43 protein-coding genes are annotated in these 51485 nt (G+C 43.1%); 21 read left to right on the top strand and 22 right to left on the bottom strand.

Features of this window, described 5'->3' with window-relative positions; translation table 11 throughout:
• Window positions 1-118: 118 nt before the first annotated feature.
• From M2470_RS17260 to M2470_RS17245, 4 genes are read right to left on the bottom strand one after another with little or no spacing between them, the layout of a single operon-like run.
• On the bottom strand, window positions 119-1678 hold the full coding sequence (locus M2470_RS17260) for a carboxypeptidase-like regulatory domain-containing protein (RefSeq protein WP_280746255.1): 1560 nt from the start codon (window positions 1676-1678) through the stop codon (window positions 119-121).
• A 14-nt stretch (window positions 1679-1692) separates the two neighbouring features.
• Entirely contained in the window at window positions 1693-2550 is an 858-nt protein-coding gene (locus M2470_RS17255) for a FecR domain-containing protein (protein ID WP_280746254.1), read from the bottom strand.
• Complete coding sequence (locus M2470_RS17250; RefSeq protein ID WP_280746253.1) at window positions 2547-3098, bottom strand: RNA polymerase sigma-70 factor; 552 nt, start codon at window positions 3096-3098, stop codon at window positions 2547-2549. The genes M2470_RS17255 and M2470_RS17250 overlap by 4 nt, the downstream gene beginning before the upstream one ends.
• A 60-nt stretch (window positions 3099-3158) precedes the next feature.
• Window positions 3159-4433 (bottom strand): carboxypeptidase-like regulatory domain-containing protein, encoded by a 1275-nt coding sequence (locus M2470_RS17245; protein WP_280746252.1) that lies wholly within the window; start codon window positions 4431-4433, stop codon window positions 3159-3161.
• Window positions 4434-4894: 461 nt separating this feature from the next.
• Between M2470_RS17245 and M2470_RS17240 the strand changes: the two genes are divergently transcribed.
• The 5 genes from M2470_RS17240 to M2470_RS17215 all read left to right on the top strand — a co-directional run bounded on the left by M2470_RS17240 (window position 4895) and on the right by M2470_RS17215 (window position 14494).
• Window positions 4895-6007: an OmpA family protein gene (locus M2470_RS17240; RefSeq protein WP_280746251.1), complete on the top strand. Its 1113-nt coding sequence runs from the start codon at window positions 4895-4897 to the stop codon at window positions 6005-6007.
• A gap of 97 nt (window positions 6008-6104) precedes the next feature.
• Complete coding sequence (locus M2470_RS17235) at window positions 6105-7238, top strand: TlpA disulfide reductase family protein (protein ID WP_280746250.1); 1134 nt, start codon at window positions 6105-6107, stop codon at window positions 7236-7238.
• A gap of 262 nt (window positions 7239-7500) precedes the next feature.
• Window positions 7501-9411 (top strand): amidophosphoribosyltransferase, encoded by a 1911-nt coding sequence (locus M2470_RS17230; RefSeq protein WP_280746249.1) that lies wholly within the window; start codon window positions 7501-7503, stop codon window positions 9409-9411.
• 4 nt (window positions 9412-9415) lie between these two features.
• Complete coding sequence (gene carB, locus M2470_RS17220) at window positions 9416-13780, top strand: carbamoyl-phosphate synthase (glutamine-hydrolyzing) large subunit (RefSeq protein ID WP_348524222.1); 4365 nt, start codon at window positions 9416-9418, stop codon at window positions 13778-13780.
• A 132-nt stretch (window positions 13781-13912) separates the two neighbouring features.
• Complete coding sequence (locus tag M2470_RS17215) at window positions 13913-14494, top strand: Crp/Fnr family transcriptional regulator (protein WP_280746248.1); 582 nt, start codon at window positions 13913-13915, stop codon at window positions 14492-14494.
• Window positions 14495-14720: 226 nt separating this feature from the next.
• Here the strand turns inward: M2470_RS17215 and trpA are convergent, their stop codons facing one another.
• The 8 genes from trpA to fabD form a co-directional block, all read right to left on the bottom strand.
• Window positions 14721-15497: a tryptophan synthase subunit alpha gene (trpA, locus tag M2470_RS17210; protein ID WP_280746247.1), complete on the bottom strand. Its 777-nt coding sequence runs from the start codon at window positions 15495-15497 to the stop codon at window positions 14721-14723.
• Between the two features lie 9 nt (window positions 15498-15506).
• Window positions 15507-16127, bottom strand: coding sequence for a phosphoribosylanthranilate isomerase (locus M2470_RS17205; RefSeq protein WP_280746246.1), 621 nt, complete (start codon window positions 16125-16127; stop codon window positions 15507-15509).
• Complete coding sequence (trpC, locus tag M2470_RS17200) at window positions 16124-16921, bottom strand: indole-3-glycerol phosphate synthase TrpC (protein ID WP_280746245.1); 798 nt, start codon at window positions 16919-16921, stop codon at window positions 16124-16126. The genes M2470_RS17205 and trpC overlap by 4 nt, the downstream gene beginning before the upstream one ends.
• Entirely contained in the window at window positions 16918-17919 is a 1002-nt protein-coding gene (gene trpD, locus M2470_RS17195) for an anthranilate phosphoribosyltransferase (RefSeq protein ID WP_280746244.1), read from the bottom strand. The genes trpC and trpD overlap by 4 nt, the downstream gene beginning before the upstream one ends.
• Window positions 17916-18485 (bottom strand): aminodeoxychorismate/anthranilate synthase component II, encoded by a 570-nt coding sequence (locus M2470_RS17190; RefSeq protein ID WP_280746243.1) that lies wholly within the window; start codon window positions 18483-18485, stop codon window positions 17916-17918. The genes trpD and M2470_RS17190 overlap by 4 nt, the downstream gene beginning before the upstream one ends.
• An 11-nt stretch (window positions 18486-18496) precedes the next feature.
• Window positions 18497-19897 carry an anthranilate synthase component I family protein gene (locus M2470_RS17185; protein ID WP_280746242.1) on the bottom strand — a complete coding sequence of 467 codons (1401 nt, stop codon included), beginning with the start codon at window positions 19895-19897 and terminating at the stop codon, window positions 18497-18499.
• 4 nt (window positions 19898-19901) lie between these two features.
• The gene (gene trpB / locus M2470_RS17180) at window positions 19902-21083 is read right to left on the bottom strand and encodes a tryptophan synthase subunit beta (RefSeq protein WP_280746241.1); all 1182 of its coding nucleotides are present in this window, start codon (window positions 21081-21083) and stop codon (window positions 19902-19904) included.
• Window positions 21084-21346: 263 nt separating this feature from the next.
• Window positions 21347-22228, bottom strand: coding sequence for an ACP S-malonyltransferase (gene fabD, locus M2470_RS17175; protein ID WP_280746240.1), 882 nt, complete (start codon window positions 22226-22228; stop codon window positions 21347-21349).
• Between the two features lie 139 nt (window positions 22229-22367).
• Here fabD and tatA point away from each other — a divergent pair, with 139 nt between their 5' ends.
• From tatA to M2470_RS17160, 3 genes are read left to right on the top strand one after another with little or no spacing between them, the layout of a single operon-like run.
• Window positions 22368-22571 (top strand): twin-arginine translocase TatA/TatE family subunit, encoded by a 204-nt coding sequence (gene tatA, locus M2470_RS17170; protein WP_280746239.1) that lies wholly within the window; start codon window positions 22368-22370, stop codon window positions 22569-22571.
• Window positions 22572-22573: 2 nt separating this feature from the next.
• Window positions 22574-23419: a twin-arginine translocase subunit TatC gene (tatC, locus tag M2470_RS17165; protein ID WP_280746238.1), complete on the top strand. Its 846-nt coding sequence runs from the start codon at window positions 22574-22576 to the stop codon at window positions 23417-23419.
• A gap of 12 nt (window positions 23420-23431) precedes the next feature.
• Complete coding sequence (locus tag M2470_RS17160; protein ID WP_280746237.1) at window positions 23432-24409, top strand: isoaspartyl peptidase/L-asparaginase; 978 nt, start codon at window positions 23432-23434, stop codon at window positions 24407-24409.
• Between the two features lie 18 nt (window positions 24410-24427).
• On the opposite strand, the gene M2470_RS17155 is transcribed toward M2470_RS17160, so the two are convergent.
• Window positions 24428-24727, bottom strand: coding sequence for a hypothetical protein (locus M2470_RS17155; RefSeq protein ID WP_280746236.1), 300 nt, complete (start codon window positions 24725-24727; stop codon window positions 24428-24430).
• A gap of 133 nt (window positions 24728-24860) precedes the next feature.
• Between M2470_RS17155 and metA the strand changes: the two genes are divergently transcribed.
• The 3 genes from metA to M2470_RS17140 are packed head-to-tail and all read left to right on the top strand — an operon-like array spanning window position 24861 to window position 28442.
• Window positions 24861-25793 (top strand): homoserine O-succinyltransferase, encoded by a 933-nt coding sequence (gene metA / locus M2470_RS17150; protein WP_280746235.1) that lies wholly within the window; start codon window positions 24861-24863, stop codon window positions 25791-25793.
• Window positions 25783-27642, top strand: a complete 1860-nt coding sequence (locus M2470_RS17145; protein ID WP_280746234.1) for a U32 family peptidase — start codon at window positions 25783-25785, stop codon at window positions 27640-27642. Before metA ends, M2470_RS17145 begins: the two co-directional genes overlap by 11 nt.
• Window positions 27639-28442, top strand: a complete 804-nt coding sequence (locus M2470_RS17140; protein WP_280746233.1) for a peptidylprolyl isomerase — start codon at window positions 27639-27641, stop codon at window positions 28440-28442. Before M2470_RS17145 ends, M2470_RS17140 begins: the two co-directional genes overlap by 4 nt.
• A gap of 85 nt (window positions 28443-28527) precedes the next feature.
• Here the strand turns inward: M2470_RS17140 and M2470_RS17135 are convergent, their stop codons facing one another.
• The 4 genes from M2470_RS17135 to M2470_RS17120 are packed head-to-tail and all read right to left on the bottom strand — an operon-like array spanning window position 28528 to window position 31016.
• Window positions 28528-29073 (bottom strand): DJ-1 family glyoxalase III, encoded by a 546-nt coding sequence (locus M2470_RS17135; RefSeq protein ID WP_280746232.1) that lies wholly within the window; start codon window positions 29071-29073, stop codon window positions 28528-28530.
• Window position 29074: 1 nt separating this feature from the next.
• A complete protein-coding gene (locus M2470_RS17130) occupies window positions 29075-29878 on the bottom strand; it encodes an energy transducer TonB (RefSeq protein ID WP_280746231.1) in 804 nt (267 codons plus the stop codon).
• 13 nt (window positions 29879-29891) lie between these two features.
• Entirely contained in the window at window positions 29892-30299 is a 408-nt protein-coding gene (locus tag M2470_RS17125; RefSeq protein WP_280746230.1) for a biopolymer transporter ExbD, read from the bottom strand.
• 6 nt (window positions 30300-30305) lie between these two features.
• Window positions 30306-31016, bottom strand: a complete 711-nt coding sequence (locus M2470_RS17120; RefSeq protein ID WP_280746229.1) for a MotA/TolQ/ExbB proton channel family protein — start codon at window positions 31014-31016, stop codon at window positions 30306-30308.
• Window positions 31017-31146: 130 nt separating this feature from the next.
• Here M2470_RS17120 and M2470_RS17115 point away from each other — a divergent pair, with 130 nt between their 5' ends.
• From M2470_RS17115 to M2470_RS17095, 5 genes are all read left to right on the top strand, one after another.
• Window positions 31147-31809: a CBS domain-containing protein gene (locus tag M2470_RS17115; protein ID WP_280746228.1), complete on the top strand. Its 663-nt coding sequence runs from the start codon at window positions 31147-31149 to the stop codon at window positions 31807-31809.
• A gap of 10 nt (window positions 31810-31819) precedes the next feature.
• On the top strand, window positions 31820-32695 hold the full coding sequence (locus tag M2470_RS17110) for an NAD kinase (RefSeq protein WP_280746256.1): 876 nt from the start codon (window positions 31820-31822) through the stop codon (window positions 32693-32695).
• Window positions 32696-32765: 70 nt separating this feature from the next.
• A complete protein-coding gene (locus tag M2470_RS17105) occupies window positions 32766-33641 on the top strand; it encodes a DUF3078 domain-containing protein (RefSeq protein ID WP_280746227.1) in 876 nt (291 codons plus the stop codon).
• A gap of 21 nt (window positions 33642-33662) precedes the next feature.
• Window positions 33663-35390, top strand: coding sequence for an ABC transporter ATP-binding protein (locus M2470_RS17100; RefSeq protein WP_280746226.1), 1728 nt, complete (start codon window positions 33663-33665; stop codon window positions 35388-35390).
• Window positions 35390-37165 carry an ABC transporter ATP-binding protein gene (locus tag M2470_RS17095; protein WP_280746225.1) on the top strand — a complete coding sequence of 592 codons (1776 nt, stop codon included), beginning with the start codon at window positions 35390-35392 and terminating at the stop codon, window positions 37163-37165. The genes M2470_RS17100 and M2470_RS17095 overlap by 1 nt, the downstream gene beginning before the upstream one ends.
• Here M2470_RS17095 and M2470_RS17090 read toward each other — a convergent pair.
• On the bottom strand, window positions 37154-37411 hold the full coding sequence (locus M2470_RS17090; protein ID WP_280746224.1) for a TIGR03905 family TSCPD domain-containing protein: 258 nt from the start codon (window positions 37409-37411) through the stop codon (window positions 37154-37156). The two genes, M2470_RS17095 and M2470_RS17090, sit on opposite strands and share 12 nt — an antisense overlap.
• A gap of 70 nt (window positions 37412-37481) precedes the next feature.
• Here M2470_RS17090 and M2470_RS17085 point away from each other — a divergent pair, with 70 nt between their 5' ends.
• The 5 genes from M2470_RS17085 to M2470_RS17065 are packed head-to-tail and all read left to right on the top strand — an operon-like array spanning window position 37482 to window position 44329.
• On the top strand, window positions 37482-38795 hold the full coding sequence (locus tag M2470_RS17085) for a folylpolyglutamate synthase/dihydrofolate synthase family protein (protein ID WP_280746223.1): 1314 nt from the start codon (window positions 37482-37484) through the stop codon (window positions 38793-38795).
• 11 nt (window positions 38796-38806) lie between these two features.
• Window positions 38807-40216, top strand: coding sequence for an MFS transporter (locus tag M2470_RS17080; protein ID WP_280746222.1), 1410 nt, complete (start codon window positions 38807-38809; stop codon window positions 40214-40216).
• A gap of 3 nt (window positions 40217-40219) precedes the next feature.
• Window positions 40220-41029 (top strand): 4-(cytidine 5'-diphospho)-2-C-methyl-D-erythritol kinase, encoded by an 810-nt coding sequence (gene ispE / locus M2470_RS17075; protein WP_280746221.1) that lies wholly within the window; start codon window positions 40220-40222, stop codon window positions 41027-41029.
• 50 nt (window positions 41030-41079) lie between these two features.
• Window positions 41080-43569 (top strand): prolyl oligopeptidase family serine peptidase, encoded by a 2490-nt coding sequence (locus tag M2470_RS17070; protein ID WP_280746220.1) that lies wholly within the window; start codon window positions 41080-41082, stop codon window positions 43567-43569.
• A gap of 10 nt (window positions 43570-43579) precedes the next feature.
• On the top strand, window positions 43580-44329 hold the full coding sequence (locus M2470_RS17065; RefSeq protein WP_280746219.1) for a LytTR family DNA-binding domain-containing protein: 750 nt from the start codon (window positions 43580-43582) through the stop codon (window positions 44327-44329).
• 96 nt (window positions 44330-44425) lie between these two features.
• Here the strand turns inward: M2470_RS17065 and M2470_RS17060 are convergent, their stop codons facing one another.
• The 4 genes from M2470_RS17060 to M2470_RS17045 all read right to left on the bottom strand — a co-directional run bounded on the left by M2470_RS17060 (window position 44426) and on the right by M2470_RS17045 (window position 51285).
• Entirely contained in the window at window positions 44426-46171 is a 1746-nt protein-coding gene (locus tag M2470_RS17060) for a RagB/SusD family nutrient uptake outer membrane protein (protein WP_280746218.1), read from the bottom strand.
• Window positions 46172-46188: 17 nt separating this feature from the next.
• The gene (locus tag M2470_RS17055; RefSeq protein ID WP_280746217.1) at window positions 46189-49374 is read right to left on the bottom strand and encodes a SusC/RagA family TonB-linked outer membrane protein; all 3186 of its coding nucleotides are present in this window, start codon (window positions 49372-49374) and stop codon (window positions 46189-46191) included.
• 263 nt (window positions 49375-49637) lie between these two features.
• Window positions 49638-50666, bottom strand: a complete 1029-nt coding sequence (locus M2470_RS17050) for a FecR family protein (RefSeq protein ID WP_280746216.1) — start codon at window positions 50664-50666, stop codon at window positions 49638-49640.
• Window positions 50667-50721: 55 nt separating this feature from the next.
• Window positions 50722-51285, bottom strand: a complete 564-nt coding sequence (locus M2470_RS17045; RefSeq protein WP_280746215.1) for an RNA polymerase sigma-70 factor — start codon at window positions 51283-51285, stop codon at window positions 50722-50724.
• Window positions 51286-51485 lie beyond the last annotated feature (200 nt).

The raw sequence follows: 51485 nt of genomic DNA, 5'->3' as shown, positions 1-51485 counted from the left end.
AAATACAAACAAAAAATTGCCTATATCATTTTACGGATACAGACAATTTTATTAAGTGAAAAACTTAAAGCCGCTTTTTAAGGGGTGACTAAATAAAGAGATACTTGTTTAGTAGATACTAAAAGCCGGTTTCTTCTATTTTGGCGGTTATTTTATTGATGGATTCACTTAATTTTTCTTCGGGGAGGATGACGTTGAAATCTTCCCAGAAAGTGGCATCGTAACTGAAGTTGGTATCGGCAAAGATAGTTCTTGTCTGCAGGGCTTCATTGCGGGTGAAACGGCTTACGTCGGTAGTATCTATTTTGCAGGTGACCATCTCAAACCAGGTGTGTAGATTGACAGAGCCCCATAGCTTCTTCTTTTTCTTAATTCTGAAGTGTAGGTCTCCGCGTACGTGATTGACATAATACTTGTTATTCCATTGCTTGTAAGACACGGTGTAGCTTATTTGCTGAGGTTTTATGTCGAGAGCTCGGCTCTTTCTTTCTACAAACATTCCGGCGGCCTTTTCTACGTATTTGGGATGTATCTCGAACTGAACGGATAGTAAGGCATTATTCTCACTGTCAATGAAAATCTCTCCCCGATACAGGGGTGTTTTTACTTCTTTTTTCTGTTCAAAGGTTATGACATTTACCAGGCGGTTATCTATTACTGTTATATCCGTATGAGCATAGTTGTAAAGGTAGGTATACTCCTCCAACAGGAACTCGGGTAAGTTCTTTACCAGGTCGAGCATCAGAGATGCGTTGATGCCCGACTTCATTTTAGCTATCAAGGTATCTTTTTCTTCTTCATTGCTGATCTGCCGCATTTTTAATAGTTTCACCTGATCTTTGGAATATTCATGATCGTAAGGTGCTTTATATATCTTGAATACAGCTTCTGTCAGGTTGACGATACCTTTCTTGTGTTCAACACCTTCTCTGTAAAAGGAGGTCAGATATACCGGTTCCCGGTTGTAGTTTGTTTTTCGGCTATCCAGCATTTCCCTTATTAGCCGTTGGGGGTTCACCAGGCGGACTACCACTTCCTGTAGCGAGATGACTTTAGGCTCCAAGGAGAGGGTATTCGGGCGTCCCATAAGGGTTGATACGTCCATAAATTGAGGAAGGTATCCAATGTGCGAGAACTGGATAGTTGCTTGTCCAAGTGAGTCGGGTAGCCGAAGGCGGAAGTCGCCATTCATGTTGGTGATGGTTCCGATACCTTCAGCGGGTAACCCTACGGAAGCAAAAGGAATCGGCTCATTGCTGAAACGGTCGAACAGTGACCCCTCGATCGTAAAGTGAGTCGACACTGTGTCTTTCGGGGCAACGGCCTCTTGTTGGGGTTTGTAACTCCCTGCAGGCAGTTCAATCAAGATATGGTTGCCTATAACTCGCAGTGAGAGGTTTCGGTTACCTGTGATTTCGTAAATCGCTTGCCTAATGGTATATTCACCCTTTTTTACGTTTACGGTTTGTTCGTTTTTAATCACTCTGCTATCATAAATAAAAAGACAACCGGAGCGTTCGGTCACTTTCTCCAGCAGTTCATAGATTGTACCTTTCGACTTGGGCAGGTTGATCTTCCGGCTCAGTATATCTTCATTATCTGCCTGTACCGGGAGGGCTATGATTAGCAGCACTCCTATGATTGCGCAGATAGACAGATATAAAGCCCGGGTTTTCATCTTATGGCATGATATCAGGGTTCAGAGATCAGTAATACGTTATTTTCTTTTTTATATTTCAGCTTAAAAGCAGTACAGATCAGCTCCGCCATCGTTTCCGGCGAGTTGTTGTCAAAACTCACTGTCAGCCTGCGATCTTCCAGGGACGGGGTTGTTTGCAACATGCTGCCAAGCGATTCATTGTTGATCACCCGGAGGATATCTGCCAGTCTCTCGTCTTTGAAGCGCATGCGCCGGGTGTAGTCTGCAAATGTCAGATCATCCATTGTTTCTTCCAGTAACCATTGGCTGGATGACAGGCGAACGGTTTCGCCGGCCTTTACATGAATGCTTTTATTGTTCTTTTTATAGGTTACCTTCACTTCTCCCCGCTGAACGGATAGCTCAAATGGCAGATGGTCGGTACTTTGCACATTAAAGGCTGTCCCGATTACTTCTATCTGTATGTCCTGGGTTTCAATCAGAAACGGGCGTTCCCGGTTTCCGGCTACATCAAATCGGGCGTTACCCTCTAAGGCTACTTCTCTTTTGTCTTGGTTAAAGTGCTCCGGGTATTGTATTTGCGTGTCGTCTCCCAAGTAGATGATAGAGCCGTCTTCCAGGGTTGTTACCAATGTCAGAGCCCCTTTTTCGTTCTTCAGTGTCAGAAGGTTGGGATTCGTCCCAGCCTGTTGGTTTCTCAGGAAGAGGAAAGTAGCTGTGCAGATGCAGAGTAGTGCGATTGCTGCGGCCCATCTGGTAGCGGCTTGCCTGAATAGGCGAGTCTGTTTGGCTCTCGCTTTGTCAGGAATCAATCCGTCTTGTTCCAAACGGGCATACAACTGATGCCAAGCCTGGTTCGTGTCTACTGTATTATGTTCTTTTTTAGTCATGCTATATGTGTATAATTCTCTATTTCTTTTCGTAACATCTGAAGAGCCTTTGTTATTTCTGCTTCTATGGTTTTCACTGATAAAGACAGTTCCGAGGCTATCTCGGTATACTTTTTCCCTTCAAACCGATGCATTCTGAAGATGCGTAAGCGGCGTTCGGGAAGCTTATTGAGCGTACGGTTGATCAGCTCTTCCAGTTCCCTGTATTCCAGCGCCTCCTGCGGATTCTCTTCTCCATTTACCTCACCTTTGGACAGAACGGTTTCGCGATGCCGGTTTTTCACATCCTGATGCTCGCAGTATTGGAGCGATCGGTTCCGTACTGCCCCGTACATATAGTTTTTCAGCGAGTGGAAGATGTGAATATCCTCTCTGTCTTTCCAGAATACATAGAATAAGTCCTGAACAATCTCTTCTGCTACGTACATCTTTCCGGTTATGCCGGCAGCATATAAGCAAAGAGGGGAATAGTACATCCGGAATACCTTTTCGAATGTACCGATATCACCCTCCTTTATCTTCTTTAATACGCTTAAATCGCCAGTCATCACCGTTTGCCGAATAATAGAATTACTTATTCAAATATACGAAAAGTAAATGATATATTCTTATTTCTGCTTTCTCAACTTATTGACGGCAGATTCCAGAGACTCTGTCGGTTCTATAATGTTATAGGCTCCCCAGAAATCATCATCCATAAAGTCGCTCACCCTGTCCGACAGCGATTGTGACGCTTTAAAGGCTTGACGATAAGGAATGTTTGTTACATTATCTGTTTGCATGTCGGTTACTACCATTTCCGAGTCGATGGTATAATTGGTGGCAAATAGTCTTCTTTTCCAGTCGCAATTAAAGCGTACCTCGTTGCGTATGTAGCTGAGGTAGGTTAAGTCGCCCCGCTGCGTGTAGCTTACCAGGAACGAAACCTCTAATGGCTTGAATCGCAGTCCGAATGGTTTCTTTTTCAGGATAGCTTGCGTAGCCTTATTCCTATCATCCATATTCAGTTGATATTCAGCTCGTGTGAAGGCCAGGCGTTCCTTGTCGATATATAGCTTTCCTTGATACAAAGCATAAGGCAGTATGGCTTGCGGGGTAAAGCTGATTACGTATTGCGGGCGATCGTTAATCATGATAGCCTCTTCCATTTTGAAGGAATAGAGCGGCAGTGTCTCTTCGTCAAACAGAATATCGGGATTCTTTACGATGTCTACATATATTGATAAGTTAGGTCCTCCTAATAGCTTCACTACCAGTGTGTCACTCTTCTTTTGGCTGAGTAGGGAACGGCCTTTGAATATCTGTACCCGGTCGCGCGTAGCATCTTCGGTGTAAGGCGTTTTATATATATCGATAATGGCTTCCGATATATTAATGTAGCGTCTTCCTTTCTGAGCTGTTTCGCGATAGAAACCGGTCAGCATATTATTGCTACTGCTGTAGTTTACAGCTATTTTACTGATTGCTTCTTCTACAATGTAGCGAGGGTCTCTGGCCCGTACAACAATTTCTTCCAGGAGATTACTGACGGGAACCAGATTCACTACAACATCCGATATATCATTGCCGTTCAACGGTATGATACTACTCAGATAACCCACGTGAGAGACCTCCACTTCCTTGGCTAGTAATGTGTTCTTGATCTTGATGCTGAAACCTCCCTCTGTATTGGTAACAGTTCCTATATTGCTGCCGGGAATGGAAATGTTGGCATATTCCAGTTTTTTTCTGCTTTTCTGATCTCTTACAATTCCGCTGACGGTAATATAATCGCCGTTGCCATTCCCATTGCCGTTCACTTCTTGTGCCTGTAGCGGGTTCAATGAAAGCAGCATAGCCAGAATCATGAAGAAAAAGATTGCTTGTTTACTTCTCGTTTTCATATGTTTATCCTCCTTATTAAGTAATTGAAATTTCTGTTTGTATATATATGATCGGTGAAGAATGATATACCCTATGAATAAAAGGTGAAAAATTTCCATTCACTATATAAAGCATGCAAAATACGTTTCTATTTAGAGGTACGTGTAATTAAATTTATACGTACCTCTAAACAGATTTATACGTACCTCTAAATTAATTTATACGTACCTCTAACAGAAATAGATCTGAGCGCTACGGAAAAATACTCAGAGTAGTGTTATGAATAATACAGGTTAAGTAGGTTTACTATAAATCTTTTTTTTTAAAAAAACGCTTTGAATGTAAATTTTGACTATATTTGTCGCAACTTTATTAAATAATTGTGAATATCATATATACGTATATAGCTATCAACTACGGACAAAATAATAATTAAGCTATATTTTTGAACTAAATTTTTTTAAATTTTATTTAACCGATCATGAACAAATTTTTAAATCTAAGTCTTTTTGTTGCATTTTTAGTATCGTTTGCAACAGTCGCTAAATCTCAAGAACTTCCGGCTGTAGCGGAGCCTGGTAAATGTTATGTTAAGTGTATTTCTCCTGATGAATACAAAGAAACAACGGAAATTGTGGTTATAAAACCGGAGTATAAAGTCTTAAAAGTGGTTCCTGCCACTTATAAAACTATAGAAGAAAGAGTGCTTATAAAAGAAGCAAGCAAAAAATTCGTATATCATCCGGCTGTTTATGAAACTGTTACCGAAACTTATACAAGTAAAGCAGGTGCTGAAGAATTAACAGTTGTTCCGGCAAGTTTCAGGAAAAGCAATAAAACGGTTCAAGTAGAACCACAATCGGGTCGTTGGGAATATGTTCAGTTAGAAGATTGTCCTTCGGCTAATAAAGAAGATTGTATGGTAGCTTGTTATGTAGAATATCCTGAAAAAAACGTAACTGTTCCTATCGAAGTGCTTAATGCTAATGCTATAACAAATAAAAATTTAAAGCCAAGTAGCACAGCAACTTATAAAAAACAAGTGGTAAAAACACCTGCCCGGGTAGAAGAAATTGACATTCCTGCAGAATATACAACAATTAAAAAAGTAGTAGTAGATACTCCTGCACGCGTGATTGAAGAAACTGTACCAGCTGTTACCAAAACAATTACGAAGAAAGAATTGGTGAAAAAAGGTGGTATTACTACATGGGAAGAAATTGATTGTTCTATTGTAGGCACAGCTAATATTTTGCCTATTTATTATGAATTTAATAGTGCAAGAATTACTCAAGATTCGGAAAGAATTATCGACGAGTATCTATTAAAGCTTATGAAAGAAAAGCCAGGTATCAGAATAGAAATTATGTCGCATACCGACTCTCGCGGAAATGATGACTACAACAAGTCTTTGTCACAACAAAGAGCTCAATCAGTAGTAAACTATTTGGTAAACAAAGGCATTTCTAGAAACAGATTGGAGGCTAAAGGGTATGGAGAAACAAGATTGGTGAACAAATGTTCAAACGGTGTTGATTGTTCAGAAGAAGAGCACCAAAGAAACAGAAGAACTGAGTTTAGAATTATTCAATAAGCATAAATCAGGAATTTTTAATAAAAGCAATCATTTTCACAATATAAAATGATTGCTTTTATTTGTATTATTATTAATCCATTTTTTCAGGTGAATAATGTATAAAAAAATTCTTTTGCTATTTCTTTCTATTGCGATATCAAATGGTGTCAGAAGTCAAGACAAACCGCCCTACACAATAAATAAGCTAATAGCTGACAATCAAATCGTTGAACTTGGCAATCAAAAACTGCTTATAATTGATTTTTGGGCTACTTGGTGCGCTCCGTGCATTCCGGCAACTAGGCAATTAGAAATACTTCAGGAGAGAAAGGCAGAAGATGTTTTTATTATTTCTGTTACAGATGAAGATGAGGTATTGATAAGCGATTTTTTAAAAAGAAAACCGATACGCTTGGCTGTGATAAAAGATGGGATCGAAAACGGATTGATAAAAAAATTCAATGTTCAACGCCGTCCATACTCTGTGCTATTAACGTTGGATGGGAAAGTATTATATATTGGTCATCCTTCGGGAATTACGATGGATTTGATTGATAAAGAGCTAAAAAAGATAAAAAAGGTTCGGAAAAATATCCGATGGAATGATTTATTTGTTTATGAATCTGTAAAAAAAGAAAATACACTTTCAAGCAAGTATTTATTTTCCGTTAAAAAAGAAGAAAAGTCGAACCAACATTACATGCATTATGATAAAGGTGTTTTTAATTATTCGGGACCATTATCTTTTCTGATACAAGATTTTATGAGTGTTTCGCGCCAACAATTGATTTTTAATGGCACAAACGATTTTAACATCACATTTGAATGTAATGAAAATTATGTCTTAAACTCAAAAGAAACGGTCATGCAACAGTTGCTATCAGAATTGAATCTGAAACTTAGACATGAAGACAAAAAAAAGAAAGTTGTATTGCTAAGCATAAAAAACAAAAATAAGTTATGGAGCAACGATCAGTTTGATTGGGGAGGAACAAATCCATACATCATTGGTTCAGAACGTATAGAAGCAGATGGTTTGACAGTGAGACAAATAGCCAATATATTGACCGATGTGAAAGGGGAATTTTACTATTCAGAAACCAACAACGATACAGTCCACGATTGGAGTTTTCATTACTTATACGATGATCTATTAAAAGATGATTTGGAATATAATTTTGGAATCACACTAAAAGAAACTACTTCACTTATACCTGTTTATATAATCGAAAACATCTCTCCTTATTAACCCCTAATGTGATCAAATGTTCGCCTCAGTGTAGGTTCTTGGCAACATTTCTGCAGATTTTCTTTTGAAGTATTTGCATATTTAGCGAATTAATTATAGATTTGCGCTTCATAGTTAAGGTTTTGGTTAATAAAATGGAGAGGGGTGACTTGTGAAAGCCGCCCTTTTTTTAATATATTCTCACATCTTTTGACTGGCTTTTTGTGTTGTATAGCATAAATATGTGTATCTTTGTGCGATTTACCAACATACATAGAGTCAGATGGAAGAGCTAAAGCATGAGTGCGGAGTCGCCATGGTTCGATTACTAAAACCTTTGGAGTATTATCATCAGAAGTATGGTAATTGGATGTATGGTTTGAACAAACTCTATCTGTTAATGGAAAAGCAGCATAATCGCGGGCAGGAAGGTGCCGGATTAGCATGCGTTAAATTAGAAGCAAGTGCCGGAGAAGAATATATGTTCAGAGAACGAGCTATCGGAACCGGTGCCATTACCGAGATTTTTTCTTCCGTTCACGATCACTACAAAGATATTCCCAAAGACAAACTAAAAGACCCCTGTTTCGCTAAAGAACATTTACCATTCGCAGGAGAGCTTTATATGGGTCATTTGCGTTATAGTACTACCGGCAAGTCCGGTATTTCTTTTATCCACCCGTTTCTTCGGCGCAATAACTGGCGGGCCAAGAACCTGGCGCTTTGTGGCAATTTTAATCTGACGAATGTGCAGGATGTGTTTCACGAAATAACATCTATCGGGCAGCATCCCCGCTTGTATTCCGATACATATATAATGTTGGAGCAAATGGGCCACCGCCTGGATCGCGAGGTAGAACGCCTTTACCAACAGAGTGAGAAGGAAGGGCTGAAAGGCATGGATATTACGCATGCCATAGAAGATCAGGTGGATATGGCAAATGTGTTGAAAAGATGTGTCCCGGCCTGGGATGGAGGCTTTGTGATTTGCGGGCTGACCGGTAGCGGAGAGTCTTTCAGCGTGCGCGACCCCTGGGGCATTCGTCCGGCTTTTTATTATGCCGATGACGAGATAGTTGTCCTGGCTTCGGAACGGCCTGTTATACAAACAGCCATGAATGTAAGAGCTGATCAGGTTACGGAATTAAACAGGGGAGAGGCTCTTATTATCGGGAAGAACGGACAGCTAAGGACGTCGCAGATTGTGGAGCCGGAAAGGCTGAGTGCCTGCTCGTTTGAACGGATCTACTTCTCGCGTGGGAGTGATGTGGATATCTATCGTGAGCGGAAGCAGTTGGGAAAGAACCTGGTTCACCCGATTCTTCAGTCGGTAGACTACGATACGAACAATACGGTTTTCTCATTCATACCTAATACGGCGGAAGTGGCTTATTTCGGTCTGCAGGAAGGGTTGAATGACTACCTGAATACGAAAAAGAAAGAATGGATTGCCGGACGCAACTCATGGATGGACGAGCGCGAGCTGGAAAAGATTTTGTCTATGCGTGTACGTGCGGAGAAGGTAGCCATCAAAGATATTAAGCTGCGTACGTTTATTGCCGAAGGGAATACCCGGGACGATCTGGCGGCTCACGTGTACGATGTTACATACGGCAGCATCAAGCGGGGGGTAGACAACCTGGTGGTGATAGACGACAGTATCGTGAGGGGTACCACCTTGAAGCAGAGTATTATTGGTATATTAGACCGATTGGGGCCTCGTAAGATAATAATTGTTTCTTCGTCGCCGCAGGTACGATACCCTGATTATTACGGAATTGACATGTCACGCATGAATGAATTTATAGCCTTCAGGGCTGCTATTGCCTTGCTGGAAGACAGAGAGCAGGTGGGGCTCATTCATGAGGTGTACAAAAAGGCCAAAACGCAAGACTCGGAGCCCGGCGAAGTGATGGTTAACTATGTGAAGGAGATATATGCTCCGTTTACGGATGAAGAGATATCGGCCAAGATGGTAGACCTGTTGACTCCGGAAGGGACGAATGCAAAAGTAGAGATTGTGTACCAAACCCTGGAAGGCCTGCACGATGCCTGCCCGAACCATCCCGGCGACTGGTATTTCTCAGGAGATTATCCTACGCCCGGTGGTGTACGTATGGTAAATAAGGCATTTATTCATTTTATGGAAGATGAATACTTACATAAGAATGGCGTTTTTATAATGAAAAATTGAATATATGACAGACAGAACAGCGACTTTGATTTTAGACGACGGCAGCGTTTTTCACGGTATCTCCTTTGGATACGAGAAGGCTGTTGCCGGTGAAGTAGTGTTCAATACGGCTATGACGGGTTATCCGGAAAGTTTGACAGACCCTTCCTATGCTGGCCAGCTCATGGTGCTAACCTATCCGTTGATAGGTAATTATGGCGTACCTTCCCAAACCTATGAAGAAAATGGATTGTCTACCTTTATGGAGAGCGACCGTATTTATGCGGATGCCATTATCGTAAGCGATTATAGCAAGGAATACAGCCACTGGAATGCCGTAGAAAGCTTAAGTCAATGGCTGAAAAAAGAGCAAATTCCCGGCATATACGGCATAGATACCCGTGCGCTGACCAAATTGCTTCGCGAAAAAGGAAGCATGAAAGGAAAGATCGTATTAGATAAACCGGACGAGATAGATTTTTGTGACCCGAATGCCATCAATCAGGTAGCAATAGTATCTACAAAAGAGGTCATTACCTATGGGGCCGGAGAAGGTAAAAAGAAAGTTGTTCTGGTAGACTGTGGCGTTAAACATAACATCATTCGCTGTCTGTTGAAACGGGGTGTTACGGTGATACGTGTCCCCTGGGATTATGATTTTAACCAACTAGAATATGATGGTCTGTTTATCAGTAACGGACCGGGAGACCCCGATACTTGTGATGCTGCCGTGCAGAATATCCGCAAAGCGCTTTCCGGAGACAAACCAATTTGCGGGATCTGTATGGGGAACCAGCTATTGGGCAAGGCCGGAGGTGCTTCTATCTATAAGCTGAAGTACGGACACCGGAGTCACAACCAACCTGTAAGGATGGTAGGAACCAACAAATGTTTCATTACTTCGCAGAATCATGGATACGCTGTAGACGATAATACCCTGGGCGCAGACTGGGAGCCGCTTTTCGTTAACATGAACGATGGCACGAACGAGGGAATCAGACACAAAACCAAACCCTTCTTCTCCTCCCAATTCCACCCCGAAGCAAGCAGCGGACCAACCGACACGGAGTTTATCTTCGACATGTTTGTCGAAGCAATGCCCCCCCAGCCCCCTAAAGGGGGGGCTAATGAGGTCGCTCTTTGCCCCCCCTTTAGGGGGTTGGGGGGTGAGTTTCGGGGTGGAAAAGTACTTGTTCTCGGTTCCGGAGCTCTTAAGATCGGGGAAGCCGGGGAGTTTGACTATTCCGGTTCGCAAGCCCTTAAGGCGATTAAAGAAGAGGGGATAGAAACGGTGTTGATAAACCCCAATATCGCCACGGTTCAGACGTCGGAAGGAGTTGCGGACACTGTTTATTTTCTACCCGTTACTCCTTTTTTTGTAGAGAAAGTAATCGAAAAAGAGCGTCCGGAAGGTATACTGCTGGCTTTCGGAGGGCAAACGGCGCTTAACTGCGGGGTAGCCTTGTATCAAAGCGGGGTGTTGGAAAAATACAATGTCCGCGTTCTGGGTACGCCGGTTCAGGCTATCATGGATACGGAAGACCGCGAGTTGTTTGTCCGCAAGCTGGATGAGATAAACGTTAAGACTATTAAGAGTGAAGCGGTTAATACCATAGAAGATGCCCGCCGGGCGGCTGCCGAACTGGGCTATCCGGTGATTATCCGGGCGGCTTATGCCTTGGGAGGACTGGGCTCCGGCTTCTGCGATAATGAAGAAGAGCTGAATGCGCTGGCGGAAAAAGCCTTCTCGTTCTCTCCGCAAGTGCTGGTAGAAAAGAGCCTGAAAGGCTGGAAAGAAGTGGAATACGAGGTGGTGCGCGACCGCTTCGACAACTGTATCACCGTCTGTAATATGGAGAACTTCGACCCGCTGGGCATCCATACCGGCGAGAGTATCGTAATTGCTCCGTCTCAGACGCTTACCAATTCAGAATATCACAAACTGAGGGAATTAGCCATCCGCATTATCCGCCACATCGGCATCGTAGGAGAGTGTAATGTGCAATATGCCCTCGACCCGGAAAGTGAAGATTACAGGGTGATTGAGGTGAATGCCCGCCTGAGCCGCTCGTCTGCTCTGGCCTCGAAAGCAACCGGTTATCCGCTGGCCTTTGTGGCAGCTAAGTTGGGACTGGGTTATGGCTTATTCGACCTGAAAAACTCGGTAACTAAAACAACCAGCGCTTTCTTTGAACCGGCCTTAGACTATGTAGTCTGCAAGATCCCGCGTTGGGATTTAGGGAAGTTCCAGGGAGTAGACCGTGAGCTAGGCTCCAGCATGAAGTCCGTAGGCGAGGTGATGGCTATCGGACGTACCTTTGAAGAGGCCATCCAGAAAGGGCTTCGCATGATAGGGCAGGGAATGCATGGCTTTGTAGAGAATAAAGAACTGGTATTGCCGGATATCGACAAGGCTTTGAAAGAGCCTACCGACAGCCGGGTGTTTGTAATTAGCAAAGCCTTTCGCTCTGGTGGATATACGATAGATCAGATACATGAGCTGACAAAGATAGACAAGTGGTTTTTACAGAAACTACATAATATCATCCGCACGGCCGACGAGTTGGAATGCTATGGCAAGATTGCGGATATCCCGGACTCGCTCTTCCGTACTGCTAAAAGCCAGGGATTTTCAGACTTCCAGATTGCTCGGGCTATTTTTAAAGAAGGGATGACCGATGCGGAAAAGGCCAGCCTGCTGGTACGCCAGGAACGGAAATTCAGAAAGATACTTCCGGTAGTGAAGCAGATTGATACTCTGGCTGCCGAATATCCCGCACAAACGAATTACCTGTACCTTACATATAATGGGATAGAGAGCGATGTACATTACCTGGGTGACAGGCGTTCAATCATTGTACTGGGCTCGGGAGCCTATCGTATCGGAAGCTCGGTAGAGTTCGACTGGTGTGGCGTACAGGCACTCAATACAATCCGGAAGGAAGGCTGGCGCTCGGTGATGATAAACTACAACCCGGAGACTGTATCGACAGACTATGATATGTGCGATCGGCTGTACTTTGACGAACTTACCTTTGAACGGGTAATGGACATCCATGAACTTGAAAACCCGCATGGAATGATAGTTTCAACGGGTGGACAAATCCCGAACAACCTGGCCATACGCCTGGACGAACAACATGTAAACATCTTGGGAACATCTGCCCAAAGCATTGATAATGCGGAAGACAGACATAAATTCTCCGCCATGCTCGACCGTATCGGTGTAGACCAGCCGCGCTGGAAAGAGCTGAGTCGGATGGAAGACATCAATACCTTTGTAGAAGAGGTGGGCTTTCCTGTCCTGGTGCGCCCCAGCTACGTGCTGAGTGGAGCAGCCATGAACGTCTGTTCGAACCAGGAAGAGCTGGAGCGCTTCCTGAAACTGGCTGCCAATGTGAGCAAGAAACACCCGGTGGTAGTGAGCCAGTTCATAGAACACGCCAAGGAAGTAGAGGTGGATGCCGTAGCCGAGAAGGGCGAAATCGTCATGTATGCCATCAGCGAACATATCGAGTTCGCAGGGGTACACAGTGGGGATGCAACGATCCAATTCCCGGCGCAGAAGCTGTATGTAGAAACCGTTCGGCGTATCAAACGAATCAGCAAGCAGATCGCCAAAGAGCTGAATATCTCAGGCCCATTCAATATCCAATACCTGGCAAAGGGCAATGAAATCAAGGTGATAGAATGTAATCTGAGAGCTTCGCGAAGCTTCCCGTTTGTTAGCAAGGTGTTAAAAATTAACTTTATAGAACTGGCAACCCGTGTGATGTTGGGCTTACCTGTTCAGAAACTGACGAAGAATGCCTTCGACCTGGACTATGTGGGGATAAAGGCCTCGCAGTTCTCGTTCAGCCGCTTGCAAAAGGCAGACCCAGTATTGGGCGTAGACATGGCTTCCACAGGCGAAGTAGGCTGCATTGCCGATGATACCTCGGAAGCCGTATTGAAGAGTATGCTTTCCGTAGGATATCAAATTCCGAAGAAGAATATCCTGCTCTCGACAGGTACTTCCAAGCAGAAGGTGGATATGCTGGACGCCGCCCGCCTTTTATCCAAGAAGGGGTATAACCTGTATGCTACAGGCGGTACACATCGCTTCCTGAAAGAGAACGGAATTGAAAGTACACATGTATATTGGCCGAGTGAAGAAGGACAGCCTCAGGCTTTAAACATGCTTCGCGAGAAAAAGATCGATATGGTAGTCAATATACCGCGCGACCTTTCAGCCGGAGAGTTGGATAACGGATATAAAATCCGCCGGGCATCGATAGACCTTAATATCCCATTATTGACAAATGCACGTTTGGCAGACGCTTTTATAACGGCTTTTTGTACATTAAGTACAAGTGATTTACAGATTAAGAGCTGGAAGGAGTACAAATGATAAAATTTACACACTTTTTATAGTAATGCGTATTTAAATTATAAAAATTCCCTACATATTATAATGTGTAGGGAATTTATTTTAATATTTCATTGCTTATTGTTATTTTTGTTCAGTGAATTATACTTAAACATGAACACAAATAAGAGTAGTATTGTCCAACAGCTGAGTGAAAAAATCTCAACTTTGAATGACAATTCTGTAGATAAGCTTGCCTCTATATTAGTGCGTGTGGAATTGAAGAAGAATGAGTGCTTCCTTAAAGAAGGAGACGTTGCTGATAGTGTGTATTTTGTTCATAGTGGATTGATACGTCAATTCTATTATAAAAATGGTAAAGACTTTACTGAACACCTTGCATGTGAAGGAAATGTTTTTATGAATATTGAGAGTTATCTTCTTCAAACACCAACCTATTTATTTATAGAGGCTTTAGAGCCTACAGTATTGTATGGAATTCCTTATAAAGAAATAGTAGCACTTATGGATGAATATCCGGATATAAGTGTTTTATATAGGAAAATTATAGAGCAGGTATTGCTTAAAGTCCAACGGAAAATTGATTCCTTTCGTTTTGAAAATGCCAATGAACGGTATCGTCGTTTGTTGAGAGAACGTCCTGAAATTGTAAGGAGAGTTCCGCTTATCCATATAGCTTCTTATCTATTAATGACACCCGAAACCTTGAGCCGGGTTCGCTCCAGTATACTTTAGCTTGACCTATGTCAATAAAACGACAGAGTTTTGACTTAATTGATTTACATCAAGTGATATTATATAAATTTTGTTCACCTTTGTATCAGAGTAAAGGTGTAAGACTTTTTTATGATTAGTTAAGCAAAACCAAACCTCAACTATGAGATTTATACACAGATGGATTAGGTACGTTTTTAATTCTCAGAAAAAAGGACTGTGGCAACGCGCAGTCCTTTTTATTTTTTCATTTTTCTTCCCAGATTTCTACTAGTTTATCAACTGCATTTTCTATTGTCGGTTCGCTTGTCAATAATTGGATAAACTTACTTCCGATGATTACTCCGGATGAGTGAGCTGTTGCTGCTTTGTAAGTGGCTTTATTGCCGATGCCAAAGCCTACTAGTCTGGGATTGCGTAAATCCATATTATTTATTCTAAGAAAATAGGCTTCTTTTTGTTCATTAAACCTTTGCTGTGTGCCGGTTACAGCAGCACTTGATACCATATAAATAAAGCCATCCGTGTGTTCATCAATGAGGCGGATACGTTTTTCGGATGTTTCCGGGGTAATCAGCATAATTATTTTCAGGCCATATTCTTCTGCTATTTTTTTATAATCAGCCATGTAGTCGGCGAAAGGTAAGTCGGGAATGATCATTCCATCAATACCTGTCTCTGCGCATTTTTTGCAAAAGTTCTTGAAGCCAAACTGTATAATAGGATTTAAGTAGCCCATGAAGACGAGAGGCATCTTAATTTCTTTGCGGATGTCTTTTAACTGCTCAAATAACAGTCGAAGTGTCATGCCGTTTTGAAGAGCGCGTGTGGATGAATCCTGTATAACTGGCCCGTCGGCCATTGGGTCGGAAAAAGGGATACCAATCTCTACCATATCGATCCCTTTTTCCTGTAGCGCTTTCAGGATATGAGGCGTATCGTTTATATTGGGAAATCCGGCAGTAAAGTAGACGGACTTTATGCCTACTTTTTTCATATTGAATAATTCTGTAATGCGATTCATAATTGATTGTTATTTAATTGTTTTAACCTTCTTGATAAATTCTGATAGTTTGTTTATGTCTTTTATACCGGGTTTCATTTCAAAACCGCTATTCAGGTCGATACCTGCAAATTGTGAATGGCAGACTTGACGAATGGCATCTATATTTTCCGCCTGGATACCTCCGCTCAGGATAAAAGGTGTTTTTCCGTGATAGGCCGATAAAAGAGACCAGTCGAAGTGTTTGCCGGAACCTCCATACGTATCACATTTCGTATCAAACAGGAAGTAATCTACGCATCCTTCGTAATCTGTGGTGCGTCCCAAATCATCTATTGTACTTACCGGAAAAGCTTTGATAAGTTTATATCCTTGTTTGTGGAGCGTATAGCACAGGTCGGGCGATTCATTACCATGTAACTGTATGTAATTTAGCCTATATTTTGAGCTTATTTCTGTTATATCCTCTATGCTTGCATTTACAAATACGCCTATTTTTGTTTTCGGAATTTCATCAGGCTTTGTCTTATTTTTTATGCCGAAAAACCGGGGCGATTTATCGTAAAAAATAAATCCTATCCAGTTTATATCTAAGGCTGTTAGCTGTCGGATATTTTCCGGATCACGCATGCCGCATACTTTTATGATCATTGCAACTGATGTATAAAGTTAGACAATGTTTCTCCGGGCTGTTTAGTTTTCATGAAGGTTTCACCGATCAGGAAACCTCGGAATCCGCAAGCTCTCAACTGCTTGATAACTTCAGTGTCTGAAATGCCGCTTTCGGAGACTAATAGGGCATCCCCTCCTGCCGCCTGCATTTTTTCTGCCAAGCGGAAAGAGTTCTCTATATCCGTGTGGAATGTTTCCAAGTTGCGATTATTTATACCTAAGAGGTTGATATATGGATTTATAAAGTTGAGTTCTGATTCGTTATGTATCTCCAATAGTACTTCCAGAGATAGGCTATGAGCCGTCTTTGCAAATTGCAGACACTCCTCTGTCGTAAGAGCTGAAGCTATCAGTAAAATCGCATCGGCTCCCATGATGCGTGACTGGTAGATTTGATATTCATCAATGATGAAATCCTTTCTCAGTAAAGGAAGTTTTACCTGTTTGCGGGATTGCTGAAGGTCGTTTAATGAGCCTCCGAAATATGCTTCGTCGGTAAGTATGGAACAGGCTGAGGCTCCGTTTTCTTCATATTGGGCAACTACTTTTTCTACGTCGGCATCCGGAAATAGCCATCCCTTGGAAGGTGATTTACGTTTAAATTCGGCAATTATTCCAGAAGAAGATGTTGTTAAGGCTGTTTTCATGGAACGAGTTTCACGTTCCAGCGATTCGCCACCCATCCTTATGAGCGTATGCAGGTCTACCGCTTGTTTTTGCCGTTCTACTTCTATACGCTTGTTGGCTATAATTTCTTGTAATATATTATTCATAATGATTGGTTTAGTTGAATGAACTTCTTAAATGTTTCTAAGCTTTTGCCGCTTTCTAACGATTCTCGTGCTTCGGCTATACATTCTTCTATTGTCTTTTTCGGACAGATTACCTGTATGGCAAAGGCGGCATTGGCTATCACGCAGTTCTTTTGAGCTTGTGTAGCTTTGTTATTCAGCACTTTGTCGAAGATAGCGGCTGCTTCCTCCGGTGTGTTTCCTCCGTCCAAGTCTGCTTCTGTGCAGCGGGGAAATCCGATCATTTCAGGTGTATATGTTTTTTCTTTTTCTGGCATGGCGACTTTAAACTCCGAGCTGAGGGATATTTCGTCAAAACCGTCCAAGCTGTGTACTACAGCAAAACGTGTTCCGCTTTCCTGATAGGTGTAGCTATACAAACGGAGTAGGGGCAGATTATATACCCCCAGTAGTTGATAAGTGGGGATGACGGGATTCACCAGAGGGCCTAACATATTGAAAAAACTACGGACTCTCAGCATTTTGCGGACAGGAGCAACCGCTTTCAGCGCCGGGTTGAAAAGGGGAGCATGCAGATAGGCAATCTGGCAGTTCTCCATAGACTTACGTAGCTTGCTTACATCTGTTGTGAATTTTATGCCATGTTGCTCCATGACATTGCTGGCTCCACTAACAGATGTGGCACCATAATTCCCGTGTTTTACTACATTATATCCGGCTCCGGCAACAACAAAACAAGCTGCTGTGCTGATATTAAAAGTGTTTTTGCCATCTCCGCCGGTACCAACGATGTCTATAGGTGTAAACTCTGATAAGTCCACAGGGACGCGCATTTCAAGCAAGGCTTCCCGGAATCCCGTAAGCTCTTCTACCGAAATATTACGCATGAGGTAAACCGTTATTAATCCGGCTATTTGCGAGTCGTTGTATTTGCCTTCAACGATATTGCATAGGATCTGCCTGGCCTCTTCCCTGCCTAAGTATTGATGTTCAAATAACCTGTATAATATCTGTTTCATGATTGCTTTACCCAGTTGGTTAGTATATCTTTTCCTTTAGGAGTTAATATGGATTCGGGATGAAATTGAATGCCTTTTACGTCATATTCTTTGTGTCGTAAGGCCATGATTTGCCCCTCTTTGCTGTCCTCTGCCGTTATCTCAAGACAATCTGGAAAGCCTCCCTTCGATACAACCCATGAGTGATAGCGTCCGGCACGAAAACCGGGGGTTAACCCCTCGAACAGAGAGTCTTTCATTTTTATGCGGATATCGGAACATTCCCCATGATGCACCTCTTCCAGATTGACTAAAGTAGCTCCAAAGGCTTCTCCTATAGCCTGTTCTCCGAGACACACTCCCAGTATAGACTTGCTTGCAGCATATCGCTTGATGAGTGGCAAAAGGATTCCTGCTTCTTCAGGAATGCCGGGGCCTGGAGAAAGAAGTATCTTGTCAAACCGTTCAACATCCTCCAGTGCTATTTGGTCATTACGATGTACTTCAACATCGGCACCGGATTCTTTCAGTATGTGTAACAGGTTGTAGGTGAACGAGTCGTAATTGTCTAACAATAGTATTTTCATCTTATACGAGTTTAATTGATTAGTGTTTCGGCCAGATCAATGGCTTTTTTAAGAGCACCTAACTTATTGTTAACCTCCTGTAATTCACGTTCGTCATTGCTTTTTGCTACAATTCCGGCGCCCGCTTGATAGTATAATACATTGCCGCGACTGACGAATGAGCGGATTGTAATTGCCTGATTCAGATCGCCGTTCAATCCTATAAAGCCGATACATCCGCCATAGGCTCCGCGATTCAGTTTTTCAATTTCAGTAATAAGTTGCATCGCTCTAACCTTAGGCGCTCCGCTTAATGTGCCGGCCGGAAAGGTATCTATGTATGTTTTTACCGGATTGCTGTCTGAATCTATATCTCCGCTTACTCGTGAGACCAGGTGGATGACATGACTGTAATACTGGACTTCCTTGTAGAAATCAACTTGTACATTACGGGTATTCCTACTCAGGTCATTACGAGCTAGGTCTACCAACATCACATGTTCTGCATTTTCTTTCGGGTCGGAGAGGAGAGCTTCTGTGCGTAGCTTGTCTATAGACGCATTCCCACTACGAAAAGCCGTTCCGGCAATAGGATCGATACTCGCATGTCCTTGCTTGACTTTACAGTGTGTTTCAGGCGAAGAACCAAAGATGCGAAAGCCTCCGAAATCAAAGTAAAACAAGTAAGGAGAGGGGTTTATGCTACGCAATGCGCGATACACCTTAAAGTCATCCCCTTTAAAAGCTTGTTCAAATCTACGGCTCAGTACAATCTGGAAGACATCGCCTCGCAGACAATGCTTTACGCCTTGCCGAACCATGGCTTTATATTCTTCATCAGAGATGGGGGATATTTCCATACCCACTGTCCGGAAATTGTAAGAAGCGTAATTGCGGTTTTCAATCAATGTTTCAATCTCTTGCAAGCGGCTACACTCTCCATTTTTGAGGAGTTCTATCAATGTAAGTTCATTCTTGAAATGATCAAAAATAATCATGTAGCGATACAGTATGTATAACATATCCGGAGCGTCGTTCTCCTCATGGTGAGCCTCCATCACCGGGATGTTTTCAAAGTAGCGTACAGCATCAAAAGCTGTGTATCCAAACAGACCGTAAGCCTCACTATACTCTCCTTCTACTTTGATGAGTGAGAGGAAAGCGTTCAGGGCATTCTCTACTCCCCGAATAGGAGAGAGAGGAGCCGTTTCTACTCTTCCATCCGGAAAGATAGAGGTACTTTCCCCTTTATTAATCCCTATACTGGCAATCGGACATAAGGCAATGTAGGAGAGACTGTTCTCGTTTCCGTGAAAATCCGAACTTTCCAGCAAAGCAGATTCAGGATAAATATCTCTAACTTTCAGATAGATACTTATCGGCGTATGCAAGTCGCCCAACACCTTCTTACTTATAGTCTTAAATTTGTACATTCTATTAATCATTAATCATTAAATACGTTTCCATATCCTTGTCTCCTCGTCCCGATAGGGTTAAGACTACGATGTCATCCGGTTTGAAGCTTAGTTTGTCTAAGGCTCCAAGGGCGTGGGCACTTTCCAAGGCGGGGATGATACCCTCCTGGTGTGTGAGCTCAAAAGCGGCCTTTAGCGCTTCGTCATCGTTTATTGCCAATACAGTAGCTCGTCCGCTGCTTGCCAGGTTGGCATGGATGGGGCCGATCCCCGGATAGTCCAGTCCGGCAGATATGGAATATGGCTCTTCTATTTGCCCGTCTTCGTCTTGTATGACTAATGTAAAAGCTCCGTGTAATACCCCTTTCTTCCCTAGTTGAATCGTGGCAGCACTCATACCGGAATCGATCCCTTTTCCTCCGGCTTCAGCCAATACGATCTTAACTCGTTCGTCGTCCAGATAGTGATAGATTGTTCCGGCGGCATTGCTCCCTCCACCTACACAGGCTATCAGATAATCCGGGTAATCCCTTCCTTCTTTTTTTAATAACTGTTTCTTTATCTCTTCACTGATAACGGATTGCAGACGTGCTACCATATCCGGATACGGATGAGGTCCTACAACCGAACCGATAATATAAAATGTGTCGGCCGGATGACAGCACCAGTCTCGTATGGCCTCGTTTGTAGCGTCTTTTAAGGTCATATTTCCGGAAGTAACGGGTATGACGGTTGCCCCCAGCATCTGCATTTTCTGCACATTGGGCCTTTGTCTTTCGATATCGGTTTTACCCATATACACAATACACTCCATACCCATCAGGGCACATACGGTAGCTGTTGCCACTCCGTGCTGTCCGGCTCCTGTTTCGGCTATAATTCTTGTTTTCCCCATTCGCCGTGCCAGTAGGATCTGTCCGATTGTGTTGTTTATCTTGTGTGCGCCGGTATGGTTCAGGTCTTCCCGTTTCAGGTAAATTTTGCAACCATATTTTTGACTCATTCTTCTTGTCAGGTAAAGAGGAGAGGGGCGACCCACATAGTCGCGGAGCAGCTGGATATACTCTTGTCTGAAACTTTCGCTCTCTAATACCGTAAGATACTGCTCTTTCAAATCTTCCACACATTGGTGTAACACTTCAGGGATATATGCTCCCCCAAACTTGCCGTAATACCCATTTTTGTCTACTTGATACGTTTTCATATTCTGTAAAATTGAATTGTGTTAAAACAAAAAAGGCCTGTCGCAAGTGCGACAGGCCTTTCTGAAAATATCCTTTCTTTATGTACTAGTATATACACAGGTCTGCATTCCTTACGACTTTATGGAGTAGTAGGAAGCGCCACCAATATGTATTTACTAAACTAAAATTCATTTCTTTTTCTGTTATTTCGACAGCAAATATATGGATTGTCTAACAATCTGCAAATATTTTATCTACTTTTTTGAAAAATGTTTATATGATTTTATTGTTTGCCTTCGGTTGTTACCTGGTTGTTTACCTTCTTTACCAAGCCTTGCAACACGGTTCCGGGACCTAATTCAATGAAGTGGTCGGCTCCGTCAGCAATCATATATTCTACGATCTGCGTCCAGCGTACCGGTGATGTCAGCTGCGAAATCAGGTTAGTTTTAATAACTTCTGCCTCTGTTTGTGGCTTGGCATCCACATTTTGATAAACCGGGCAAACCGGCTTGTTGAATATAGTGTTTTGTATTGCCGCAGCAAGCTCTTCCCGTGCAGGCTCCATCAGTGGAGAGTGGAAAGCGCCGCCCACTTTCAGTTTCAGTGCGCGTTTTGCTCCGGCAGCCAGTAGTAGTTCGCAGGCTTTGTCTACTCCAGGGATGGTACCTGAAATAACAACCTGTCCCGGACTATTGTAATTGGCCGGAATTACGATTTCGTCGGTAATTGTGGCGCAAACTTCTTCTACTTTAGCGTCTGGAAGTGCCAGTACGGCAGCCATTGTAGAAGGAGTAGCTTCGCATGCTTTCTGCATGGCCATGGCACGCTTGGATACCAATACCAACCCATCTTCAAAAGATAAAGCTCCGGCAGCTACTAAGGCAGAGAATTCACCCAGTGAGTGCCCGGCTGTCATATCCGGTTTAAATTGGTCTCCCAATGTTTTTGCCAGGATTACCGAGTGTAAGAATATAGCAGGCTGTGTAACCTTTGTCTGTTTCAAATCATCATCTGTTCCTTCAAACATCAGGTCTGTGATACGGAATCCGAGAATTTCGTTTGCTTTTTCAAATAACTCTTTAGCAAGGGGATTATTATCATATAGATCTTTCCCCATTCCAACAAACTGGGCACCTTGCCCCGGAAATACATATGCTTTCATATTTCTAATCTTTTTCTAATTTCAGATTTTTAAGACGGCGCAAAGGTAATAAAAAATGAATAATCAGGTATCTTTGCTTTACATATTGTATATTTGTCGCATTAAACAAGCTATATTACTAACATTTAATTATAATATCATGACTGAATTATTATTTCTTGGAAATTTAGGAACAGGCGAAATTGTGATTATCGCTATCATCGTTTTATTGCTTTTTGGTGGTAAGAAAATTCCCGAATTAATGAAAGGTATTGGTAAGGGAGTGAAGAATTTCAAAGACGGAGTAAAAGGCCTTGAAGACGATATTAAACTAGACGATACAGATACTTCTGATAAGAAATAAAGATGGAACAAAATGAAATGTCGTTCTGGGATCACCTGGAAGATCTTCGTTGGACCATTTTCCGATCTTTAGCTGCACTTTTTATCTTTATGATAGGCCTTTTCGCGTTCATGCGCGGAGAGTATGGAATATTCGATGGTGTTATTATGGCGCCTACAAAAGGCGATTTTATTACATATCAGTTATTCTGTAAGGCAGCTTCGTTTTTTGGTGTCGTAAGTGATTTTTGCGACACCAGTTTCAGGATACATATCTTTAATATAAAGTTAGCCTCGCAGTTCTTCACACACATGACCACCTCTTTCTGGCTGGCCCTGGTACTTACTTTCCCTTATCTGATGTATGAAGTATGGAAATTTATCCGTCCGGCTTTATATGATAATGAAAAGAGGAGTGTAGCTTGGGTATTCCTTTTCGGAACAGGTATGTTTTTTGTAGGATGTGCCGTAGGTTATTTTATGGTATTCCCTGTAACACTGCGTTTTTTGGCTACTTATCAGATTAGTGAAGCGATTACGGAACAGGTATCTTTGGAGTCCTACATGGACAACTTCCTGATGTTGATATTCATTATGGGTATCATGTTTGAGATGCCTTTGCTGTCGTGGCTGTTGTCTCAGCTGGGACTTGTCAATCGTTCATTATTTCATAAGTATCGCCGGCATGCGGTTGTTGGATTGCTTGTTCTGGCAGCCTTTATTACACCCAGTGGCGACCCCTTCACTTTAATGATTGTATTTATCCCGCTCTATTTCTTGTTTGAGTTGAGTGCATTCTTTGTGAAGCCTGCTCCGCCGGAAGATGAAGACGACGAAGACGAATATCTACCCGAAGTAGCTAACAATTAAGATCATATTCCAATGAAAAGAATCTTTAGTATTCTCTTGTTATTGGTTTCGTTTCATAGCTTCGCCCAACGTGAATATGCTATTGCCATACACGGAGGAGCCGGAGCTATGAAAGGTCTTACAGACGATTCGCCCATAGCCCGGCAATACTACGCCGCCCTTGATTCGGCCTTGCTGATTGGTAATGAGTTGTTATCAAAAGGAACGGAAGGAGCTAAGGTGGTTATGGCTGTTGTTAATTACCTAGAAAATAACCCTTTGTTTAATGCCGGGAAAGGTGCTACTGTCTCGGCTGAGGGTACATTCGAGCTTGATGCTTCTATTATGCAAGGGAAAGACCTGAGCGCCGGAGCAGTTGCCGGAGTAAAAACAGTGAAGAACCCCATCAATGCAGCCTATGCCGTGATGACACAATCTCCTCACGTGATGTTAAGTGGCTCCGGTGCCGACCAGTTTGCAAAGGAGCAAGGGCTGGAGACTGTAGAAGATAACCTCTATTTTGCTACACCGAAAACCTTACAGTGGATCGAAGAATTCAAGAAGGAAGCAGATAAGAAAGGCACCGTAGGTTGTGTCGTTTTAGATAAGGAAGGCAACCTTACAGCTGGTACCAGTACAGGGGGAACGCTGCGAAAACGTTGGGGACGCGTTGGCGATTCCCCAGTGATAGGAGCCGGTACTTATGCCGATAATAACAGCTGCGCCGTATCCTGTACAGGCCATGGAGAATACTTCATCCGGCATGCCGTAGCCTTCAATCTTTGCGCCCGCTACAAATACCTGCACGAATCCGTAGAAGAATCCGCCAACTACATTATCCACCAAGAACTGAGTCCGAATGCCGGAGAGGGAGGCCTGATTGCCATTGATAAAGAAGGTAATATAGCCATGCCCTTCAATACCGACGGCATGTTTCGCGGATATATCTACAAAGAGAAAAACAATCCGGATATAGTAAAGAAAACTGGTATTAAAGAAACCTTAAGGTGATTGGCAAACTTCAGTCAATCAGAATAATAGTTTGAAATTGTTGTTTTTATCCCGACTTTTTTTGTAATTAGCTATTTCCTCTTTCAAAGTCTTGAGGTGTTGATGAGCCATGAAGTTTCTGAAAGGAACATTCGATTCCTCTTCACAGCCTTGAATCGTTCCCAATGCTGGGCAAATTTGAGTTGATAATGCCTGAATTTTTATTGCTTGTTTTTGGTTGCCGATAATTATCGGCAAGCCTGCTGACAATTGTCGGCAGAATTGTTGATAGTTATCGGCAATATTGCCGACATATATCGGCAACCAAAAATAAGTCAATTATTTTACCAAGAAGTACGTCTGTTTTTATGGTTTTTCCCTGCTTATTGAAGACTGGTGTGATATATGCTGAGTGATGTTTATAGATTGCATATTTTTCTTTAAATTTGTGATGAAATATAACGTTTGACAAATGCCATTAAATTTACAAAAGAACTTACCGGCGATTGATCTGCTGAAGAAAGAGCATATTTTTGTGATGGATTCACTGAGAGCCTCTGCACAGGATATCAGGCCATTGCGTGTGGTGGTGCTCAATCTGATGCCGCTGAAGATTACGACGGAAACAGACCTTATCCGTTTGTTGAGTAATACGCCCTTGCAGATAGAAGTGGAGTTTATGAAAATCAAGGGACATACGCCCAAGAATACGCCTATTGAGCATATGCAGGAGTTTTATAAAGACTTTGACGAGATAGCGGATCAATATTATGACGGTTTGATCGTGACCGGTGCTCCGGTAGAGCAAATGGCTTTTGAGGAAGTGAACTACTGGGAGGAGATAACCGGTATTTTCGATTGGGCGCGTAGGCATGTGACGTCTACGTTATACATCTGCTGGGCAGCACAAGCGGCTCTGTATCATTTTTATGGCGTTCCCAAATATGCCTTGGCGGCAAAGAAGTTCGGGGTGTTCAGACATACTTTGCGCGAACCTTTCCTGCCGATATTCAGAGGCTTTGACGAGGAATTCTATGTGCCCCACAGTCGGCATACGGAGATCCGCAGGGAAGATATATTGAAGGTCCCGGAGCTGATGCTTCTTTCGGAAAGTGAAGAATCGGGCGTGTATATGGCTATGTCGCGCGGAGGTAGGGAGTTCTATATTACCGGGCATTCGGAGTATTCGCCTTATACCCTGAACGATGAGTATATCCGTGATGTGGACAAAGGATTGCCTATCAACGTCCCTACCAATTATTACCGGAATAATGATCCGGCTTTAGGACCTGTTGTTCGTTGGAGAGGACATGCTAATTTGCTGTTTACCAATTGGCTCAACTATTACGTATACCAGGAAACACCATTCCGGATAGAAGATATTAAGAATCTGAATGAACTCTAAGGCCCCTTTAATCCCCCCTAGGGGAAAAATAGAACTGCTTTCTCCGGCAAAGGATCTTATTTGCGGGATGGAGGCGATTCGTCATGGGGCGGATGCTGTATATATCGGGGCTCCGAAGTTCAGCGCCCGGGCGGCAGCGGGTAACTCGTTGGATGATATTCGCCAACTCTGTGAGTTTGCCCATACCTACGATGCCCGCATCTATGTGGCTCTGAATACAATACTAAAGGAAGAAGAGCTGAAAGAAACGGAAATACTGATTCGTGAACTGTATCAGACAGGAGTCGATGCTCTTATCGTACAGGATATGGGGATTACCCGTCTGGATATACCACCTATCCCTTTGCATGCTAGTACACAAACCGATAATCGTACCCCTGAGAAAGTCCGCTTTCTGGAGTCTGCCGGGTTTTCACAGGTAGTGCTTGCCCGTGAATTATCACTGCCTGAGATACGGAATATAGCCGGGCAAACGTCGGTAGCCCTAGAAGTGTTTGTACATGGGGCCTTGTGCGTTAGCTATAGCGGACAATGCTATCTGAGCGCTTCCCTTAGCGGGCGTAGTGCAAACCGGGGCGAATGTGCGCAATCTTGTCGCTTGCCCTATACCATGTTAGATGCTGATGGGAAGGTGATTGTGCGTGACAAACACCTGCTGTCGCTGAAAGATATGAACCGTAGCGGACATCTGGAGGACTTGCTGGATGCCGGTGTGTCCTCGTTCAAGATAGAAGGCCGTCTGAAAGATGTTACTTATGTGAAGAATATCACGGCTTATTATCGTAAGCAGCTGGATGCTATTTTTGCCCGTCGGGCGGAATACAAACAAGCATCTGCAGGACAGTGTACCTACACCTTTGAACCCCTTCCGGAAAAGAGTTTCAACCGGGGCTTTACTCCCTTTTTCCTGAAAAAGCGAACGGCAGACATCACCTCTTTTGACACCCCAAAATCGTTGGGAGAGCCGATAGGGCACGTAAAGGAAATAAAGGGAAATTCCTTTACCATAGCAGGAATCAAACAAATAAATAATGGAGATGGCCTAGCCTTCTTTAATAAACGAGGCGAACTGGAAGGATTTCGGGTAAACAAAGCAGAGGATAATCGTGTATTCCCTCTGGAGATGCCCTCTGTGCAACAAAAGGCGGCTATTTACCGGAACTACGACCAGGCCTTTGAAAAGCTCTTGTCCAAACCCTCGGCAGAGCGGACTATCCCTGTGCGGATGGAGTTTCTGGATAATCCCTTTGGCTTTACCCTTTGCCTGACAGACGAGACCGATGTCCGAGTGATGCTGACAACCCCCTTTGAAAAAGAACTTGCCAGAAAAGAGCAGGAGACTAATATCAAAGAACAGCTTTCCCGACTAGGTAATACTCCCTTCAGGGCAGATGAGATGATCGTTTCGATGTCTGATAACTGGTTTGTTCCGTCTTCTCTTCTGTCTGAAATGCGGCGCAAAGCAGTGGAGAAGCTGATCTTAAACCGGGGGATCCGTTATCGTCGCGAGCTCAGAAAACCTTTAGCTGAAGAAGCATTGGCCTATCCGGAGCAGGAGTTAACATACCTGGGGAATGTGTCTAACAGTCAGGCAGAAGCCTTCTACCGACAACATGGAGTGGAGAGTGTAGCTCCGGCCTTTGAATTGTCTCCCCAAGAGGACGTTCCGCTGATGTTCACCAAACATTGCCTGAGATACAGTATGGGCTGGTGTCCAAAGTTCCATAAACAGGCTTCACTCTATAAAGAACCGTTCTATTTGTTGTATAAAGACACCCCTTTACGTCTGGAGTTTGACTGCAAAAACTGTCGGATGGTTATTTATAGAACTTTAAATATAAACACATGAAACAGATGCTATTAATTACGTTGGCTGTCCTTTTCTTGTTGGCAGCATGTAAGGAGAAACCGCTTGATTTGACGAAACCGGTTTATGTAACCGTTAGTACAAACATGGGAGATGTCACAGTTTTGCTTTACGAGGATACCCCTCTGCATCGTGACAACTTCATTAAATTGTGCCAAAGCAATGAATATGAAGGGATGATCTTCCATCGGGTGATTAAAGATTTTGTGGTACAGGGAGGCGATCCTTCAAGCAAGGAACGTGTACCCGGAAAACTGTATGGAGACGGGGATGGAGGATACACCGTTCCGGCTGAGATACTACCTAAATACTTCAATAAACGAGGCGCCTTGATTGATGCCAAAGAGATGGATGCCGATAACCCGGAACGAGCCTCTGCCGGAACACAGTTCTGCTTTGTGCAAGGCAAAGTGCATACCGATGAAGAGCTGGATCAACGGGAAAGCCGGATAAACGATATTCATAAAAACTGGTTGCATTATAAGTTTCTGGATCAGTTGAAAAAGGAAAATCCGGATGCAGACCTCGATTCCCTGGAAACTCAGGCTTCAGTTATGGTCTTTGACAAGATAGCCGAAGACGGCCCGATAAAGATTCCGGCAGACAGAAGAGAATACTATAAAACAATTGGTGGAGTTCCTCATTTAGACGGCTCTTTAACCATCTTCGGAGAAGTAACGGAAGGCTTCGATATCGTAGAAAAAATGTCCTTAGTACAGACCGACAAAAACGATCGTCCGGAAAAGGATATTGTGATTTTAGCGACGAAAGTCTTTAATTAAGCAGAACGCAGAACGGAACACGCAGTACGCCTTTCCCCTCTTGTGAGGGGGTAGGGTGTGTGTAACCGTTCTGCGTTCTCCGTTTTTAGAGGAGTAAGCCTGCAGCAACCTCTTCTGCTATAGGTTTGCCATTGAGTACTTTTACGAGTGCAAGGGCGAAGTCAAATACGAGTCCGGGGCCTTTGCCTGTAACTACGTTGCCGTCTATAACGGCAGCTTCACCAGTGATTGTGGCGCCGATTAGTTGAGGCTCAAAGCTTGGATAGCAGGTTGCTCTGCGTCCTTTGAGTAATCCTAATCCTCCCAGTACGAGAGGTGCGGCACATATAGCGGCAACTACTTTCCCTTGATCGTAATGTTTTACCAATAAGTCTTTTAAAGGTGCATACGCATTCAGGTTACTACTTCCCGGCATTCCTCCGGGTAGGATAAGTGCATCTGCGTCTGTAAAGTCTGTTTCTTCAAATAATTTGTCGGCTACCAGTTGTAAGCCGTGAGCACCAGTTACTTTGCAGTCGCCCGTGATGGAAACAACTGTTGTCTCTACTTCACCCCGGCGCAATACGTCGATTGTTCCGGTAGCTTCTACTTCTTCGAAGCCTGTTGCTAAAAATACGAATGCTTTTTTCATGTTATTTTAATGAGTAAATATAAGTAATTGTTCCACTCTGATTGTTTGTTCCGCTGATACTGTTGAACTTAGCCCGGTATGCAGCTTCGAGAGCGCTTTTACGCATAGATGCGTTATCAATATTGGTACCTCTTCCTATATCGGCAAATATGACATTGCCTTTCGGGTCAACTGTGATATTAATGACGATACGTCCTTCATCCTGTACGGTATATGCCGGACGGGGTAAGCCTCCTGCACCGATTGTACGCCCGTTCAGGTTAAAAGAACCATATCCGCCTGTTCCGGTATTTGTGCCATGATCCGTATTGCCGAATGGGCTACCTTGGTTACCTGTTCCGCTTGCTGCTTCACCTTGCCCCGCTTCGTCGGTACTACCCATGCCAAAAGCCCCCGCTACCCGGTTGCTGATGGCTTCTTCCCGCTTGCGTTGTTCTTCGGCTTGTCGCCGGCGTTCTTCCTCTTTCTCCTTACGTTTGCGTTCTTCTTCTTTTTTACGTTCCTCTTCTTTCTTTTTAGCCTCGGCAAGCGCTATACTCTCTTCGTTGTCCTGAGTAATGAGTTCTTCCTGAGGCGTTTCTGTTTGCGGAGGAACCGGAGCTGTGTTTTGCGGAACCACTTCTCCCGTATAGCGGGGTTCAAATGTCCCGGCTGCAGCATCCAGATTGCCAAAGTTGACCAATATGCCACCTTCTTCTTCCGGAACGATGGTTTTCAAAACCGTAAAGCCCAGAATAAGCAGGAGAATCAGGTGAAAGATAAGCGTACCGATTAACCCATATATGTCATCTTTTGTAAACTTCATTTTCAACGTTCAATTATTTTGGTCTTGTGGCAAGTACCATTTTGAATTTATTCTCGTTTGCGATATTCAATATCTTTACGATTTCTTTGTAGGGTACGGTTTCGTCGGCATAAAGTGCCACATACATTTCCGGTTCTTTTTCGTAGCTTTCCTGCAGGAAAGGAGTAATTTCGTCGAAAGAAACTCTCATTTCTTTTTTGCTTCCGAAAGCTACATAATAATTCAGGTTGGCATCTATCGTAACACGTGTAAGCGGCTTGGCTGCCGTTTGTTTTTGTGATTGCGGAAGTGTAACCTTAATAGCATTCGGAATAACAATTGTAGAGGAAACCATAAAGAATATCAGCAACAGGAAGATGACATCTGTCATGGAAGCCATGCTGAAAGATGCTTCTACTTTCGTTCGTCTTTTGAGTCCCATTCTGTATTAATTAGCCGGTTCGTTCAATAAATCCAGAAATTCCATTGTACGTGCTTCCATTTTGTTTACCACATTATCCACCTGAGATACCAGATAGTTGTATGCAAACAAAGCCAGAATACCAACAACTAATCCGCCTACAGTAGTAACAAGCGCCTCGTAGATACCATTGGAAAGTAATGAAACATCCACATTTGATCCGGCATTTGCCATATCGAAAAAGGCTCTTACCATACCTGTTACGGTTCCAAGGAACCCGATCATAGGAGCTCCGGCAGCTGTTGTAGCGATCAGGGGGAATCCCTTTTCCAACTTGGCTACTTCCAGGTTTCCTACGTTTTCGATGGCTACCAGTACATCGTTCATCGGACGTCCCAAACGGGAGATCCCTTTTTCGATCATACGGGCAGAAGGGGTATTGGTGCTGCGGCATAGGTTTAGTGCCGAGTCTACTTTTCCATCATGTATATAGTCTTTTATGCGATTCATAAATGATTCGTCTTCTTTTCCGGCACGACGGATCACAAGAATCCGCTGGATAAAAATATAAACAGCTATGAGCGACAATATCAACAGCACAATCATAATCCATCCACCTTTCATGGCGAGGTCGATTATATTCATCTGTGCTTCTGTAGGCATTACTTCGGCCGTAAACTCTGGTAACTGGTCTGTAGCCTGTGCTCCGGTAGCTTGTAAGGAAAGTAAAATACTCATTGTTTTTGTACTTTGTTTATGTGAATACTTAATACTTAAATTTACTTTTGTATGCTGTAATAACTTTTCTTTGATTACATTTGCATGAAACTAAAGGCAAATTTAGCAGGTTTTAGGGAATATATATAAAATGTTGTTGAAAGATTTCATAACAAAAGACTTTCCGGTGTTAAAAAGTTTTGATACAGGGGAGTATGCATTGTCTATGATGGACGAGTTGAAAGTGAAGCAACTTCCTTGTGTAGACAATGATGGCATATATAAAAGTTTGTTGTCGGAGAAAGAATTATTGGTTCTGCCTGATCTTTCTGCACCTATAGGAGAGCCTTCTTTATTTGCTCCGGGAATTACCGAGCAGGGGCATTTGCATGAAGTAATAGCCCGGATGTCGCGTTACAAGCTTTGTTTGCTACCTGTTGTTAATGATGAAGGAAAATATGTAGGCGTCTTTACACGTGACAGGCTGATAGATGCTCTTGCCGAATTTTGCAGTGTTGAAGCTCCGGGTAGTATTATCATCCTTGAGATGTTTCCGCAGGATTATGTTTTGTCGGATATCGCCCGTATTGTGGAAGCCAATAATGCGCATGTATTGAATCTGTTGAACAGTGTAGACCAGGATACCGGCCGTTTACATATTACCATTAAGATAGATCTGGACGATGCTACTCCGGTGATACGTAGTTTTGAGCGTTTTAACTATACTGTACTATATCATTATATGGAGAAAGGAATGGTGGATGAAGTATTGCAGCAGCGAATGAATGAGTTGTTGTATTATATGAATTTATAAAATGAAACGGATGAAGGTTGGTGTGTTTGGCAGTGATTATCAACTTGAAAAGCAGAATTTAATCCGACGTTTGTTTGATAAACTCTCTGCTTTGGAGGCTGAAATATATGTTGATTCCGACTTCCACTTGTATCTTACAGATGCCTTAGGCTATGAACCTCCGGCAAGTGGTTTACTTTCTGATGAAACGTTCGACCTGGATATAGCGCTTAGTGTAGGCGGAGACGGTACTTTCCTCCGGACGGCAGCACGTGTAAACAGGCAAGCTATACCTATTTTGGGTATCAATACCGGACGCCTGGGTTTCTTGGCCGAAGTAGGAAGTAACGAGATAGAGGATACACTGGATGAAGTCTTCAAAAATTACTATAAAATAGAGGAACGCTCTTTGCTGTGTTTACATACGGAAGAACGTTTATATACCGGATATAATTATGCCCTGAACGAGATTGCCGTTCTGAAGCGGGATACTTCTTCTATGATCACGATTCATGTGTCATTGGGTGATGACTATCTGGCTTCGTATCAGGCAGACGGCTTGATTATTGCCACTCCGACAGGCTCTACTGCCTATTCGATGAGCGTGAATGGTCCGATTATTGTGCCTCAAAGCAATAGTTTGGTTATAAGTCCGGTAGCGCCTCATTCATTAAACGTACGCCCTTTGGTCATACCCGATACATCAGTCATTTCCTTAACCGTAGAAAGCAGGAATGAATACTTTCTTGTTGCATTAGACGGGCGCTCCGAAGTCTTTTCCGCCGGCGCTGTTCTAACCGTCAGTAAAGCCGATTATACCACAAAAGTAGTGAAGCGATACAATCATACATTTTACGAAACCTTGCGGGAAAAACTGATGTGGGGAGCAGATGTTCGTTCCAAGTAGATGAACCATTCCGTTTTAAAACCTGTTTTTTAGAAAAAAAATTATGAACAAAATATATAAAACGAAAATTATGAAACGATTGTTTATTGTGATGTCATTAACCCTTTTTGCTGTAGTGTTATATGCCCAAGATGAAGAATATCCGGACGGAACCTGGGTGTTGAAAGGTGTTACGGGGATGAACGCATCACAAAATTCGCAGACCAACTGGTCGGCAGGTGGTGAGAACACAATAGGAGGAAACCTGTACCTGAACGGATCTTTGACGCATAAAAAAAGTAACTGGCTATGGCAATCAACGCTAGCCTTAAACTACGGTTTGTCAAAAACAAAATCACAGGGAACAACAAAGGCATCAGACAATATTGCATTGGCTACTCAGCTGGGTTATACGAAGAATGACAAATGGTTTTATACCGCCATGGCTGACTTTCAGACACAGTTTGCCAAAGGATATAATTATCCTGACAAGGATTATTACATCTCTAACTTCATGGCTCCGGCTTATTCTACAATCTCTTTAGGTATCGAGTACAGGCCCAGGCCTATCTATTCGCTTTATTTATCTCCGGTTGCAGGAAAGCTTACCTTTGTGAGGGATAACTATCTTTCAAGTCTGGGTTCTTTTGGTGTAGATCCGGGTGATAAGTTTAAAGCCGAAATAGGTGCCTACTTCAAAGCACGTGCCGAACAGAAAGTAATGGAGAATGTTCAAGTGGTAACCACTCTGGATCTTTTCTCTGCCTATAACAATTCATTTGGCAATATTGATGTGAATTGGGATGTGCTAATCAGTATGAAAATAAACAAGTATCTTTCTGCTACGCTTAATACAACATTGAAGTATGACGATGATGTAAAAACGTTTGACGATGATGGCGTACAACGCGGAGCGAAAATACAATTCAAGGAAGTATTAGGTGTAGGTCTGGCCTATAACTTTTAAATAGCAGCCACTGACCTCTTTATGAAGAAATACTGGGAGATACTCAGAGAATATAAGATAAGTTTACTCATTAGTCCTTTTCTTGTCTTGATTACCGTATTGTGTGAAACAATACAGCCTACTTTCATGGCTCAGATCATAGACGATGGGGTAATGCAACGTGACCTATCTGTTGTTACACAAACCGGCTTGTATATGGTGCTTATATCTATTGCCGGTTTATGTATCAGCGTTATTAATATTTATATTTCTTCTAAGACTTCTATTGGCTTCGGAACGGATTTGCGTTCGGAGTTGTTTGACAAGATACAGCAACTTTCCTTTAACGACATTGACCATTTTAGCTCCGCCTCCCTTGTAACCCGCCTGACGAATGATATTTCAAGGATTCAGCAGATTGTGTTGATGTCTATGCGCCTGCTGTTGCGGGCTCCTATGATGCTAATTATGGCTGTTTTCTTTGTGGTTCGGATTAATCTGGAGCTGGCGATGGTTTTGCTGGCTGCTATTCCGGTATTGAGCCTTAGTATCTTTGTTATACTGCGTAAGGGCTTTCCTTTATTTATGAAGGTACAGCAGCAGTTAGACCGCCTGAATGGGGTAGTCCGTGAAAATCTGATCAATATCCGGGTCGTAAAATCCTTTGTGCGGGAAGATTTTGAGACGAAGAAGTTTGTAAAAAGCAGTGAGGAACTGCGTGACCTGGTGGTCAGAGCTTCTAATATTGTAGTGGCTATGTTCCCGGTGATGCAGTTGGTTATGAATGTCTCTATTGTAGCTATTCTCTGGATCGGAGGATATAAGGTGATCGGTGGAGAACTAAAGGTAGGAGAACTTATTTCGTTTGTCAATTATGTGATGCAGGTTCTGATGTCGTTAATGATGTTATCTATGATTATTATGACATTCGCCAGAGCTTCTGCCTCTTCGGAGCGAATAGTAGAGGTCTTGGATACGAAGCCATCACTGGCTAATACGCCGGAAGGACTGTCGGACAAAAATCGTATACAGAAAGGAGAAGTAAGTTTCAGAAATGTCTCTTTCCGTTATGCAGGTGGAGAAGAAGATGTTTTGCGGAATGTCAGTTTCGATGTCAGGCAAGGCGAAACGATTGCTGTAGTAGGAGCTACAGGTTCGGCCAAAAGCTCGATGGTACAACTCATTCCCCGTTTGTATGATGTAACAGGGGGCGAACTCTTGATTGACGGGGTAAATGTAAAAGATTATCATCTGGACGAGCTACATGCACATATCGGTATGGTATTGCAGAAGAATGAACTCTTTACGGGTACTATCCTCGACAATCTGAAATGGGGAAAACAGAATGCTACAATGGAGGAGGTTGAAGAGGCTACCCGTGCGGCTGAAGCACATGACTTTATTCTCTCTTTTCAGGATGGCTACGATACCCAGTTGGGTAGGGGAGGTGTGAATGTGTCCGGCGGACAAAAGCAACGACTTTGCATTGCCCGTGCCTTATTGCTCAAACCCAAGATACTGATACTGGACGACAGTACAAGTGCAGTAGACTCGGAAACGGAATTGAAGATACGCCGTAACCTGAATGCTTTATTGTCGGATACCACCGTCTTTATCATAACCCAGCGGGTCAATACGATGCAGTCGGCAGACCGTGTCATCGTTCTTGAAGACGGAGAGGTAAATGCTATTGGCACACCTGCCAATTTGTTGGAAACCTCGGATGTATATCAGGAGATTTATCATTCACAACAAATGACTTTACCCTAATGGCAAACGGACATTCCATAAAAGCAAGCGGCAAACCGAAGGAGGGGCGGAAAACCTTCTTCCGTATCGCGTCGTATCTGTCCTGTGACAAGGGCTTACTGTTTGTTATTGGTCTCCTTATCATCCTAAGTATCATCACTAACTTGTTGGGGTCGTATATGATACGTCCTATTATCAACGACTACATTATCCCTGGAGATTACGAAGGCTTGGTGCAGACTTTATTTGTGCTGGCGGCTATCTATTTAACGGGTGTAGTTGCGGTTTATATACAATATATCTTGCTGAACAAGATAGGGCAACGTACGGTGACACGTATGCGTATTGATTTATTTAGCAAAATGGAGCGTTTGCCGGTGAACTATTTCGATACCCATCAGCATGGAGATTTGATGAGTCGTTACACCAATGACATCGACCGTATCAGTGATGCCCTGACTGATAGCCTTTCCGATATGCTTTCCAGTGCATTAACTTTGATTGGCATTTTCTGCCTGATGTTATATATAAGCCCGTTGCTTACGCTTGTTACTTTAATAACGGTTCCGGTGATGTTTCTTTGTGCCCGCCTGGTCGTCAGTCGTAGTCGTAAGTATTTCAAGGCTCAACAGGAATCGTTGGGTACTTTAAACGGCTATATAGAAGAAATGATCAGCGGCCAAAAAGTGGTGAAAGTATTTGGCTATGAAAAGAAAGTAGAGGCCGACTTTGAGGTTAGCAATCAGGAACTGAAAGACAAATCCCTGAAGGCACAGTTTTACTCCGGGCTGATGATGCCTGTGATGCAGAACCTGAGTACCCTGAACTATGTTATCATCACCATTGTAGGAGCTCTATTGGCTATCTTCCGGGGGGTTGATGTGGGTGGATTAGCTGCTTTTCTGCAATACTCGCGCCAATTCGGACGTCCTATAAATGAACTGGCTAGCCTTTACAATAATATTCAGGCAGCTTTTGCCGGAGCGGAACGTATCTTTGAAATCATAGATGAGGCACCTGAAGTACCCGATGATGCGGACGCTGTAGTATTAAATGGTATCAAAGGCGATGTAGCCTTAAATCATGTGGAATTTGGCTACCGTCCGGAGAAAACTATCCTGAAAAATGTTTCCTTGCATGCCCGTCCCGGATGTAAGATCGCATTGGTAGGTGCTACCGGAGCGGGTAAGACTACCATCCTAAACCTGCTTCCCCGCTTTTTTGACGTTTGGAAAGGAGAGATATTGATAGACGGTTATCCGATCAGAAAGGTAACACGGGACAGCCTACGTAAGTCGATGGCTATTGTGTTGCAGGATACTCACCTGTTTACGGGGACAGTTTGTGAAAACATCCGTTTCGGGCGCCTGGATGCAACCGACGAAGAGGTAGTGGAAGCTGCCAGACTGACGGCGGCTCACTCATTTATCAAACGTTTGCCACACGGTTATAACACTTTACTGGAGAATGACGGAGCAAACCTCAGCCAAGGGCAGCGACAGTTGCTGAATATTGCCCGCGCAGCCGTTGCCGATCCTCCGATTTTACTTTTGGATGAAGCAACCAGTAACATCGATACCCGTAGCGAACTCTTGATACAAAAAGGCTTAGACAAACTGATGGAAGGACGTACCAGCCTGATTATCGCTCACAGGCTATCCACCATCCGTAATGCCGATTTGATCTTAGTATTGGAAAAAGGACAGATTATTGAACAAGGTACCCATGAGGAACTTCTTCAGTTGAAAGGGAAATACTATACGCTCAACAAAGAACAGTTTCAGTCATTGGCTTAATTCCTTTAAGGCTTGGGCTATCTGATCGGGACAAGAAGTTCCTTTCCTACCGCAAGAGATTCCTTCCAGGCGTTTGATTGCTTCGTTTATATTCATGCCTTTCAATAAACTTACTATTCCTTGGGAGTTGCCGCTACATCCTCCAATAACTTCCACTTTGGCAATAATATCTCCTTCTGCATCGATAATAATCTTATTCGAGCAAACTTTGGCGTCGGGTATATATGTATATTGTTTTTTACTCATATCTTTCTATTCTCTTTCACAAAGGTATGGAATTTATTAACTATTTTTGCAGGAATACAAATTTAAAAGTATGACATACGAGGAAACCTTACAATATTTATACACAAGCACACCTGTGTTTGAACATAGTGGAGCTTCTGCGTATAAGCCGGGATTACAAACGAGTATAGCACTGGATAATTATTTCAGGAATCCTCATAAATCCTATAAAACAATTCATGTGGGTGGTACAAACGGAAAAGGTTCTGTTTGTCATTTGCTGGCGGCTATTCTTCAGAAGTCAGGTTATAAAGTAGGTTTATATACCTCTCCTCACCTGGTAGATTTTCGCGAGCGGATTCGTGTAAACGGAGAAATGATCCCGAAAGAATATGTCGTTGATTTCGTAGGGAAACATAAATGTCACTTTGAACCGCTTCATCCTTCCTTTTTTGAACTTGTTTCTACGATGGCTTTCGACTATTTCCGCTCCGAGAAAGTAGATTATGCCATTATCGAAGTCGGATTGGGTGGAAGGCTTGACAGTACGAATATCATAACACCTGTTGTAAGTGTAATCACAAATATAAGCCTGGACCACACGCAGTATTTAGGAGAAACGCTCGGCGAAATTGCTTATGAGAAAGCCGGTATTATTAAACCGGAAGTACCGGTTGTGATAGGAGAGGCTGCCGATGATGTAGTAGCCGGTGTATTTATCCGGAAGGCCGAAGAAGTAGATGCTCCTTTGTTTTTTGCACAGGAAGAGGAGGTTTTAAAAGGTGAAGTACATCTTTCGGAAAAGGGAGAGTGGTATTACGACTCGGCAGACTATGGCCAGTTGTTCGGACAACTGAGTGGCTTTCCCCAGCTGGCAAATACACAAACCGTGTTATGTGTATTAAGGGTTTTGGCTTCTATGGAGATAGAGATACCTAAAGAGGCCGTAAGAGCGGGCTTTGAGCATGTGGTTGAGGTAACAGGTCTGCAGGGAAGGTGGCAAGAAGTCTTTTTTAATCCTTATACCGTCATGGATACGGGGCATAATACTGCTGCCTGGGGTTACCTTACCGCTCAGATCGAAGCCGAGGCCGAAGGTCGTCCTCACTTATATATGATTATAGGATTGTCGAGCGATAAAGATATTGACGGCATTTTACAAATGATGCCCAAGCATGCGACTTATTTGTTTACCCAGGCTTCTACAGGCCGTGCTTTGCCCGCAGATGTATTGGCTATGCACGCCAGATCCGCCGGTTTGGAAGGTGAAACTTACGACTCGGTAGTTGATGCCATTTACCAGGTGTTGAGAATTGTAGGCGACGACGATATGGTCTTTATCGGCGGAAGTAATTTTATTGTAGCCGAAGCTCTGCCTCTATATGATGAAAATAATTTTAAATAACATATTATATTATGATTGAAAATAAATCTACTACCCTGAGAGACTCCGCAGTATTTCGTTGGACGGCACTCATTCTTTTGTCGAGTACTATGTTTTTTGCCTATATGTTTATCGACGTATTGGCTCCGTTAAGCACATTATTGGAAACACAGCTTGGCTGGTCGCCGGAAACGTTCGGAACGGTGGGCGGTTCGGAGTATTTTCTGAATGTATTTGCCTTGTTTCTGATTTTTGCCGGTGTTATTCTGGATAAGATTGGTGTTCGTTATTCTGCTTTGCTTTCTGCTTTCCTGATGGTGTTGGGAGCTTCCATTAAGTTATATGGGGTGAGCGATGTATTTGCTAACGGCGGAGTGGGGCATGAGTTTTTCAGTTCGTTTTTACCCGACTTTCCGGCATCGGCTAAGGTGGCCTGTATCGGCTTCGCTATCTTTGGTTGTGGCGTAGAGATGGCAGGTGTTACCGTGTCGAAAGGGATTGTGAAATGGTTTAACGGTAAAGAATTGGCCTTGGCGATGGGTTTGGAAATGGCCATTGCCCGTCTGGGTGTGTTCGCTGTTTTCCGTTTGTCTCCTGTGTTGGCGGCGTCCGGAGGTGTGTCTCATGCAGTAGGTGTTCTTACCTTGTTGTTGCTTATCGGTTTGCTTTCTTTCAGTATTTATTTCCTCTTTGACCGCAAACTCGACAAACAGGATGCCGTATTGAAGGAAGCGTCGGAAGAACCGTCGGAGGAAGAATTTAAGATAAGTGACCTGAAGTTTATCTTCGGTTCCAAGACTTTCTGGATGGTTGCCGGTTTATGTGTCTTGTTCTATTCGGCTATTTTCCCATTCCAGAAATTTGCTACCGGTATGCTTGAAAGTCGTTTGAGCTTGCCTACCGCTGAAGCCAGCAGCCTGTTCTCTTATTTTCCGATAGGGGCGATGGTATTGACGCCTATTTTGGGATGGTTTCTCGATAATAAGGGAAAAGGAGCTACCATGCTTATCCTTGGAGCTTTGTTAGTTGTTGTGTGCCATTTGATCTTTGCCCTTACGCCGGATAGCGTGTTTAATAAACCCATTGCTTTCGGAGCAATTATCCTACTGGGGGTATCCTTCTCGTTGGTTCCGGCTGCTTTATGGCCTTCCGTGCCTAAGTTGGTTGACAACAAGGTACTGGGTTCTGCTTACTCTGTTACCTTTTGGATACAGAATATCGGGCTGTTGTTTACCCCTATCATCATAGGCTGGGCTTTGCGTGCCTCAAATCCGGGCGTTGCCGAGCAGATTGCAGCCGGCGAAGCTGTTAAGTATAGCTACACGGTACCGATGCTTATTTTTGCTTCCTTAGGCGTTTTGGCGTTTATCCTGGGATTGATATTGAAGAGAGAAGATAAGAAAAAAGGTTACGGGCTGGAAGCTCCGAATATCAAGAACTAAAAGATGATCTGTTTCCCGAATGCTAAGATAAATCTGGGACTGAATGTCGTAAGTAAGCGTGCGGACGGCTATCACAATATAGAAACGATCTTTTACCCGATCCCGCTTAAGGATGCGCTTGAGATTGTTGCTGCCGAAGCAGGTTCATTTTCGCAGACAGGTATTCCGGTAGATGCTCCGGCAGAAAAGAATCTGGTGGTAAAGGCTATGAACTTGTTGAAAGAGCAGTATCTTTTACCACCTCTGGAAGTACATCTGCTGAAAGCCATCCCTTTTGGTGCCGGCTTGGGAGGAGGCTCGTCTGACGCTGCTTTCATGCTCAAGTTGCTGAACGACTTTTGCCAACTGGATATTCCGCTTGAGCGTTTGGAAGAGATTGCTTCAGCGATTGGTGCGGATTGCCCTTTCTTCGTTCGTAACCAGCCGGTTTTTGCTTCCGGAACAGGAAATATATTTGAGCCGGTTTCTCTGTCTCTGAAAGGGTATCATATGTGTCTGGTAAAACCGGAGATTGCCGTATCTACGCCCGAGGCATATGCGATGGTGACTCCTCGTCAGCCGGATATCTCCTTAAAAGAAATAGTAAACCGCCCCCTTGCTGAATGGAGGGAGTTGATGGTGAATGACTTTGAGGCGAGTGTTTTTCCCAAATATCAGGGAATTCATGTCCTGAAAGAAAAGTTATATGGGTATGGTGCGCTGTATGCTTCTATGTCGGGCTCGGGTTCGTCCGTCTTCGGCTTATTTGAGAAGCCTACGGATCTGAAGGAATGCTTTCCTTCTTGTTTTGTGTGGGAAGGTAAGCTGGAATAAACCTTCCCTTTTGTTAAGAAAGAAACTTTATACACGAAAAACTGAATAAAATGAAGAAAACAAATTGGATGATTGCTCTTCTATTTTCTGTTGGCATGCTTTATGCCGCAGACGATGTGAAAATAATGAAGTATCAATATGCCGGACCTTATGAAGTGAGAAAACCAGTGATGGCTGATAGCCTGAATGTAAACGGAAAGGCTTTCGAACTGAAGAATCTGCTGAAATCTTCTTTGTCGTTTGAGCAGGCTTTGAAATCTGCCACTCTATTAGATGCCGATACAGCGGGAAGTGTTACTTTCTCGGCTCTGGAGGGAAAGAATGCGCTGCACGTTTTGTCTTTCAACCTGAACACAGACCGTTATGTAAAGGGTACGCTTGAAGTCTCCGGCCCCGGTTCTTTTGAGGTATTTGTGGATAATAAATCCGTACCCAACACCTCGGAATTGTCTATGGAACCACGTCCTTATCAGGTAGTAGTAAAATATCTGAGCACGGAGAAAGATACCTGTCCTCCGTCTCTGAAGGCTGTTTTCAAAGCGAAAAAAGAAACGAATGTCACGACCTCTGTTGATGCAGACAGGTTTTACGGTTTGCTGGATATTATCGAAGGAAAGACGTTCCGCAGTGTGAGTGTATCTCCGAACGGAAAATATGTATTGGTAAGATATACCAACCGTTTGGCTGATGGAACAAGCGACTTTTTTACCCAACTGATGGATGCTGCCACCGGAACTATCCTTGTGCAAGATAAAGGTTTTATCAATAGCGCCTATTGGATGCCGGCAAGCAGTAGACTGTATTATACCCGTACAGGTTCAAAAGGTATAGAACTGGTAGCTGTAAACCCGGCTACCATGCAGGAAGAAATATTGAGTAGTAACCTGCCAAAGGGCAACTTTAACTTTACGCCCGACGAAAGCAGCTTATTATTTACGGTAGATGAAGAAGGCCCGAAAGAAAGTGCAGACATCACCCGTATCTTGGAACCTCAGGATCGTTTGCCGGGATTCCGCAACCGCTCTTTTATCTGGCGCTATGATTTGTCCACTGGTTTGTTTGAGCAACTCACGTTTGGTCATCATGCTACCTATATCAATGATGTAAGTGCCGATAGCCGTTACATGTTGTTCAGTACGAGTGAAAGAGTCTACACCTCTCGTCCGTTCTCTCGTAGCTCGCTTTATATGCTGGATCTGCATACAATGGCTGTTGATACCTTATGGGAGAGTGCCTCCTTCGTCAGCCGAGCTGTTTTCTCCAAAGACGGCAAGCAATTATTAGTGAATGGATCGGCAGATGCTTTTGGCGGTATCGGCTTGAATATAAAAGAGGGACAAATATCCAATACCTACGATGCACAGCTCTTCTTGTATGATATTGCCACAAAGAAGGTAACAGCGCTTACTAAAGACTTCGACCCTAGTATCTCGGCTGCCGTTTGGAATAAGTATGACGGACAGATTTATTTCTCTGCTACCGATCAGGATTACCAACGGGTATTTGTGTGTAATCCGTCGAATGGAAAAATCAGCCAGTTGGGAACCAAAGAAGATGTAATCTCTTCTTTCTCCCTGGCGCAGACGGCTCCTGTTATGTATTACTATGGGCAGAGTGTTTCCAATACCAACCGCCTGTATGCGTATGATGTGAAAACAAACCGCAATCGCTTAATATATGACCTCTCTGCCGAGCGCTTGGAAAACGTAGTCTTTGGCGATGTTTCTGACTGGAATTTCACGTCTGAAGACGGTACGACCATTCAGGGCCGCTACTATCTTCCGCCCAATTTCGACGTGACGAAGAAATACTCGATGATTGTGTATTACTACGGCGGAACCACGCCGACAGATCGTTCGCTGGAGCATCGTTATTCAATGCACATGTATGCAGCACTGGGCTATGTGGTGTATACGCTTAACCCGAGCGGAACCATCGGCTACGGACAAGAGTTTTCGGCTCGCCACGTGAATGCCTGGGGAATAAAAACAGCCGATGAAATAATCAAAGGAACGGAACTTTTCTGCCGGGAGCATCCTTTTGTAGACGAGAAGAAGGTGGGTTGTATCGGAGCTAGTTACGGTGGATTTATGACACAATACCTGCAAACTCGTACCGATATATTTGCTGCTGCGGTGAGCCATGCCGGTATCAGCGCCCTGAGCAGTTATTGGGGATACGGCTATTGGGGATACGGCTATTGTTCGGTGGCTAATGCCGACAGTTACCCCTGGAATAATTGGGAACTGTTCGTAGAGCAAAGCCCGCTTTTCCATGCCGATAAGATTAACACGCCTTTGCTTTTACTGCATGGCGGCGTAGATACCAATGTACCTATTGGAGAAAGTATCCAGATGTTTAATGCCTTGAAACTGCTGGGGAAAACTGTAGAGTTCATCCGCGTAGAAGGCGAGAACCACGGCATTGCAGCTTACAAGAAACGCATTGCCTGGCAGAACAGCATCTTTGCCTGGTTTGCCAAGTGGCTTCGCGACGAGCCCGAGTGGTGGGATGCCCAGTATCCGGAACGAACTTTATAAGTAAAGAGGTATGACACAAACTATCAGAAGCGTTATCGTAGAAGACGAATCTGCTGCCCGGGAAGCACTAAAGAATTATCTCTCTCGTTATTGCCCCCAGGTGGAGGTGATAGGGGAGGCGCATAATTGCAAGGAAGCCATCCCGCTGTTGCACGAAACAGAGCCGCAATTGGTCTTTCTGGATGTAGAAATGCCCTTTGGTAACGCATTTGATGTGTTGGAAGGTTGCAAAGACCTCTACTTTGAAACGATTTTTGTGACGGCCTTTTCCGAGTATTCCCTGCGGGCGCTTAATCAGAGTGCCGCCTATTATCTGCTGAAACCCGTCAGCATTGAAGAACTGATACTGGCAGTAAACAAAGTGCAGCAACATATTATCAACAAGGAAATGTTTGACCGGAACAAGATACTGGTAGAGAATTTTCGCGAGCCGCGCCCTGAAAACCAGAAAGTAATCCTTCCCACTCTGGAAGGCTTTGAAGTGGTAAAGATGGACGATATCATCCGTTTGCAAGGGAATGGAAACTTTACCGACATCTATCTGACAGATAAAAAGAAGAAGATGGTATGCCGTTTTCTCAAATACTTTGCCGAACTGCTCCCTTACCCTTTTGTTAGGGTGCATAAATCCCACATCATCAATATCAACCGGATCAAATCCTATCACAAGGCATCCGGCGGCTATGTAGTGTTGGACGACGAGACAGAGATAGAAATATCCTCCGGTTACAAGGAGCAATTTCTGCAATTATTCAAATAGAAAATCAGTCGTTAGCAAAATAAAATAGCACGTTAGCAAAATAAAACCGCTAACGTGCTATTTTTATTTATTCAAGACTAACTTGAAATCACTCATTTATTTGTTCGACGGATACCCCGGATTTTGTACCAGACTTGGGTTAGAATCCAGAATCGTACGAGCCAGAGGAAGAATCATCGTATGCTTGTCGGATTCCGGTTGTTTATCCCACCATGCTCCGGTATATGCGCCAAAGCGGCAGAGTACGGTGCGGCGGAGGCTCTCGCCTATAAACTCACGTCCCCATTCATCCAAAAGTTCTTGCTCCGTAATCTGGCTGCCATCTTCTTTGTAGAGGCTGGCTGAACCTTCCGGATAATATCTTTTCCGTACGGTATTCAATAATTTGGCTGCTGCCCCCTTGTCTCCCAAACGGAATTTACATTCGGCTAGTGAGTAATAGATCTCGGCCAGACGTATGAGCGCATAATCCGACTCCATTTTGCCGACATCATCCGAACGGTAGATAGGATATTTAATAAGGCACCAACCCGAACTTTGGTCGCCATGATCCATATCGGAGATCATAACTCCGGAACCGCTGCTGGGGTTCGGAGAAATGCTAGAGGTATCGGTATCTTCAAACCAGCCAACCTGGTCGCGGAGATACAAGGTGTACCGGCCATTGTCTGCTTTAATATATTGTTTATCTCCCATATCATCAATATAGTCGAGGGCGCCGTAAATAAACATACCTTCGCGTGTTGAATTTCCTAAATTCCGGTATTTCTTCAAACGGATATCGTCCGGATATTTCATGAATTTCCTGACCGGTTTACCGTTGGCAAAGGAGTACTCATTTCCTTGAAGATCAAGTCCGGGCTGTAGTCCGTAACGATGGTTCATATCTCCCCAGTCTTTAAACCCGAAGTAAGGTGCAGCTTTAAAGGGAGCACCCCACCAGAACATGTTTGCGTCGTATACCCAGTGTGAATAACCATAGGCGCTACTGAAAGCATATATGATTTCTTCGCATGTCTCGTTTTGCCAGTCGAAAGGAGCATCCCACCGTTTAGCTATGCCATATTCTCCGTATTCTCCGTTGATAATTTTCTCGCAATAATTGGCACAATCGTTATATCTGTTTTCGCCAATCCATAGCTCTGCATTCAGATAGAGTTTGACCAATAGGGCAGCTGCTCCGGCTTTGTTCCATCCGCCTTGTTTGTTACCGTTTCCGCCGCTACCTTCTTTTGCATTGAGTAGAGGAATTACAGCTAAGAGGTCTTGCTCAATAAAGTCGAAGGCTTCTTTCGGACTTACCTGAGCCGGCTGCATATTATCATCAGGATACTCAAGTGCTAGCGGTATGTTGCGGAACATATCTATCAGGTTGACATAAAACCAGGCTCTTAATACTTTGAGCTGTGCTTTCAGGTCTTCCAATTCTGCAACTGTCATGTCGAAGTCGGGCGCATGTAGTTTCTCAAAATCAGCGATAGCACTGTTACAATATACGATTCCCTGGAAATTGTTATTCCATACATCACGCGGATTATTATCGTCAATAGTCCAGGTATGATAGTGGAGGCGGAAATAATTTTGGCCGTCCAGCCAGTGTCCCTGCCTGTTGAGAGTCATGAAATGATCTGCCGTATTTTCCTGGATTTGGAAGTTGGCACCGCTTACGCACCAATAAGCATGTTCAAAAGGGCGTACGAACCCTTGGATTATGTTATCCTTCGTTTGATAAAATGTATCGGCTATGATAATATCATACACCTTTTCATCCAGGTTTGTACAACTGCTAATACCAATTAGTATAGCCAGCCCTATACTTTTTATAGAATGATTTATATTCATAATACTTGATTTTAAGATTAGAAACTTAATTGAAGACCAAATAGATACTGCCGGCTAGAGGGATAGTAGCCTTTCTTGTCTGTCGGGATGCCTGGCTGTAGCCCCGCGCTAGGGAAGATATCAAGATCGACTCCCTTGTAGCCGGTTATCGTAAACAAGTTACGTCCGGTGAAATAAATCCGGAAACTATCTATCCACTTATTCCTTACATTTAATGTATAACCAAGAGTAGCAACGTCTAATTTCAGATGGTCGGCATCTTTCACAAAATAACTGTTATGCTGATTCATACCGGTTGTAATATGTGCATTTTCCTTGTAGGTCGATTGCAACACATTTAAGTTCGGAGCTGCCGATTGTAAACCCCAATAGAAATTATGAATATCATACACCTGATACCCAAAGTATCCTCTGAAGAAGAGCGTTAGGTCGAAATTCTTATATTTGAAGCTGTTTGTCATTGATAGAGAATACTTGGGCAATCCGTTACCCACATCCTTCTTATCTTCGTCAACAGCATCTCCGATAGGTATTTTCTCTCCATCTTTATTATATACCATCCAGTTGCCTAGTTCGTCTACGCCGGCATATTTAAAGGTGTGGAATGTACCAACACGTTTCCCTTCCTCGATACGCTGCACAGCTCCCGGGCTTCCCGGTGCGGGGAATCCATCCTGCCAGTAGTATTCCTGTCCTGTATAAATATCATTTGAGAACGAGAGGAATTTATTATGGGTTGTAGATCCAACCAGACCAATCGTATAGGTAAACTGATTGTTTTGAACGGCATTTATGTTCAGATCTAACTCAAATCCCTGGTTTCTCATACTACCTACGTTCACGAATGTGGTAGTAGCGATATGCGGGGGTAATGGAACGTTATAGCTTCCAAGTAAGTCCTGCTGCGTACGATTAAAGTAATTGAGGCTACCGCTTAGGATGTGCTTGAATAAAGAAAAGTCAAGCCCTATGTTCCAGTTTTTTCCTTTCTCCCACTTTAGATTGGGGTTGGTGTTTCTGTTGGGCGACCATCCTTTGTAATATTTCCCTCCGTAGTAAGCTTCTCCATATCCCCCGAAAGTGGCTAACGATTCGTAATTACCGAATCCCTGATTACCGGTGACTCCGTAGTCGCCTCTAATCTTCAAATCATTGATCCAATAGATGTCTTTCATGAAGCTTTCTTCACTAATTCTCCATCCGACAGATGCTGCCGGGAAGTATCCCCATTTGTTGTTTGCACCGAACTTGGACGAACCTTCGTAGCGCAGAGAGGCGGTAGCTAAGTACTTTCCCTGGTAATCGTAGGATAAACGCCCGAAAAATGCGATCAGTTTGGAGTCGTTCTTCTCTGATGCCATCCCGAGCCGCCCGATAACTTCTTTATTATAGGTACCATCGTCCAGTTTATTGTAAAGTAATTTGTCGGATGTGAAGTTCTTGTTTTCCGCAAACAGACGTGTGTATTGGAAATACTGATAGGAGTAGCCTGCCATTGCTTTCAGGTTATGTTCGTTATGTGTAAAGGCATAATTGCCCAACCATTCAAGACTTTCTTGGATATTTCTCTTACGTTCCTGGTTGGCTTCCCCTTTGTGTCCTGATTTCATGGCTAGTGTGGAAGTAGATGGGCGGAACCAGAAATTGTGCGTGTCATTTATCTGTTGAGCCAACGTGATCTGAGTGGTCAGCGTATGGTTTTTATCCGGAGCAAAGAGCGGGAGTAGATTCAAACGAACGGTTGCATCCCAGTCCAGATACTTTGTGGTTCCTCCACTTTCTTCGATGCTCAGTTTTTCCACCGGATTCTCGGCTTCCCAACCGGTAGCTTCGTAGAAATATTTAGGATTATCAGGATTCCTCACCGGCATAGTAGGGTTCAGCGTCAGAGCCTGAGAGAACATTGCGTAGTCGGAGTTGTTGGAATCAATTTTTCTGGGGGCAGCATTAAAGATGAACTTGTAAAGATCGCTCTTTCCTGTGTGCTCCACACTCATACGTGCTCCGATTTCTTTGCGCGTTGAGCGGATGTCAATCCCTTTCCCGTCGCGGTAATCTACAGTTGCCCGGTAATTGTTTCTGGCTGTTCCTCCGCTTACCTGAATGGTATGGAAATGAGTAAAGCCTGTTTGTGTAAGCTCATCAAACCAGTCTGTGTTGCTTCCAAAGTCGTTTCCGCGTTCCGGCATATGCTGCCTGAACTCATCCGCACTCAGTACCTTCAGCTGCTTTTTTGGACTATATACATTCAGATAGCCAGTGTAGGTGGTACTAAATGTTCCATCCCGGCTTCCCTTTTTAGTGGTAACAATTACTACCCCGTTAGAGCCGCGTGTACCATATATGGCCGAAGCTGCTCCGTCTTTCAGGATATCAATCGACTCAATGTCGTTTTCATTGATATTATTCAGGTTTCCACCGGGTACACCATCAATAACAATAAGCGGACCTAAGGCTGTACTTTGGCGGGATGTGATACCGCGCACCTGGATCGTAGTACTTGAGTTTGGGTCTGCCGATGCTGTATTGCTAATAGATACGCCCGACACTTTTCCCTGAATCTGCATAATCGGGTTGTTTCCTCCTACATTCAGGAAGTCTTTGTTGGAAACGTGCGATACGGCACTTGTCAGTTCCTTCTTTGAGACGGTTCCGTATCCGATAACAACAACCTCATTCAGTGTTTGATGATCTTCCGATAAGATTACGTTAATGTTCGTTTGATTTCTGACTGAAACTTCCTGTGTGGTATATCCTATATATGAGATAAGCAATGTGGCATTTTCTGCTACTTCCAAGGAGAAATTCCCATTCATATCTGTGACAATTCCGTTTGCTGTCCCTTTTTCAATGATATTTGCCCCGATAACAGGATACTTTTCCGGATCATAAATAGTTCCGGATATGACCTTTCTTTTTTGATTTGCATTTCGATTTTGAGCGAGAGCTTTACTGATTGTAATGTTTTTGTTTTGAATCTTATAGGTCAACTCCTGACCTTGTAGAATTTGCTTAACAACATGATCGATAGGCTGCTTTTGCGCCGAAACAGAGATTCTCTTCTGAGTGTCCACATCACCGGATTCAAATACGAAGGAGTAGCCATATTCATTCTTCAAAGCCTCCATGGCATTCTTTACGGTTACATTGCTTAAATTCAGGCTGATGTTTTGTGTGAAAGCGCTTAAATTTAGGCAAAACATTAGCAGGGCCATTAATATGACCTTTCTTTTGTGTTCCATAATAAATTAGAATTGTTTATAGGTAATAACTATGAAAGTATCCTTTTTTATTATCTTTGAGGTTACTTTCGGGATTTAGTCGCTAATGACCGATTTTTTTAGAATCGAGAGATTAAAGCCCTTTCTCTCGATTCTTTATTATAGGTCTAAGATAAACGTGTGATTTTAACTAGTATCCATAATAGTATTTTATAAAGTTAATAATTGAAGCGCATGCATGCTTCCTATTTTGAGCTCAGCTTTATATTTCTTCCGTCTTTTTCATATTTTATTTTGCCTGTTGATTCTAAAAGGATCATTATTTCATCAATCGTTTGTTCTCTTCGGATAAAATTGCCATAGAAGCGGAATGATTCCAGAGATTTGTCTAAAAGGACGATCTTAACATTATAGCTTCTTTCCAGTTCTTTGGCGATATCTACCAGTAATTCTTCATCAAAGAAAAGATAGCCGTTTGTCCATTCCATTGTATATCGAGCGTTGACTTTGCTTACACGCATTTCACCACTTTTCTTATTTAAGAATACCTTCTGGTCGGGAGATAAGCATACTTTGTCGTTATTTTTTAGCGTATTTTTTACCAAAACCTTTCCTTCTAGCAAGCTTACACTGGCTTCTTCCTCTTCCGGGTAGTTTCGGATATTAAATTTGGTACCTATCACATCTGTATGAAGTTCATCTGTTCGAACTAAGAAAGGGAGTTTCTCATTATTTGTGACTTCAAAATACCCTTCGCCCACTAAATGAATTTTCCTGTTGTTGACGCCAAATCCTTGCGAATAAGTAATCTTTGAATCGGCATTCAGCCAAACCAATGTTCCGTCGGGAAGATACATTTTGGTTTTTGAGCCTAAGGGAGCTTCAATTACCACATCTGCAAATTGACTCTTTAAATGCTCACTACCTTGCCAATAAGAGGCATAAGAAATTAATAAAATAAAGATGACAGATGCTACTCCATAAAGTAATAAGCGCAAGAGACGGGTCTTTTTATCTTTAATTGTTGTTTCGTTATTTGTTATGCGTAACAAAAAGCGTTCGTATGCATCGTCCTTGTCATATTCCTTCGATTTATCCGGATCTAAAGACGCTATCCAGATTTCCTGCAGATTGTTGAAATATTTCTTATTTTCATCCGAACGTTGCACCCATTCCCGCAGTAGATCCACTTCTCTTTTTCCGAGCTTTTCCGTAAAGTATGAAATGATAAGGTTATCTATCTCACTCTCTTTATATGTATTTTTATTTTCCATATAAACACTCTGTATTAATAAGACATTTTTTTTAGTTGGCAGGGTAGTGATTTTATCATAAATATTTTGATAAATCTTGCTTTAATAGTGTCAATGCTTTTTTTATATGGTATTTAACCGTGTTGACGGAAATACCTGTTTCATTGGCTATCTGTTTATATCCTTTGTCTTCATACCTGCTCATTTTGAATACGGCTTTGGTTTCTGTGGGAAGGTTTTCTATAGCTTGGTTTATTTTTTCTTCCAGCTCATTTTCTAACAGAATAGCAGAGGGGTAATCAAGTGCAAGGGAAGTATGTATTTTTATTTCTTCGGAAGGAGTTATTTCGGAAAAGTTTGTTTCCACTTTTTCTCTTTGAAGATTCAAATGATTAATACTTCTGTTTCGTACAGAGCGTACGAGATAAGCTCGTAATGAAGAGGTGATAGTAAGGGTGTCTCTCTTTTCCCAAAGATGAAAAATAAGGTCTTCTACAATTGTTTTTGCAAGAAAACTATCTTGAAGATATTCGTTAGCAATAGCACATAACAATGCATAATGATGATCATAAATATACTTGTAAGCAGCGTTTTCTCCTTGCTTAAGCATAAGAATTATCTTATGTTCTTCATTATTCATCCCTATATTTCGCTTATTGTGTGGAATACAAATATAAGAAATATTAGAGGCGGTTTACGTTTAGAGCATAATTACAATCCGCAACAAAATACTTCGATAGGTGATTAATTAGTCTATCCTTAAAAGCATTTCATTTATTTGATTGACAATATATTAGTTTGATTATTTCTTGTTTATATCTGCAAGAATTAGTATCTTTA

The organism is Parabacteroides sp. PH5-46, assembly GCF_029892785.1.
Classification (GTDB): Bacteria; Bacteroidota; Bacteroidia; order Bacteroidales; family Tannerellaceae; genus DFXE01.
This window is presented reverse-complemented; position numbering and strand designations above follow the sequence as displayed.

Coding starts and splice junctions, on each gene's coding strand:
- M2470_RS17135 (WP_280746232.1), bottom strand. CDS start 29,073: ATGAAAAAAGCATTCGTATTTTTAGCAACAGGCTTCGAAGAAGTAGAA.
- M2470_RS17050 (WP_280746216.1), bottom strand. CDS start 50,666: ATGGAAAATAAAAATACATATAAAGAGAGTGAGATAGATAACCTTATC.
- trpC (WP_280746245.1), bottom strand. CDS start 16,921: ATGAATAATATATTACAAGAAATTATAGCCAACAAGCGTATAGAAGTA.
- M2470_RS17115 (WP_280746228.1), top strand. CDS start 31,147: ATGTTGTTGAAAGATTTCATAACAAAAGACTTTCCGGTGTTAAAAAGT.
- M2470_RS17080 (WP_280746222.1), top strand. CDS start 38,807: ATGATTGAAAATAAATCTACTACCCTGAGAGACTCCGCAGTATTTCGT.
- M2470_RS17090 (WP_280746224.1), bottom strand. CDS start 37,411: ATGAGTAAAAAACAATATACATATATACCCGACGCCAAAGTTTGCTCG.
- M2470_RS17085 (WP_280746223.1), top strand. CDS start 37,482: ATGACATACGAGGAAACCTTACAATATTTATACACAAGCACACCTGTG.
- M2470_RS17055 (WP_280746217.1), bottom strand. CDS start 49,374: ATGTTTTGCCTAAATTTAAGCGCTTTCACACAAAACATCAGCCTGAAT.
- trpA (WP_280746247.1), bottom strand. CDS start 15,497: ATGAATCGCATTACAGAATTATTCAATATGAAAAAAGTAGGCATAAAG.
- M2470_RS17240 (WP_280746251.1), top strand. CDS start 4,895: ATGAACAAATTTTTAAATCTAAGTCTTTTTGTTGCATTTTTAGTATCG.
- M2470_RS17185 (WP_280746242.1), bottom strand. CDS start 19,897: ATGTACAAATTTAAGACTATAAGTAAGAAGGTGTTGGGCGACTTGCAT.
- M2470_RS17120 (WP_280746229.1), bottom strand. CDS start 31,016: ATGAGTATTTTACTTTCCTTACAAGCTACCGGAGCACAGGCTACAGAC.
- carB (WP_348524222.1), top strand. CDS start 9,416: ATGACAGACAGAACAGCGACTTTGATTTTAGACGACGGCAGCGTTTTT.
- M2470_RS17065 (WP_280746219.1), top strand. CDS start 43,580: ATGACACAAACTATCAGAAGCGTTATCGTAGAAGACGAATCTGCTGCC.
- M2470_RS17250 (WP_280746253.1), bottom strand. CDS start 3,098: ATGACTGGCGATTTAAGCGTATTAAAGAAGATAAAGGAGGGTGATATC.
- M2470_RS17160 (WP_280746237.1), top strand. CDS start 23,432: ATGAAAAGAATCTTTAGTATTCTCTTGTTATTGGTTTCGTTTCATAGC.
- M2470_RS17130 (WP_280746231.1), bottom strand. CDS start 29,878: ATGAAGTTTACAAAAGATGACATATATGGGTTAATCGGTACGCTTATC.
- M2470_RS17070 (WP_280746220.1), top strand. CDS start 41,080: ATGAAGAAAACAAATTGGATGATTGCTCTTCTATTTTCTGTTGGCATG.
- fabD (WP_280746240.1), bottom strand. CDS start 22,228: ATGAAAGCATATGTATTTCCGGGGCAAGGTGCCCAGTTTGTTGGAATG.
- M2470_RS17110 (WP_280746256.1), top strand. CDS start 31,820: ATGAAGGTTGGTGTGTTTGGCAGTGATTATCAACTTGAAAAGCAGAAT.
- M2470_RS17205 (WP_280746246.1), bottom strand. CDS start 16,127: ATGATCATAAAAGTATGCGGCATGCGTGATCCGGAAAATATCCGACAG.
- M2470_RS17255 (WP_280746254.1), bottom strand. CDS start 2,550: ATGACTAAAAAAGAACATAATACAGTAGACACGAACCAGGCTTGGCAT.
- metA (WP_280746235.1), top strand. CDS start 24,861: ATGCCATTAAATTTACAAAAGAACTTACCGGCGATTGATCTGCTGAAG.
- M2470_RS17235 (WP_280746250.1), top strand. CDS start 6,105: ATGTATAAAAAAATTCTTTTGCTATTTCTTTCTATTGCGATATCAAAT.
- M2470_RS17230 (WP_280746249.1), top strand. CDS start 7,501: ATGGAAGAGCTAAAGCATGAGTGCGGAGTCGCCATGGTTCGATTACTA.
- M2470_RS17100 (WP_280746226.1), top strand. CDS start 33,663: ATGAAGAAATACTGGGAGATACTCAGAGAATATAAGATAAGTTTACTC.
- tatA (WP_280746239.1), top strand. CDS start 22,368: ATGACTGAATTATTATTTCTTGGAAATTTAGGAACAGGCGAAATTGTG.
- M2470_RS17125 (WP_280746230.1), bottom strand. CDS start 30,299: ATGGGACTCAAAAGACGAACGAAAGTAGAAGCATCTTTCAGCATGGCT.
- trpB (WP_280746241.1), bottom strand. CDS start 21,083: ATGAAAACGTATCAAGTAGACAAAAATGGGTATTACGGCAAGTTTGGG.
- tatC (WP_280746238.1), top strand. CDS start 22,574: ATGGAACAAAATGAAATGTCGTTCTGGGATCACCTGGAAGATCTTCGT.
- M2470_RS17215 (WP_280746248.1), top strand. CDS start 13,913: ATGAACACAAATAAGAGTAGTATTGTCCAACAGCTGAGTGAAAAAATC.
- M2470_RS17140 (WP_280746233.1), top strand. CDS start 27,639: ATGAAACAGATGCTATTAATTACGTTGGCTGTCCTTTTCTTGTTGGCA.
- M2470_RS17060 (WP_280746218.1), bottom strand. CDS start 46,171: ATGAATATAAATCATTCTATAAAAAGTATAGGGCTGGCTATACTAATT.
- M2470_RS17105 (WP_280746227.1), top strand. CDS start 32,766: ATGAAACGATTGTTTATTGTGATGTCATTAACCCTTTTTGCTGTAGTG.
- M2470_RS17095 (WP_280746225.1), top strand. CDS start 35,390: ATGGCAAACGGACATTCCATAAAAGCAAGCGGCAAACCGAAGGAGGGG.
- M2470_RS17260 (WP_280746255.1), bottom strand. CDS start 1,678: ATGAAAACCCGGGCTTTATATCTGTCTATCTGCGCAATCATAGGAGTG.
- M2470_RS17245 (WP_280746252.1), bottom strand. CDS start 4,433: ATGAAAACGAGAAGTAAACAAGCAATCTTTTTCTTCATGATTCTGGCT.
- M2470_RS17190 (WP_280746243.1), bottom strand. CDS start 18,485: ATGAAAATACTATTGTTAGACAATTACGACTCGTTCACCTACAACCTG.
- M2470_RS17145 (WP_280746234.1), top strand. CDS start 25,783: ATGAACTCTAAGGCCCCTTTAATCCCCCCTAGGGGAAAAATAGAACTG.
- ispE (WP_280746221.1), top strand. CDS start 40,220: ATGATCTGTTTCCCGAATGCTAAGATAAATCTGGGACTGAATGTCGTA.
- M2470_RS17045 (WP_280746215.1), bottom strand. CDS start 51,285: ATGAATAATGAAGAACATAAGATAATTCTTATGCTTAAGCAAGGAGAA.
- trpD (WP_280746244.1), bottom strand. CDS start 17,919: ATGAAACAGATATTATACAGGTTATTTGAACATCAATACTTAGGCAGG.